Source organism: Curtobacterium sp. ISL-83 (assembly GCF_018613895.1).
Lineage (GTDB): Bacteria > Actinomycetota > Actinomycetes > Actinomycetales > Microbacteriaceae > Curtobacterium.
This window is the reverse complement of sequence record NZ_JAGGPH010000005.1, coordinates 1-57,671: the sequence shown is the minus strand read 5'-3', so window position 1 is coordinate 57,671 and position 57,671 is coordinate 1. Positions and strand designations below refer to the sequence as shown.

Here is a 57,671-nt window from a genome sequence, read left to right as displayed (position 1 = left end):
CACCTACGACTACGTGCAGGGCCGCGACCACGCGCCCACCGGGCAGGACTGGGACGACGCCGTCGCGTACTGGGAGACGCTCGCCACCGACGACGACGCGGTCTTCGACGCCGAGGTCTTCATCGACGCCGACGACCTCGAGCCGTTCGTCACCTGGGGCACGAACCCGGGCCAGGGCGTCTCGCTGTCCGAGTCGGTCCCGTCGCCGTCGAGCTACAGCGACCCGAACGACCAGGCCACGGCGCAGCGCGCGCTCGAGTACATGGACCTCGTCCCGGGCACCCCGATGAAGGACATCGCCGTCGACGCGGTCTTCATGGGGTCGTGCACGAACTCGCGCATCGAGGACCTGCGGGCCTTCGCCTCGGTCATCCAGGGCCGCACCAAGGCCCCGGGCGTGCGCGTCATGGTCGTGCCGGGGTCGGCACGGGTGCGCCTCGAGGCCGAGGCCGAGGGGCTCGACAAGATCATCACGGACTTCGGTGCCGAGTGGCGCTTCGCCGGGTGCTCGATGTGCCTCGGCATGAACCCCGACCAGCTCGCACCGGGGGAGCGCTGCGCCTCCACCTCGAACCGAAACTTCGAGGGCCGCCAGGGCAAGGGCGGCCGGACGCACCTCGTGTCGCCGCTCGTCGCCGCCGCGACCGCGATCCGCGGGACGCTGTCCAGCCCGTGGGACCTGGCGACCGACGACGCGATCGCGTCCGTGACGGACGACGAGAAGACCGCGACCACCTCGACCGCCGAAGGGGCGAACTGATGGACAAGATCACCACCGTCACCGGGATCGCGGCACCGCTCAAGCGATCCAACGTCGACACCGACCAGATCATCCCCGCCGTCTACCTCAAGCGCGTGACGAAGACCGGCTTCGAGGACGCCCTGTTCTCCGGCTGGCGCCAGGACCCCGACTTCGTGTTGAACCAGCCCGCCTACCAGGGCGCTGCGGTCCTGGTGGCCGGCCCCGACTTCGGCACGGGGTCGAGCCGTGAGCACGCCGTCTGGGCCCTCCGGGACTTCGGGTTCCGTGTCGTCGTCTCCTCCCGGTTCGCCGACATCTTCAAGGGCAACGCGGGCAAGCAGGGCCTCGTCACGGCGATCGTCACGGAGCCGGACGTCGAACGTCTGTGGGCCGCGATCGAGGCGACCCCGGGGATCGAAGCGACCGTGGACCTCGAGACGCAGCGCGTGTCGATCGGGGATGTGGACGTCCCCTTCGAGATCGACGCTTACACTCGTTGGCGGTTGATGGAAGGGCTCGATGACATCGGGCTCACCCTCCGTGACGAGACCTCGATCACGGAGTTCGAATCCCGCCGCTCCCGTTGGCGGCCGAAGACATTGCCGGTGAAGTAGTGAACTCTCTCGTACAGGACGCAGCAGCCGCAGGGGCGCGCGTGGGCCTCAAGTCGGACGAGATCGTCATCCGCGGGGGCAAGCCGCTCGTGGGGCGCATCGAGGTCCGCGGGGCGAAGAACCTCGCGACGAAGGCCATGGTGGCGTCGCTGCTGGGGGACACCCCGTCGATCCTCAAGGACGTCCCGGACATCTCCGACGTCAAGGTCGTCCGCGGCCTGCTCGAGGTGCACGGCGTGCGCATCACCGATCCTGCACGAGGCGAACTCATCCTCGACCCGTCCCGCGTGGAGTCGGCGCACTTCGCCGAGATCGACGCGCACGCCGGGTCGAGCCGCATCCCGATCCTGTTCTGCGGCCCGTTGCTGCACAAGCTCGGCGAGGCGTTCATCCCCGACCTGGGTGGCTGCCGCATCGGTGACCGGCCGATCGACTTCCACCTCGACGCCCTCCGGGCCATGGGCGCCGTCGTCGACAAGCAGCTCAGCGGCATCCACCTGACGGCGCCGAACGGCCTGAAGGGCGCGGAGATCGAACTCCCGTACCCGAGCGTCGGCGCGACCGAGCAGGTCCTGCTGTCGGCGACCCTGGCCGAGGGCGTCACCGAGCTCCGGAACGCGGCGATCGAGCCCGAGATCATGGACCTCATCGCGATCCTGCAGAAGATGGGCGCGATCGTCACGGTCGAGCCGAACCGCACGATCTTCATCGAGGGCGTCGAGTCCCTGCGCGGCTACACCCACCGTGCGATCAACGACCGTAACGAGGCCGCCAGCTGGGCCTCGGCGGCGCTCGCGACCAACGGCGACATCTTCGTCGAGGGCGCGAAGCAGCAGGAACTCATGACGTTCCTCAACGTCTTCCGGAAGGTCGGCGGCGGCTTCGACATCCAGGAGGACGGCATCCGGTTCTACCGGGAGCGCGAGGTCCTGCGGCCCGTCGTCATCGAGACCGACGTCCACCCGGGGTTCATGACGGACTGGCAGCAGCCGCTCGTCGTGGCGCTGACCCAGGCCGAGGGCCGCAGCGTCGTCCACGAGACCGTGTACGAGAACCGCTTCGGCTTCACGGACGCCCTCAACGAGATGGGTGCCGACATCGTCGTGCACAAGGAGGGACTGCCCGGTCACGACCGGCGTGTCGCCCGCCGCCCGTTCGAGCAGGCCGCGGTCATCACCGGCCCGACGAAGCTGCACGGTGCGAACGTCCGCGTGCCGGACCTCCGCGGCGGCTTCAGCCACCTCATCGCGGCGCTGACCGCCGAGGGCGAGTCCCGGATCACCAACGTCGGCATCATCAGCCGGGGCTACGAGCACTTCATCCCGAAGCTGCGGAAGCTCGGCGCCGACTTCGACTTCGCAGGGTAGTCGCGGTGTCGTCTTCGCAGTCGGGCGACGGCCTGGAGGCGCGGCGCGGCTCCGACCTGCAGGTCACCACCGGTACGCCGGTGCCGGGACGGCGCTGGAAGCGCGGTGAGCTGAACGTCGCGTTCCGCATCGTCGCGTCGATCGTGATCCCGACCTTCCGGTTCTCCGCGCGCTACCACTGGCACGGCCCGAACCGGATCCCGGCCGAGGGCGCGTTCGTGCTCGCGCCGAACCACTTCACGAACATCGACCCGCTCGTCGTCGGCACCGCGGTGTGGATCAGCAAGCGGTCGCCGCGGTTCCTGGCGAAGGCCTCGCTGTTCCGGGTGCCCGTCGTCGGCAAGCTCATGTCGGGCATGGGGCAGATCCCCGTCGAGCGCTCCGGCCGGACACGGCTGAACGACCCGCTCTCCGGCGGGAAGTCGCTGGTCGACGGCGGCGGCGCCGTGATCGTCTACCCCGAGGGCACGCTCACCCGCGACCCCGACCTCTGGCCGATGCGTGGCAAGACCGGCGCGGTGCGGATCGCGCTCGAGAACGACGTGCCGATCATCCCGATGGCCCACTGGGGCACGCAGAAGATCATGGCGCGGTACTCGAACAAGCTGCGGCTGTTCCCGCCGTCGCGCGTCGACGTGATCGTCGGCGACCCCGTCGACCTGTCGGCGTACCGCGGTCGACCGATCGACCAGGCGATGCTCGTCGAGGCGACGGCGCTCGTGATGGACCGCATCACCGCACTGCTCGAGGAGCTCCGCGGCGAGAAGGCACCCGAGACCCGCTGGGACCCGGCGGCGAACAACCAGAAGGAGACCGGCCGGTTTGAGTGACCTCCGACCCCGCGACGACCGACCAGACCCCGTGAGCGCCGCCTCCGGAGCCTTCGACACCGCCGCGATCCGCGTGGTGATGCAGACGACCGACAAGCCCCGGGTGGCGGTGATCGGTGCCGGGAGTTGGGGCACCACCTTCGCCAAGGTCCTCGCCGAGGGCGGGGCCACCACCGTCCTCTGGGCCCGACGTCCCGAAGTCGCGCGGGAGATCACCGAGACGAAGCGCAACTCGGACTACCTGCCCGGCATCAACCTGCCGCGGACGATGACGGCGTCCACCTCCCTGGCCGCCGTGCTCGACGGCGCGTCGCAGGTGTACGTCTCCGTACCGTCCCAGACGCTCCGGTCGAACCTCGCCGCGATCCGCGCCCTGCTCGGGCCGGACGTCCCCGTCGTCAGCCTGATGAAGGGCGTCGAGAAGTCGACCGGCCTGCGGATGAGCGAGGTCCTGCACGAGGGGCTCGGTATCGACCGGGACCGGATCGCCGTCGCGAGCGGGCCGAACCTGGCGCTCGAGATCGCCCGGCGTCAGCCGACGGCCGCGGTGGTGTCGTCGAGTTCGCTCGAGACGGCCACGGCGGTGGCAGCCGTGGCGACGAACCCCTACTTCCGCTCGTTCATCAACACCGACGTCATCGGCACGGAGTTCGGCGGGGTGTTGAAGAACCTCATCGCGGTCGCCATCGGCATCGTCGACGGCGTCGGGTACGGCGAGAACACGAAGGCGTCGATCATCACCCGCGGGCTCGCGGAAATGACGGAGTTCGCGGTGTCGCTCGGTGCGCAGCCGTCGACACTGTCCGGGCTGGCCGGGCTCGGGGACCTCATCGCGACCTGCCAGTCGCCGCTGTCCCGCAACAACACCGCGGGTCGGCTGCTCGGGCAGGGCTACCGCTTCGACGAGGTCGTCCGCCAGATGAACCAGACCGCGGAGGGCCTGGCGTCGGTCGGTCCGATCCTCGAGCTGGCCGCGGCGAACGGCGTCGACATGCCCATCGTCAGCCAGGTCGGGGAAGTCCTCGCCGGTAGGCTCGATCCGCGCAACATCGCGCCGCACCTCACCGAGACCGACGAGCCCCAGGGCGAGTGACCGGTCCGGGCACGACGAACCAGGGGAAGCCCATGCCCACGACGCCCACGCCCAGCACCACCACCGTCGCCGTGCTGTTCGGCGGGCGCTCCAGTGAGCACGAGATCAGCTGCGTGACCGCCGGCGGGATCATGAACGTCATCGACCGGACCGAGTACGAGATCGTGCCGATCGGCATCACCCGGGACGGCTCGTTCACGCTGCAGCAGGACGACCCCGAGCAGTGGACGCTGCGCGACGGGGCCCTGCCCACCGTCCCGGACAACGGCACCCGGGTCGCCTTCCCGACCTCCCCGGCGTCGAACGCCCTGGTGGTCTCGCACCCCGACGGCACGACCTCCAGCATCGCGATCGACGTCGTGTTCCCGATCCTGCACGGCCCGTTCGGCGAGGACGGCACGATCCAGGGCCTGCTCGAGATCGCGGGCCTGCCGTACGTCGGCGACGGTGTGCTCGCCAGCGCCCTGGCGATGGACAAGCACGTCGCAAAGGCCGTCCTCGAGCACGCCGGGCTGCGGGTCGCGCCGTGGACGACGGTGCTCCGCCGCGAGTGGGCGGCCGACCCGGTGGACGTCGCCGAGACGATCGCGGCCCACGGGTGGCCCCTGTTCGTGAAGCCCGCCCGCGCCGGTTCGAGCATGGGGGTGTCCCGGGTCGACGACCCGTCGCAGCTGGGTGCCGCCATGGACCTCGCGTTCGAGCACGACTCGAAGGTCATCGTCGAGCCGCGGGTGATCGGCCGCGAGATCGAGGTCGCCGTGCTCGAGGGCCGCGACGGTGTCCCGCGCACGAGCCTGCCCGGCGAGATCGTGGTGGCCGAGGACGGCTTCTACGACTTCGCGTCGAAGTACCTCGGCGGCGACGAGTCGCTGCGGTGCCCGGCACCCCTGACCGAGGCCGAGACCGACGAGATCCGGTCGATCGGTGCCCGCGCGTTCGAGGCGATCGGCGGCGCGGGTCTGGCGCGCGTCGACTGCTTCCTGACCGACGACGGGTTCGTGGTGAACGAGGTCAACACCATGCCGGGGTTCACGCCGCTGTCGATGTACCCGCGCTGCTGGGCGGCCTCCGGTGTCTCCTACCCGGAGCTCGTGACCGAGCTCATCGAGCTGGGGCGCACGGCCGTCCGCTGACCGCTGCGGCCGCGCGCGAGCCCGCCTGCGCTGCCCGGTGGGGGCTCAGCCCTGCACGTCGGACGGGTCGAGGCACTTGTGGCCGTCCTTCGGCAGGGTCGACACCGCGTCCCCGACGTCCTGCAGGACCTGGCTCGTGGTCTTCGTGGCGTCGATGACGACCTGCACCGCCGGCGTGCGTCCGAACGTCGTGTAGACGATCCGGTCGCCACGAGGGTCGCGGATCCAGTCGACCGAGCCCTGCGTAAAGCACGGCAGGTCCGAGACCGTGGGGACGGCGACACCGCAGTGGTACAGCGCGACCGCGGGATCGCCCCATGCCGCGGTGGACTGCGCGTTCGTGTTCCGGAGCGCGAAGGTCGACCCGACGACGGACGGCAGGCGCACCTGCGCGGCGGCGCAGGCGGCGGCGTTCGCGGACGGGGCCGGGCTCATCGCGACGGCGTTCGTGCAGCCCGTCAGCCCGGCGGCGAGGGCGATCACGACCCCCACGATCGCGAGGCGGCGGGCGGGGCGGCGAACGGTGTCCATCGACGTCCAGGCTACCGTTCTCGTGTGGACGCGACGCACGACGACGCTTGGGCCGGACCGACCGTGGGGGAGCTCGGCGAACTCGCCGTCCTCGACCGCATCACCCGCAGGCTCCCGACCGGCAGTCCCATCGTCGGGCCGGGCGACGACTGCGCCGTCGTGGCAGCTCCCGACGCCCGGTTCGTCCTGACGACGGACATGATGGTGCACGGTCCGGACTTCCGCTGGGCCTGGTCCTCACCGACGGACGTCGGGTGGAAGGCCGCCGCGACGAACCTCTCCGACGTCGCGGCGATGGGCGCCGTGCCCACCGGGATGGTCATCGCGCTCGCCGCACCGCAGGACACCCCCGTCGCCGTGTTCGAGGCCTTCGCCGACGGCGTCCGAGCGGCGGTGGAGGCGCTCGCACCCGGATGCGGGGTCGTCGGTGGTGACCTGTCCACGTCGGCCACCTTCACGGTCGCCGTGACGGCGTTCGGCGACCTCCAGGGCCGGGCGCCGGTCCTCCGCTCCGGAGCCCGGCCCGGTGACGTGCTGGCGGTGTCGGGGGAACTCGGCCGCGCGGCACGGGGCCTCGGCCGGCTCTTCCAGCACGGCGTGGACGACGCGGGGGAGCCGTCCCGCGCGGCGACGGTCGCGAGCGGTGCGGACGTCGACCCGGACGTCCAGCGCCAGCGGCGGCCGGTCCCGCCGATCGCCGACGGCCGGCTCGCCGCGATCGCCGGCGCGACGGCGATGCTCGACCTGTCGGACGGGCTGGCCATCGACGCGGGCCGACTCGCCCGCGCCAGCGGGGTGACGCTCGACCTCGACGACCCCGACGACCTCGACGACGGGGGCGGCGCACTCGGCGACCTCGGCCCCGTCATGCTGCACGGCGGCGAGGACCACGGCCTCCTGGCGACGTTCCCGTCGGACGTGCCGCTGCCCGGTGGGTTCCGGCGGATCGGTGTCGTGCGACCCCGCGGCGGCGCCGACCTTGTGCGTGCGGACGTGCCGGTCCCGACGACGGGCTGGGACCCCTACGCCGACTGGGACGGTGCTGCGGGCTGAGCCGGACGCGCGCGCGGCGTCAGTCGGAGAGGACGGCCTCCCACGCCAGGGTGTCGCCGTAGCTGCGCTTGCTGAAGGCCTCGAGCCCCGCGGGCCACGACGGCTCCGGGGACCGCTTGCTCCGCTCGACGACGACCACGGCGTCCTGCGTCAGTCGGGGCACGAGCGCCTCGAGCACCTCGGCGATCTCGTGCTCGGTGACCTCGTACGGCGGGTCGATGAAGACCAGGTCGAAGGTCCGCACGGTGCCCCGCAGGAAGCCGAGCGCCGGCTGCGCGTGGACGTCGATCCGCACGTTCGGGACCTGCTTCTTCACGAGCCGGGCGTTCTCGCGGCAGGCCGTCGCGGCAGCCGAGGCACGGTCGACCAGGACGACCTCCACCGCACCGCGCGATGCGGCCTCGAGCCCGAGGGCGCCCGTGCCCGCGTACAGGTCCGCCACCGCGGTGTCGTCGATCAACCCGCGTGCCTCGAGCGACGAGAACAGCGCTTCGCGCACCCGGTCGCTCGTCGGGCGGGTGCCGGACTTCGGCACGCGCAGCGTCGTGGAGCCGGCGGCACCGGCGATGATGCGGGTCATGGAGCCACCGTAGCGGGCTGGGCGACGCCATCCTGGGTTCTCCACAGGCGGTCTGGAGGCACGCAGCACGTCGGTCCCGCCGGGTACCGTTGTCGCGTGGTCACCCCCGGAACCCCCGCCGCGCCGGCCGCGCCCGACCTCGGGCCCGCGCCCCTCGACGCGCGACTGGCGAACGTCCTCGGCGGGCGGACGGCGAGCGCGGTCGAGAAGGCCTTCGGGTACCGGACGGTCGGGGAGTTCCTCGAGCACGCACCCCGTCGGTACGCCGAGCGCGGGGCACTCACCGCGCTCGACTCGCTCGCGATCGGCGAATCCGTGACGATCGTGGCCGAGGTCGTCGACGTCCGCGAACGCTCGATGCGACAGCGCCGGGGCTCCATCCTCGAAGTGAAGATCGGTGACGGCAAGGGGCTGCTCACCCTGACGTTCTTCAACCAGGCGTGGCGCTCGAAGGACCTCGTCCCGGGGGCCCGCGGGGTCTTCGCCGGCAAGGTCGGCGACTACCGGGGCGCCCGGCAGCTGGCGCACCCCGACTACGAGCTGTTCGACCGTGACGACCCGCGCGCGACGGCCGACCCCGGGTCGGAAGAAGCCATCCGGTGGTCCCGCCAGCCCATCCCGATCTACCCCGCGACCTCGACGCTGTCGTCGTGGCAGATCGCGAAGTCGATCGGGATCCTGCTCGACACCCTGCCCGACGTGCCGGACCCGGTCCCGGCGGCGGACCGGACACGCCTCGACCTCGTGCCGTTCCGGCGTGCGCTCGAACTCCTGCACCGCCCCGAGAAGGTGGCGGACTTCAAGCGTGCGCAGGACGCTCTGCGCTACCGCGAGGCGTTCGTCCTCCAGACCGCGCTGGTGCAGCGTCGTCTGGCCGCGCGCGCCACCGCCTCGACGCCGCGGACCGCATCGCCCGGCGGGATCCTCGAGCGCTTCGACGCCTCGCTGCCGTTCACCCTGACCGACGACCAGCGTGCCGTCGGTGCCGAGATCGCCGACGACCTCGCCGGCAGCTGGCCGATGCACCGCCTCGTGCAGGGCGAGGTCGGTTCCGGCAAGACCCTCGTGGCGATCCGGGCGATGCTCACGGTGGCCGAGTCCGGCGGCCAGTCGGCCCTGATCGCCCCGACCGAGGTCCTCGCCGCCCAGCACCTCCGCTCGATCGTGAAGTTCCTCGGACCGGACCTGGCGGCCGAACTGCGCCCGGTGATCCTCACGGGCTCCCAGTCCACCGACGAACGTCGGCGCGCGCTGTTGGCGGCGGTGTCGGGCAGCTCCCGCCTGGTGGTCGGCACGCACGCGCTCCTGGGCGACCGGGTCGACTTCGCCGAACTCGGGCTCGTGGTCGTGGACGAACAGCACCGGTTCGGCGTCGAACAGCGTGAAGCCCTCCGGACGAAGGGCGTGACGCCCCCGCACGTGCTGGTCCTCACGGCGACGCCGATCCCGCGGACCGTCGCGATGACGGTCTTCGGCGACCTCGACGTGTCGACGATCACGGGCCTCCCGTCCGGACGCGCCGGTGTGGAGACCTTCACGGTGCCGCTCGCCGAGCACCCCGGGTGGGAGTCCCGGATCTGGAGCCGCATGGCAGAGGAACTCGCGAGCGGCCGACAGGCCTTCGTCGTCTGTCCCGCGATCGACGACGCCCACGCCGAGGACGACGGGGAGCCCGCGCCGGACGCCGAGGACGACACGCCGAAGCGGGCACCGGCGACGGTGCTCGCCACGGCCGAGCGGATGCGCGCGATGCCGGTGCTCGAGGGACGGCGGATCGAGGTCCTGCACGGGCGGATGAGCGCGGACGAGAAGGACCGCGTGATGACGTCCTTCGCCGCCGGCACCATCGACGTCCTCGTGGCCACCACGGTGATCGAGGTCGGCGTGGACGTGCCGAACGCCTCGGTGATGGCCGTGCTGGACGCCGACCGGTTCGGCGTCTCGCAGCTCCACCAGCTCCGCGGCCGGATCGGGCGCGGGCAGTGGCCCGGGGTGTGCCTCCTCGTGACCACCGCCGAGGCCGACACGACGTCCCGGGAGCGGGTCGACGCGGTGTCGGCGTCCGACGACGGGTTCGAGCTCGCGCGTGTGGACCTCGAGTTGCGGCGCGAGGGCGACGTCCTCGGCGAGCGGCAGTCCGGCGGTCGGTCCTCGCTCAACCTGCTGCGCGTCGTCCGCGACGCAGAGGTGATCATCGACGCCCGGGGCGCTGCCGAGCGGGTGCTCGGCCCCGACCCGCACCTCGAAGGCCACCCGGCGCTGCGCGAGGCCCTCGCGCGCCGCCTCGACGAGTCCGACGCGGCGTTCCTCGGCAAGAACTGACCCGGCGGCCGGACCGCGCTCGCACCCTGACCACCGTCGCGCTGCTGCACCGGCGCTCACGGTATCGTCGCGGCATGGCGCAGATCGCGGTGGTCCCCGGTTCGTTCGATCCCGTGACCCTCGGGCACCTCGACGTCATCGGTCGAGCGGCCGGCCTGTTCGACGAGGTCCACGTGCTCGTCGTGCACAACCCGGACAAGCGCCCGGCCATGTTCGACGCGGTGGACCGGGTCCGGCTCATCCAGGAGTCGCTCGTCGAGACCGGCGTGTCCGACAACGTCCGCGTCGGGGAGTGGACCCAGGGCCTCCTGGTCGACTACTGCCGGCAGGTCGGCGCGACGGTGCTGGTGAAGGGCGTGCGCTCCGGCGAGGACGTCGCGTACGAGACCCCGATGGCGATCATGAACCGGCACCTCGCCGACGTCGAGACGGTGTTCCTGCTGCCGGAGGCGTCGCGTGCGCACGTGTCCAGTTCCCTGATCCGGCAGGTCGCGTCCCTCGGCGGCGACGTCAGCCCGTACGTGCCCGCGGTCGTCGCCCGGGCCCTGCACGAGCACACCGGTCGCTGACCGACGCCGGACACACCCTGCTGCCGCCTCGACTCCGCGGCCGGTTCGCGCTAGGCTTGTCGATCGTGTCTTCCCCCGTGATCAGCCCCTACGCCCTGCGCGTGCGTGACCTCGCACACCGCCCGGGCGAGATGCGCGAGCACTCGCTCGACATCCAGGTGCCGGACGCCATGGGAGCGGGCCTCATCGCCGTGCGCGAAGGGGCCACGATGCAGCTCGACGTGCGGCTCGAGGGCCTGCACGAGGGCGTCCTCGTCTCCGGGCACGCTTCGGCCGAGGCGACGGGCGAGTGCTCCCGCTGCCTCATCGAGATCAGCGAGCCCGTCGAAGTCGATTTCGCCGAGCTGTTCGCGTATGATGCCTCGGAGGAATTCGACTTCTTCGTCCACGACGACCTCGTGGACACGGAGCAGGTCGTTCGAGACGCGGTGGTGCTGTCGCTGCCGTTCCAGCCGGTCTGCCGACCGGACTGCCCAGGCCTCGACCCGGTGACGGGTGAGCGTCTGGCCGACATCGGTGAGCGTCGTGCTTCCGAGATCGTGGACCCGAGATGGGCTGCGCTGGGCGGGTTCACCGCCGGCGGACCCGACGACAGCGAAGAAACCGCCTCCCAGACCACCGAGGGTCAGGAGCGGTCCGAAGCCGACCAGGCCGAGTGACCGCCGCCCCTCGACACTGAACCACCGACCAACCGAAAGAGAACCACCATGGCCGTTCCCAAGCGCAAGCAGTCCCGTGCCAACACGCACGCCCGTCGTTCGCAGTGGAAGGCCGCGCCGGTCCAGCTCGTGAAGACGATCGAGAACGGCCAGGTCACCTACAGCCTCCCGCACCGCGCGAAGGTCGTCGAGGACTCCGCCGGCACGCCCCTGTACATGGAGTACAAGGGCCGCAAGGTCGCCGACGTCTGATCGGACCCGACGCATGACAGCAACGTCCGGCACCACGGGGTCCCGCCCCGTGGGGCCGGACGTCGTTCGTCTGCAGCGGATGCTCGACGTCGACATCGACCTCGAGCTCCTCGAACTCGCCCTGACCCACCGCTCGTACGCGTACGAGCACGGCGGCATCCGGCACAACGAGCGCCTCGAGTTCCTCGGCGACTCCATCCTCGGCCAGGCCGTGACCGTGAAGCTCTTCCGGTCGTTCCCCGACCTCGACGAAGGCGAGCTCGCCAAGCGGCGCGCCAGCCTCGTCTCGACGGTCGCGCTCGCCGAGATCGCCCGGATGATCGGGCTCGGCTCCTACGTGCGGCTCGGCAAGGGCGAAGAGCAGACCGGCGGCCGTGACAAGTCGTCGATCCTCGCGGACACGGTCGAGGCCGTCATCGGTGCCGCATACCTGTCGGCAGGGCCCGACCCGGCGACGGAGCTCGTGCTGCGCCTCGTCGACCCCCTGCTGGTCGACCCCGACCGGTTCGGTGCGGCGATGGACCCGAAGACGAGCCTGCAGGAGCTCGCGTCGGCCAAGGCCCTCGGCAACCCCTCCTACCGGGTCACCGAAGAAGGCCCCGACCACGACAAGACGTTCCACGCCACCGTGGTGCTGCAGGGCGAGGACATCGCCACCGGCAGCGGGTCGAGCAAGAAGACCGCCGAGATGGCCGCGGCGCTCGACGCGTGGACCCGGCTGTCCGGCCGGGCGGCCTGACCAGGTGCCCGAACTCCCCGAGGTCGAGGTCGTCCGCGCCGGCCTCGAACCCGCCGTCAGTGGTGCGCGCGTGCTCGCCGTGCACGTCGACGACGACCGGGCACTGACCCGGCACGACGGCCCGGCCGAGGACTTCGTGGAGCGCCTCACCGGTCGGACCATCGCGGCAGCGGTGCGCCGGGGCAAGTTCCTCTGGTTCCCCCTCACCGACCCCGACGGTGCGTCGCCGAACGGCGCCGCGCACCCGGACCACCCCGACACCGCCGACCCGCAGCGGCCCGAGGCCCTCGTCGCCCACCTCGGCATGTCCGGTCAGATCCTCCTCGGTCGTGACCGCCCCGCGGCCCGCCACCGCCGGATCGTGCTCGAGGTCCAGCCGACCGGAACGGACCGCGACGGCCGACCCGAGCCTCCCGTCCAGCTGGAGTTCGTCGACCAGCGGACCTTCGGCTCGATGGCCATCGACCCGATGGTGCCCACCGTCGACGCTGCCCCCGCGGGGTTCGCCGGTCACGTCGACGAGACCGCGCCCGACGCACGGTGGCGTCGGAGCATCCCGAAGCAGGTCTCGCACATCGCCCGCGACCCGCTCGACCCCGCCTTCGACGACGCCCGCTTCATCGCGATGGCCCGGAAGCGCTCCAGCGGCATCAAGCGCGTCCTGCTCGACCAGGGCGTCGTCAGCGGCATCGGCAACATCTACGCCGACGAGTCCCTGTGGGCCGCGCGGCTGCACTTCGACCGACCCGCGGACCGGCTGCCGCGCGCTGCCCTGACGACGCTGCTCGACGAGGTCCGGGCGGTGCTCCGCCGTGCGCTCGAGGACGGCGGGACGAGCTTCGACGCCCAGTACGTCAACGTCAACGGGCAGTCCGGGTACTTCTCGCAGCGCCTCGCGGTGTACGGGCAGCAGGGGAAGCCGTGCCCGCGGTGCGGGACCGCGATCGTCCGGGAGGCCTTCATGAACCGGTCCAGCCACCGTTGCCCGGTGTGCCAACCGGCCCCGCGCCTGCGCACGCGCTAGCCTGACGCGCAACCACAGCCTCCGGAGACCGCATGTACTTGAAGAGCCTGACCATCAAGGGGTTCAAGTCCTTCGCGCAGCCGACGACCTTCGCGTTCGAACCGGGCGTGACGTGCATCGTCGGGCCGAACGGCTCCGGCAAGTCGAACGTGGTCGACGCCCTCGCCTGGGTGATGGGGGAACAGGGGGCGAAGACGCTCCGTGGCGGCAAGATGGAGGACGTCATCTTCGCCGGCACGTCGACGCGCGGGCCGCTCGGTCGCGCACAGGTGCTCCTGACGATCGACAACTCCGACGGTCTGCTGCCGATCGAGTACTCCGAGGTCACGATCGCGCGGACGCTGTTCCGGAACGGCGGCAGCGAGTACGCGATCAACGGTGAGAACTGCCGACTCCTCGACGTCCAGGAGCTCCTGAGCGACACCGGTCTCGGGCGCGAGATGCACGTCATCGTCGGGCAGGGTCAGCTCGACAAGGTCCTGCACGCCACCCCGGAGGACCGCCGCGGCTTCATCGAGGAAGCCGCCGGCATCCTGAAGCACCGTCGCCGCAAGGAGAAGACCCTCCGGAAGCTCGACGCGATGCAGACCAACCTCACCCGACTCTCCGACCTCGCGGGCGAGATCCGGCGGCAGCTGAAGCCCCTCGGGCGCCAGGCGGAGGTGGCCCGCAAGGCCCAGTCGGTCGCGGCGGTGTTCCGCGATGCCAAGGCCCGGATCCTCGCGGACGACGTGGTCCGACTGCGCCGCGAGCTGCACGAGCACCTCGAGGTGGAGGCCGGCCGGAAGTCGGAGCGGATCGTGCTGCAGGAGCGGCTCGAGCAGACGCGCGTGCGACAGCAGCAGGTCGAGCAGAGCATGGTCGGTGACGACGTGGACCGCGCCCGGACCGTCGTGCACCGGTTGGAGAGCGTGCAGGAGCGGCTCCGCGGGCTGTCGAGCCTGGCGAACCAACGCCTGATGTTCCTCGCCCAGCAGGCCGATGCGCCGCAGCAGGGCCCCACGATCACCCCGGAGCGGGTGCAGGGCGTCCGCGACGAAGCCGACCGGCTCGAGGCCCGCGCGACCGCGATGACCGCCGGCATGGCCGCGACCGCACAGCGCGTGCAGGAGGCCCGGGCCACGCTCGACGCCCTCGACGAGCGCATCGCCGCCCAGGCCGCCCTCGTGTCGCAGCACGACCTGGAGTCCCAGCGCCTGGCGAACGCCGTCGAGGTGGCGCGCGCGAAGCGGACCTCCGTCGCGGCCGACCGCGAGCGCCGCGCCCGGTCCCTGGCAGAGGCCGTCGAGCGCGCCGAACGCGCCGCCGCCGCGCTCGCCGAGCTCGGCGCCGACCCGTCCGACGGGGTCGACGAACCGGCCCTCACCACGGCGCTCGTGTCCGCGCGGGAGACGCTCGAACGAGCGCAGGCCGAGCGTGACGAGCACCGCGACCGGCTCCACGAGCTCGAGCGGGAGCGCGACGCCCTGGACGCCCGGGTGTCGGCCCTCGCCATGTCGATCGACGTCCGCGACGGCTCGCAGGCACTGATCGACGCCGGTCGCGCGGGCATCGTGGGGCGCCTCGCGGACTCCCTCGCCGTGGCTCCCGGCTACGAGGCTGCCGTCGCCGCAGCGCTCGACGGACTCGCCGATGCCGTACTCGCGGCGGACCGCGGTGCAGCACTGGCCGCCGTCGAGCACGCCCGTGCCGAGGACCTCGGCCGCATCGACGTCGTCGTCGCCGACGCGGCGCGTACCGACGACGCGGATCCCGCCGCCGACCCGACCGCCCCGGGTGCCGACCCGTCATGGTCCGGACGGCTGCCCGCCGGCGTCCGCCGCGCCCTCGACCTGGTCCAGGGGCCACCGGCGCTCGCGGCGATCCTGCGGGACACGCTGGTCGTCGACCCCGACGCCGACGCCGACCCCGACCTGGAGGCGGTGCTCGCCTCCGCCCCGCACGCGACGGTCGTGACGCGCTCCGGGGACCTCGTCCGCGCCGTGCGGGTGACGGGCGGCGGCGCCCGCGTCACCTCCCGCATCGAGCTCGTCGCGGAGCGCGATGCCGCAGCAGCGCGCCGTGCAGCGGTGGCGACCGACGCCGAGGACCGGGCCACGCGCCTCCAGGCTGCCCGCCAGGCCGTCGAGGACGCACGTCGCGCGGTCGACGACGCGGACCGTGCATCCCGCGCCCACGCCTCGGCGGTCGCCGAGTACGACCGGACCAGCGCGTCGACGCGCGCGAAGGCCGAGAACGCCGTGGCGGAGGTGGACCGGCTCCGTGCCGCGCTCGCCGAGACCGACGGTGCCGTCGAGAGCGCCGAGGCCAGCGTCGTCGAGGCCGAGCGGGAGCACCAGGCCTTCACCGAGCGACCGCGACCGGTGGTCGACGCGTCCGGACGCCCGGGGCTGCAGGACGCGCTCGAGGCGGCACGGGCGGCCGAGATCGAGCAGCGCATCCAGGTCGAGACCGTCCGCGAACGCGTGCGATCGGAGCGGCACCGCGCCCACCAGCTGGAGCGGCAGCTCGAAGCCGAACGGGCTGCGGCGGAGGAAGCGGCTCGTCGCGCGGTGGTCCGCCGGAGCCAGATCGACGTCGCGGAGCGGGTGCTCGCGGATCTGCCGGGACTCCTCAGCGCCGTGGACCGGTCGCTCGCCGAAGCGCGGGTCGGGCTCGCGACCGAGGAGTCCGAGCGCGCCGAGCGCAACACCGAGCTGCAGACGATCCGGAACGAGGAGCACGAGCTCCGCGACCGGTTGCAGCGACTCACCGATGGCGTGCACTCACTCGAGATGGAGATCTACGAGAAGAAGTTGCACGTGTCCGGGGTGCTGGACCGGGCGCAGAGCGAACTCGGGCTCGGCGAGGCCGTCTTGGTCGCGGAGTACGGGCCGCACGTCCCGGTGCCCGTCGACGTGCTCGTCGACCCGAGGGTGCTCGCGCGGAGGCACCGCGAGGCGGCCCGGGCGGCGGCGTCCGACCAGGGGGACGAGGTCTTCGACCGCGAAGCGGTCGACGGGGACGACGCCTCCGACGACCTCGACGTCACCCCGATCCTCGACGCGGAGTCCACGCTGCCCGGGGGACCGGCGCTGCCCGAGTTCGACACCTCCGACGAGATCGACCCCGCCGACGTCGAGACGGTGCCGTACGTCCGCGAGGAGCAGGAGCGCCGACTCAAGGCCGCCGAGCGGGACCTCGGTCAGCTCGGCAAGGTGAACCCGCTCGCGCTCGAGGAGTTCCAGGCGCTGGAGCAGCGGCACGCGTTCCTGGCCGAGCAGCTCGAGGACCTGCAGAAGACGCGGACCGACCTCATGACGATCATCGACGAGCTCGACCAGAAGATGCAGACGATCTTCGAGTCCGCGTTCGAGGACACCCGCGAGGCCTTCGACGTCATCTTCCCGATCCTGTTCCCGGGCGGCTCCGGGTCGATCGCGTTGACGAACCCGGACGACCTGCTCGGCACCGGGATCGAGGTGCAGGTGCGCCCGGCCGGCAAGAAGATCGACCGCCTGACGTTGCTCTCGGGCGGCGAGCGGTCCCTGGCGGCGGTGGCGCTCCTGGTGGCGATCTTCACGGCGCGGCCCTCGCCGTTCTACATCATGGACGAGGTCGAGGCGGCGCTCGACGACGCCAACCTCGGCCGCCTGCTGACCGTGTTCGAGCGGCTCCGGGCGTCGTCGCAGCTCATCGTGATCACGCACCAGAAGCGCACGATGGAGATCGCCGACGCCCTGTACGGGGTGTCGATGCGCCAGGACGGCGTGTCGGCGGTGGTCGGGCAGCGCGTGCAGCGGCGCGAGCCCGCCGACGCGGTCGCGTAGCGCGCGCGCCCGCAGCGTCGGCTGGTGCTGCGAGGACTACTCCGCGTCGGCGGCGACCGGCCGCTGCGCCCCAGATGGCGTGAGGCCCCGCCGCACACGGCGGCCGGACACCACGAGCGACGCGACCGTGGCGACCGCGATCGTCAGCATGATGAACCCGAGGGAGAACCAGATCGGGATCTCCGGCGCCCACTCGATGTGCTCGCCGCCGTTGATGAACGGCAATTCGTTGACGTGCATGGCGTGGAAGACGAGCTTCACCCCGATGAACCCGAGGATCACGGCGAGCCCCTGGCCGAGGTAGATGAGCTTCTCGAGGAGCCCCGCGATCAGGAAGTACAGCTGCCGGAGCCCGAGCAACGAGAACGCGTTCGCGGTGAAGACGATGAAGGCGTCCTGCGTCAGGCCGAAGATCGCGGGGATGGAGTCGAGCGCGAACAGCACGTCGGTCAGGCCGATGGCGACCATGACGAGGAACAGCGGGGTGAAGAGCCGCTTGCCGTCGATCTTCGTGGTGATCCGGTCGCCGTCGTAGTCGGGCGACGTCGGGATGACCCGGCGCAGCACCCGGATGAGGCGCGAGTCACCCTCGGACGACTCGTGGCTACTGCCCTTCGCCTGCGACCACGCGAGCCAGAACAGGAGCGCGCCGAACAGGTAGAACACCCACGAGAAGTTGTCGATGATCGTCACGCCGAGGGAGATGAACACGCCGCGGGCGACGAGTGCGATCGCGACCCCGACGAGCAGGACCTTCTGCTGGAACTCCTTCGGCACCGCGAAGGTCGTCATGATGATCAGGAAGACGAACAGGTTGTCGACCGACAACGCCTTCTCGGTGAGCCAGCCGGCGAAGTACTCGCCACCGGCCTGACCACCCCCGAACACCCAGACCCCGATGCCGAACACGACGGCGAGGGCGATGTACACGACGGACCAGAACGCGGATTCGCGGATGTGCGGCACGTGCGGCGTCCGGACGTGCGAGTAGAAGTCGAACACCAGCAGCGCGAGGATGCCTGCGATGGTGATGAGCCAGACGGAGAGGTGGACGTCCAACGGGTTCCTCCAGGAACGGGGCGCATCCGTGTGCTGGCGACGTGGAACGTCGACCAGGACGGCGGGTACGCCGAGGCCTGAAGGTCTCTTCCGTCGAACGGTCCGTGCTGCTGGACTGCCGACCGGCGCCCCGGGACCGGATCGTTCCGGCCCGTACTGACGGGGACACCGAGGAGGAATACTCCCCTTCGTGTCCACCAGCCTACCGGGGAGGGGGAGCAGGCGGCGCGCCCTAAGCTGGGAACATGGCGAGTTCCTGGTCACTGTCCTCCCGGCTGCGCGGGCTGTTCCAGCGCAAGACGATCGACGAGACCACGTGGGACGACCTCGAGACCGCGCTGATCGGTGCGGACTTCGGGCCCGACGTGTCCGAGGAGATCATCGAGGACCTGCACGCCCGCGTCGACCGCTACGGCACGACCGACCCCGCCGACCTGCAGCGCATGCTCCGCGAGGTGCTCGAGGAACGGCTGTCGAAGCTCGACACGACCCTCAAGCTCAGCGCCCGACCCGCGGTCGTGCTGGTGGTGGGCGTGAACGGCGTCGGGAAGACGACGACGATCGGCAAGTTCGCCAAGTTCCTGAAGACGTACGACCGCACGGTCCTGGTCGGCGCGGCGGACACGTTCCGTGCGGCTGCGGTCGAGCAGGTCGCGACCTGGGCCCAGCGCGCCGGCGTCGACGTCGTGCGGCCGTCGCAGCCCGGGCAGGACCCGGCATCGGTCGCCTACCAGACGGTCGAGAAGGCCATCCGCGACGGGATCGAGATCGTCGTCATCGACACCGCCGGTCGGCTGCACACGAAGGCCGGCCTGATGGACGAGCTGACGAAGATCAAGCGCGTGGTGGAGAAGCAGGCCGAGATCTCCGAGGTCCTGCTCGTGCTCGACGCCACGACCGGGCAGAACGGTCTCGCCCAGGCGCAGGCCTTCATCGAGGGCGCGGGCGTCACGGGTCTCGTGATCACGAAGCTCGACGGGTCGGCCAAGGCCGGGTTCGTGCTCAGCGTGCAGGAGAAGACCGGGATCCCGATCAAGCTCATCGGACAGGGTGAGGGCATCAACGACCTCACCGGGTTCACGCCGCACGTCTTCGTGCAGAACCTCGTCGGCTAGCGCCGCCGTGTCCGAACGGGAGGCCCGTCACCAGCTGGTGACGGGCCTCCCGTCCGTCTGCGGCCGGGTCCCGACGCCCGGCCGCACCGCTCAGACGGCCTGACGGCCGACCGGGGCGTCCACGAGGTGTGCGAGGTGCGAGGGGACGGTGCCGCCACGGGCGACCGTCGCCCGTGCCCAGAGCCGTCCGGCGCGGTACGAGGACCGGACGAGGGGACCGGCCAGGACACCGGCGAAGCCCATCCGTTCCGCCGTCTCGCGGAGCGCCACGAACTCCTCCGGTCGCACCCAGCGCGCGACCGGCAGGTGCCGGGGTGACGGGCGGAGGTACTGCGTGAGGGTGATGATGTCGGTCCCGGCGTCGCGCAGCTGCTGCAGGGCGTCCTCGATCTCGGCGATCTCCTCGCCCATGCCGAGGATCAGGTTGGACTTCGTCACGAGGCCCGCGTCCCGGCCCTGGCTGATGACGTCGAGCGACCGCGCGAACGTGAAGGCGGGGCGGATCCGCTTGAAGATGCGCGGGACGGTCTCGACGTTGTGCGCGAAGACCTCCGGGCGGGCGTCGAACACCTGCCCGAGCTGGTCCGGGCGGCCGTTGAAGTCCGGCACCAGGATCTCCACGCCGGTGCCGGGGGAGTGCTCGTGGATCTGCCGGATGGTCTCGGCGTAGAGCCACGCGCCACCGTCGGGCAGGTCGTCCCGAGCGACGCCGGTGACGGTCGCGTACTTGAGCCCCATCGACGCGACGGAGTCGGCGACACGCCTGGGTTCGTCGCGGTCGAGCGGCTCCGGCTTGCCGGTGTCGATCTGGCAGAAGTCGCACCGTCGGGTGCACTGCGAGCCGCCGATCAGGAAGGTGGCCTCGCGGTCCTCCCAGCACTCGAAGATGTTCGGGCACCCGGCCTCCTGGCACACGGTGTGCAGCTGCTGGTCGCGGACGAGACCGGACAGCTCGCGGAACGCGGGTCCCTGGGTCGCGCGGGTCTTGATCCACGCGGGCTTGGTCTCGATCGGGGTCTCGGCGTTCCGGGCCTCGACGCGGAGCATCCGTCGGCCTTCGGGAGCGAGCGTCATGCGGTGATCTCCTGTCGGGAGGCGATGCGGCTGCCGGAGTGCATGCCGTCGACGGCCTGCTGGACCCGGTCGGCCACGATCGGCGCGATCTCGGCGGTGGTGACGGGTCGACCGGCGGCCCGTGTCAGGGTCGTCACGCCGGCGTCCGCGATGCCACAGGGCACGATGGCGCCGTACGCGTCGAGGTCGTTCGTGCAGTTGATCGCGATGCCGTGGCTCGTGACGCCCTCGGCGACGTGCAGCCCGATCGCCCCGACCTTGGCTGCGGCGCCACCGGTCGTGACCCACGCGCCGCTCCGCCCGTCGACGCGCTCGGCCGTCACGCCGACGGCGCGTGCGACGTCGATGATCACCTGCTCGAGGTCCCGGACCCACGCCACCACGTCGAGCGGTGCGGGGAGCCGGACGATCGGGTAGGCGACGAGTTGCCCCGGTCCGTGCCAGGTGATGCGCCCGCCGCGGTTGACCTCGACGACGGGGGCACCGTTCGTCGGCAGGTCGGACGGCTCGGTGCGGCGCCCGGCGGTGTAGACACCAGGGTGCTCGCAGAGGACGAGGACGCCGGGGGAGCGCCCCGCGACGACGTCGGCGTGCCGTTCCCGCTGCAGCGCGAGGCCGTCCGCGTAGTCGAGCGGTCCCGCGGGTCGCACGATCTCGAGCTGGGGCATGCGCGCCAGGCTACGGCCTTTTCTGGACTGCGTCCAACAACAGGTGGTCCGGGCAACGCCCGCGCTCCAGGACCTCGAGGTGGCGCGCGAAACGCCGGGCGGGCACACCGCGAACGCCCTCGCCGGCTGCTCCGACCGGAGCGGTCACCATGGGGCTTGTAGAATCGACGGATCATGGCGCAATTCGGTTCACTCTCCGATCGGCTGACCGAGACCTTCCGCAATCTGCGGAGCAAGGGTCGGCTGACTCCGTCCGACGTCGACGGCACCGTCCGCGAGATCCGGCGGGCGCTCCTCGACGCCGACGTCGCGCTCGAGGTCGTCAAGGCGTTCACCGCGGCCGTGCGCGAGCGCGCACTCTCCGACGAGGTGAACAAGGCGCTCAACCCGGCCCAGCAGGTCGTGCAGATCGTCAACGAGGAACTCGTGGGCATCCTCGGCGGCCAGCAGCGACGCCTGGAGTTCGCGAAGAAGCCGCCGACGGTCATCATGCTCGCGGGTCTGCAGGGTGCCGGCAAGACGACCCTCGCGGGCAAGCTCGGCAAGTGGCTCAAGAAGGACGGCCACACGCCGATGCTCGTCGCGGCGGACCTCCAGCGTCCGAACGCCGTGCAGCAGCTGCAGATCGTCGGCGAGCAGGCCGGCGTGCACGTGTTCGCCCCGGAGCCCGGCAACGGCGTCGGTGACCCGGTCAAGGTCGCGAAGAACGCCATCAAGGCCGCGATCGACCAGCAGTACGACACCGTCATCGTGGACACCGCCGGCCGACTCGGTGTCGACGCCGAGCTCATGAAGCAGGCGGCGAACATCCGGAAGGCCGTCGACCCCGACGAGGTCCTGTTCGTCATCGACGCGATGATCGGTCAGGACGCCGTCACCACAGCGCGTGCCTTCCAGGAGGGCGTCGACTTCACCGGTGTCGTCCTGTCGAAGCTCGACGGCGACGCCCGCGGTGGTGCGGCGCTCTCGGTCGCGAGCGTCACCGGTCGTCCGATCATGTTCGCCTCCACGGGTGAGGGCCTCGACGACTTCGAGCCCTTCCACCCGGACCGCATGGCGAGCCGCATCCTCGACCTCGGCGACATCCTGTCGCTCATCGAGCAGGCGCAGTCCGCGTTCGACGAGGACGAAGCCCGCGCGGTCGCCGAGAAGATCGCGACCGACAACTTCACCCTGAACGACTTCCTGCAGCAGATGCAGCAGCTCAGGAAGGCCGGCTCGATCAAGGGCATGCTCGGCATGCTGCCCGGCGCGAAGGGCATGCGCGAGGCCCTCGACAACTTCGACGAGGGCGAGATCGTCCGGACCGAGGCGATCATCCAGTCGATGACGAAGCAGGAGCGCGAGCTGCCGAAGCTCCTGAACGGGTCGCGCCGTCTCCGCATCGCGAATGGTTCCGGCACGACCGTGACCGAGGTCAACGCCCTCGTGAACCGGTTCGAGCAGGCCGCGAAGATGATGAAGACCGTCGCCCGCGGCGGCGTGCCGCAGATGCCGGGCATGGGGCCGATCCCGGGGATGCACGGTGGCAAGAAGCAGCCGCAGGCCAAGAAGAAGTCGAAGGTCGGGAACCCCGCGAAGCGTGCCGCGCTCGCCGCGGGCGAGGCCGCTGCTCCGCAGCAGGCGCCGGCCGGGTCGGGTTTCGGCTTCGGCGGGTCCAAGAACCCGAAGGCGCCCACCGAGGAAGAGATGCAGTCGCTGTCGAAGTTCCTGGGGCGCTGACGTCGGACGGACGCTGACGTCACAGGGGCGCTGCGGCGACCCACCACCAGACGGGAGGCCCGTGGCGGATCCGCCACGGGCCTCCCGTCTGTCCTCAGAGCGACTCGCGGAACTCCCGCACCAGGTGCCGGACGACGGCACGGAGGTCGCCGCCGTTCTCGGCGGCGACCGCCAGCTGGCGCTGGTAGGACGCGCCGTCCGCGATCATCGTGTCGAGGTGGTGCAGCTCCTGTTGGCAGCCGAGCCGATCGGCGACGGGGTCGAGGGCAGCGACCAGGTCGTGCACCTCGTCGGTCACGAGCCGCTCGTCCCCGGCCGCGTTCGTGATGATCTCGGCGTCCATGCCGTACCGGGCGGCGCGCCACTTGTTCTCCCGCACGAACCAGGGCTGCATCGTCGGCAGCGTCTCGCCGGCGTCCAGGCGGTCGGACATCGACGTCACCAGGCACTGGACCAACGCGGTGACCGCGCCGACCTCCTGCAGGGTCGAGATGCCGTCGGACACCCGGTTCTCCAGCGTGCCCCACGCCGGCGACGGCCGGATGTCCCAGCGGAGGTCCTTGAAACCCTCGATCACGCCGGTGTGGGTGAGGTCGCCCACGATCCCCTCGAAGTCCGACCACGCGCCGAGCTGCGGCGGCAGGCCACCGGTGGGCAGTTGCTGGAACATCAGGGCGCGGTTCGAGGCGTACCCGGTGTCGGTGCCGGCCCAGAACGGACTCGACGCGGTGAACGCCTGCACGTGCGGCACGTACGCGAGCATCGCACCGAGGATCGGCAGGGCCTTCTCGCGGTCGTCGATGCCGACGTGGACGTGCACGCCCCAGATGAGCATCTGCCGCCCCCACCAGCGCGTCCGGTCGATGAGGGTCGTGTAGTGCTCGCTGTCGGGTGTGATCTCCTGCTGGTCCCACACCGCGAAGGGGTGGGTCCCGGCGCACATGACCTCGGCGTCGAGCGGGTCAGCGGCCTCGATGACCGCGCCCACGATCCCGGCGAGTTCCGCGGTGGCGTCCCGCACCCGGGTGTGGACGCCCGTCACGACCTCGACGGTGTTCGTCAGGAGCTCCTCCGTCACCCGGTCGCGGTCGCCGAGCCGCTCCTGCACGGCGGCGATCACGGCGGGGGCCCGCGGCGCGAGGTCACCGGTCTCGCGGTCGACCAGCGGGAGTTCCCACTCGACACCGATGGTCGACGGGTGGGACGCTGTGAAACGGATGTCCATGGCGCCATCCTGCCTGGTCGGTTGTCGGAAGTGCACAACGAACTCCCGCGCCGGTCGTACAGGGTGCGCCATGAGATGTACCGCTTCGGTACTACCGTGGAACCGCTCACAGGGAAGAGGTTCGCATGCAGTTGGTCGTGCGCGGGACGTCCGCCCCGCTCGTCGGGGAGCTCGACGTCCCCGTCTCCAAGTACCACGCACACCGGGCACTCGTGCTCGCATCGCTCGCGCAGGGAACGAGCGTCATCTCCGGGATCAGCTCCACCCGACAGGTGGAGTGGACGGTGGGGACGCTCCGGGCCCTCGGCGTCGACATCCGGCGCCGCGGGAACGCGTACCACGTGACCGGCCTCGGCGGCCGTTACCAGGCCGCCGACGTCGTCGACCACGGGTCCCGTGGTGCCGACGGCATCCTCAACATGGGGTCGTCCGGCACGACGCTCTACTTCATGACCGGCCTGGCATCACTCGCCGACAAGCCGATGACGCTGTCCGGGATGAAGTACTTCCAGCGTCGGCCGATCAAGGCGCTCCTCACCTCACTGACGCAGATGGGCGTCGAGCTCGAGGCGACGAACGACTGCCCGCCCGTCACGGTCCAGCCGAAGCGACCGCGTGGCGGTGACGTCTCGATCGCCGGGACGCTCTCGCAGTGGGTCTCCGGCCTGCTGCTGCTCGCGCCCTTCGCCGACCAGGAGACCCGCATCCACATCACGGGCGGTCGACTCAACGAGCAGCCGTACGTCGAGCTCACCGTGCGCATGATGCGGCAGTTCGGACTCCGGGTCGAGGTGTCCGACGACTGGCTCGAGTACCGGGTGCCGGCGCACCAGCAGGCCACACCGCACGACTACGTGATCCCGCCGGACATCGGGTCGGCGGCCTTCGGCATCGCGGCCGCCGCGATCCGCGAGTCCGACGTGCTCCTCCGCGGTATGACCGCGTTCACCACCGCCGAGACGGACCACCCGGAGAGCGAGTTCCTCGACCTCGCGACCGCGATGGGCGTCCCGATGCACATCGACGAGGCGACCGGGTTCGTCCGGGTCCAGCACGACGGGTCGCCGCTCCGCCCGCTCGACATCGACTGCCAGCCGATCCCGGACCTGTTGCCCGTGCTGTCCACGATGGCGACCTTCGCCGAGGGCACGACCCGGCTCTGGAACGTCGCGCACATCCGGCTGAAGGAGTCCGACCGCGTCGCGGCGATGCTCCAGCTCAACCGGATGGGCGGACGGGCCGAACAGGGTGCCGACGAGCTGCGGGTCACCGGCGTCGGCCGCGGGACGCTGCACGGCTCACCGATGTCCTCGTTCAACGACCACCGGGTGCTCATGTCGCTCGCCGTCGCCGCCTCCCGGGCCGACGGGGCGTCGTCGCTGACGTACCCGCGGGCGTACCGCATCTCGTACCCGACCTTCCTGGAGGCGATGAACTCCGTGGGCCTCGACCTGTCGATCGGTGACGGACTCCCCGCCGAGACCCGCCGTGACGAGCGTGCCGACCAGGCCGAGCGACCCCCGGAGCGCACCGACCTCGGCGAGACCGGGGCCACCGGGACCGCCGCCGTCGACACACGGGACACCGTGACCACGACGGCGACGGGCGTTCCGGCGACCCGCTCCGACGACGACGCCGTCTCTCCGGCGGCCACGACCGCAGGCGCATCGGTGGGCTCGGGACCCGGACTGCCGGCGCTCGCCGGGGTCGACGCCGACCCGCTCGTGCTGAGCGAGAAGGTGCGGGCGCTCTCCGAGTCCGACCCAGAGGGCCTCGCCGTCATCGAGATCGGTGGCACCACGCCCGTCGAGACGACGTGGAGGCAGCTGCAGGACGAAGCCGACCGGGTGTCCGCGCTCCTCCTCGAGCTCGGGGTCCGCCGGGGCGAGTCCGTGGCGATGCAGCTGCCGAACTGGCGGGAGTTCGTCTCGATCAGCCTCGGCGCGATCCAGATCGGTGCGGTCGCGACGCCGATCATGCCGGTGTTCGGCCCCCGTGAGACCACGATGACGCTCGCACGGTCCCGCGCCCGGGTCGTGTTCCTGCCGAACGTGTTCCGGAAGCGCCGGCCCGCCCTCGAACTGCTCGACGTCGTGGACGAGGCGGCGGCTCAGGGGCGGCGGCTCTCCCTCGAGCACGTCGTCGTGCTCCGCGCCGAGGCGCGTGGGGTCCCCGACACCCCGACGAACCAGCCGCCGCTGCCCGCGGACGCGGCCGACCGCGTGCGTGCCAGCGAGTGGCAGTGGCGGTACTTCGACGCGGCGCTCGACGCCGTGCAGGTCGACGTCGACGAGATCCGCTCGCACGCACCGGGAGCGGACGACATCTGCCAGCTCCTGTTCACGTCGGGCACCACCGGCGAACCGAAGGGCGTGCAGCACCCGCACCGCACCCTCGGGCTCGCGACCGCCATGCACGTCGCCCAGTCCGGCCTGACCCGCGACGACCGCATCTACATCCCGTCGCCGCTCGCCCACCAGACCGGGTTCCTGTACGGCATGCTCCTGGCGTTCCGGCTCGGTGCGCCCCAGGTCCTGCAGCCGGTGTGGGACGGCACGGTCGCGCTCGAGCAGGCGTTCGGCGCGGCCGGGGCGACCTTCGTGCAGTGCGCGACGCCGTTCCTGACGGACCTCGTCGACCTGGTCGAGGCAGGTGCCCCGGCCCCCGCGAGCCTGCGGATCTTCGTGCCGACCGGTGCCGCGGTACCGCGAGCGCTCGCCCAGCGCGCCAGCACGGTGCTCGGCAGCGCGATCCTCGGCGCGTTCGGGACGAGCGAGACCTGTCTCGGTGCACTGTCCGGCCCGGGCGACGACCCGGCCGACGCGTACGGGCACGACGGGCGGGCACTGCCCGGCGTCGCGATCCGCATCGTGGACGACGAGGGCCACGAGCTCCCCGCCGACACCGAAGGGAACTTCGAGCTGTTCTCGCCCACGATGTTCACCGGCTACCTGGACCGTCCCGACCTGACCGACGACGTGTTCACCGAGGACGGCTGGTACCGGACCGGGGACCTGGCGAAGATCTCGGACCAGGGATTCTTGTCGATCACCGGCCGGATCAAGGACGTGATCAACCGCGGTGGTGAGAAGATCCCCGTGGTGGAGATCGAGAACCTGCTGTACCAGCACCCGCTCGTGACGGACGTCGCGATCGTGGCGATGCCCGACGAACGACTCGGGGAGCGCGCCTGCGCGTTCGTCGTGTCCGCGCGGCCGGACGAGCCGCTCGACTTCGCGGCGATGCAGCAGCACCTCGACCGTGCCGGGGTCAGCAAGTACTACTGGCCGGAACGGCTCGAGTACCTCGACGAACTGCCGCGGAACGCCGTGGGCAAGGTCCAGAAGAACGTCCTGCGGGAGCAGGCAGCGGCACTGGCCGCGACGAAGGAGCGATGACCGGATGACGACGTACGACGACACGGCCTTCCAGCAGCTGAAGGCCGAGGTCACCGAGTGGGTCCGCGGCCCCGGTGAAGCGTGGGCCGAGGAGATCGAGCGCACGGGTCAGGTCGCCCCCGCACTGTTCCAGGAACTCAAGGACAAGGGCTGGCTGAGCCTCGCGGCACCACCGGAGCTCGGCGGGCGGGGCATCCCGTTCTCCCGCTACCTCGAGATCATGGAGATCGTCTCCCGCTCGCACGCCTCCATCCGGATGCTCGTGCACGTCATCAACGGCACGTGGCGGGCCATGGAGCCGTACGCGACGGCGGAGCAGCTCGAGCAGGTCGTCAAGCCGAGCGTCGCCGGGGACAAGCTCGTCGCGTTCACCCTCACCGAGGCGACGGCGGGTACCGGGGCGGACATCCGCACCACGGTGCGCCGCGAGGGCGACACGTACGTGATGAACGGCGAGAAGCACCTCATCACGTTCGGGGTCAAGGCCGACTACTGGCTGATCGCCGCGCGCCTCGAGGGCACCACCGGCCAGGACGGCACCGTCGCGTTCCTGATGCCGAACAGCGGTCTGCCCGGCGCCGAGGTCATCGACGACTCCGACACCATGGGGATCCGCGGCACCGACCACGCGATCCTGCGCTTCACCGAGACGCCGATCCCCGCGAGCGCCCGCCTCGGCGACGAGGGCCAGGGCCTCGAGGTCGCACTCGGCGGGTTCCTCCTGCCGAGCCGGGTCTCGGTCGCGATGAGCGCCGTCGGGCTCGCCGAGCGCGCGAACGAGCTCGCCGTCGAGTACGCGAACCGCCGTGAGACCTTCGGCAAGCCGCTTTCGAGCCGCCAGGCCATCCAGTTCTACCTGGCGGAGAACTACGCCGACATCGCCGCGGCCCGCGCGCTCGTCCTCGAGGCCGCGCGCGCCTACGAAGAGGACCGTCCGGACGCCGGCACGCTCTCCAGCGCCTCGAAGATGGTCGCCGTCGACATGCTCGCCCGGGTGACCGACAAGGCGCTGCAGGTGCACGGCGGGCAGGGCTACTGGAAGCGCAACGCCATCGAGCGTGTCTACCGCGACGCCCGCGCGCAGCGCTTCGAAGAGGGCACGAACGAGATCCAGAAGCTGGTGGTCGGCCGCGCGGTCGTCACCGGCAAGGCCGGCTTCTAGCCGCGACCACGAGACGGACTGGAGGCACGGTGCGGTCCCGCCCCGCGCCTCCCGTCCCCGACCACGCAAGGAACACATTGGCTGCAACCACCGCGCCCATCGCGCTCATCACGGGCGCATCCCGCGGCATCGGCCGCCTGCTCGCGCAGAAGCTCGGCGCGCGCGGCGTGACCGTCGTCATCAACTACAAGAAGAACGCCGACCTGGCCGAGGAATCGCTCGCCGACGTCCGCGCCGCGGGCGGGGACGGCATCACGGTCCAGGCCGACATCGAGGACCCGGCGTCCCTCGACGCGATGTTCGACCTCGTGCGCGAAACGTACGGCCGGCTCGACATGTTCGTGGCGAACGCCGCGGCCAGCGCGTTCAAGCCCGTCGCACAGCTGAAGCTGCACCACCTCGACCGCAGCTACGCCACGAACGCCCGGTCGTTCGTGCTCGGCGCGCAGCGGGCGGCCGAGCTCATGGACCGCGGCGGGCGCATCGTCGTCGTCACGTCCTACGGCTCGCTCCGGGCGTTCCCGACGTACGCGGCGCTCGGGGCCGCGAAGGCGATGACCGAGTCGTACATGCAGTACATGGCGGTCGAGTTCGGACCCCGCCAGATCACCGTCAACGCGGTCAACGGCGGCCTCATCGACACCGACTCGCTCGACTACTTCTACAACGCGGTCCCGGGCATGGCGCCGATCGACACGGTGCTCAGCAAGGTGCCGCTGCAGCGCCCGGGCACGGCCGACGACATGGCCGACGCGGTGGACTTCCTGCTCTCCGACAAGGCGTCGTACATCACGGGCCAGATCCTCTCGGTCGACGGTGGCCTCACCGTCATCGCGCCGCCGTTCTGGGCCGACACGACGGCCCCGCTCCGGGACGCGGTGCTCCCGCCGGTCGGCGCGGTGGACGTGGACGCCGCAGAATAGGCGCATGAGCAGCGTCGCTTCCCTCCCCGTCGTGCCGGAGTCGCTCCGGACCGTCGCCTCCCCGTGGACCCTCGGGCCCCTCACCCTGCCGAACCGGGTGGTGATGGGCTCGATGCACACCGGGCTCGAGGTGCACGACGACGGCGGTGCCGGGATGGCGGCGTTCTACCGGGAGCGGGCGGCCGGTGGTGCCGCGTGCATCATCACCGGTGGCATCGCGGTGAGCGACGAGGCCCGCGGCGGTCCCGACTTCGCGGTGTTCGGCGTCGGGGGAGCCGACGAGCGCTTCCGGGTGGCCGTCGACGCCGTGCACGACGAGGGCGGTACGATCCTCGCGCAGCTCTTCCACGCAGGGCGCTACGCGCTCGTCGGCGGGATGACGGACCGGCACGGCGCACCGCAGCGTGCCGTGGCTCCCTCGGCGTTGCCGTGGGCCGCAGCGCGGGGCGTCCTGCCCCAGGAGCTCACCGGTGACGAGGTACTCCGGACGGTCGAGGACTTCGCCGCCGCGGCGCGCTCGGCGCGGGACATCGGGTTCGACGGCGTCGAGATCATGGCGTCCGAGGGGTACCTCATCAACCAGTTCCAGTCGCCGTTGACGAACCTGCGGGACGACGAGTGGGGCGGCGACGCGGTCCGACGCCGACGGTTCGCGGTCGAGGTCGTCCGTGCGGTCCGGGCTGCCGTCCCCGACCTCGCGGTGACGATCCGACTGTCCGGGGCGGACCTGATGCCCGGTTCGACCACCCCCGACGAGGTCGACGCGCTGGTGCACGACCTGCTGCCGCTCGGGCTCGACGGGATCTCGGTCGGGATCGGCTGGCACGAGTCGCGGACCCCCACCGTCCAGGCCTCGGTGCCGCACGGGGCCTGGATCGCGTACGCCGAACGCATCGCGGGTGTCGTCCGCGCCTCGGCAAACCCGCACGTCCGGGTGATCGCCTCGAACCGGATGACCGACCTGCGCGACGGCGAGGCCGTGCTCACCGACGGGCGCATCGACGCCGTCGCCCTGGCCCGGCCGTTCCTGGCCGACCCCGCGATCGTCGCGCGGTCCCTCGAGGGCCGCTTCGACGTGGTCAACACCTGCATCGGCTGCAATCAGGCGTGCCTCGACCGGTCGATCGTCGGCGCGCCGGTCTCCTGCCTCGTCAACCCACGAGCCGGGCGGGAACTCGCCTTCCCCGCGCGTCCGACCGCGGCTCCGAAGCGCGTCGACGTCGTCGGCGGTGGCCCGGCCGGACTCGCCGCGGCCGTCGACGCCGCGCGCCGGGGGCACCGGGTGACGCTCTGGGAAGCCTCGGACCGGCTCGGCGGGCAGTTCGCGCTCGCCGCCCTCGTCCCGGGGAAGGAGGACTACGCCGCGACGGTGCGTGCCGCGTCCGTCGAACTGGCCGAGCGCGGGGCGACCGTGCACCTCGGCCGTGCGGCGACGGCGTCGGACCTCGTCAGCAGTGAAGCCGTGGTGCTCGCGCCCGGCGTCGTCCCGCGCGTGGTCGACCTCCCCGGCGCCGACCTGCCGCACGTGCACTCCTACGAGGACGCCCTGCGGGACGGCGTGCCCGAGGGGACCGTCGCGGTGATCGGCGGCGGCGGCATCGGCGTGGACACGGCCGCCTTCTTGACCGAGTCGCCCGACGAGGTCCGCCGCGCCGCCGAGTTCGCCGCCCGCTGGGACGTCGACGTGTCCGAGGAGATCGTCGGTGACGTGCCCCAGCGCCTGCCCGCAGCACGGCGGACCCTCCGACCCGGGCACCAGGTGACGGTGCTCCGGCGCACCGGCAAGTTCGGGCAGGGGATCGGCCTGACCTCGCGCTGGGTCGCGATCGGTCGGCTGGGGGACGCCGGCGTGCAGATGGTCGGGGGAGTGCAGGAGTACCTCCGCATCGAACCGGGCGCGCTGTGGATCCGGGACGAGGACGGCGCCGAGCGCATGATCCCCGCAGACCACGTCGTCGTGTGCGCGGGTCAGGAACGCGCCCACGGGGCGGACGGGACGTCGATCGAGGAGCTCGTCGCGCGCCTCCAGGCCGACGGTGTGCCGGTCGCCGTCGTCGGCGGTGCGCGCGACGCACGGAGCGTCGACGCGGTCCGCGCGACGAGCGAAGCGCTCGAAGCGGTGCGCTCGCTCGCTCCCTGACGCCCGTACCGGGCCGGCCCGGCGCGGCGTGGCTCGCATCTCGCTCCGATGTCTGCAAGAATGAACGGTCGAATCGTGGCCGCTCGACCCTCTATCCAGCGGTTCACGACTCATTCCGAGCTTTCACCGTGTGTGCCCCCACGCCCGCGGTTCCGGTTCAACCACAACATCACGCAACAGGAGTAATTGTGGCTGTCAAGATCCGTCTCAAGCGCCTCGGTAAGATCCGGGCGCCCTACTACCGCATCGTCGTCGCCGACTCGCGCACCAAGCGCGATGGTCGTGTCATCGAGGAGATCGGTCAGTACCACCCGACCGAGGAGCCCTCGGTCATCAAGGTCGAGTCCGAGCGTGCGCTCTACTGGCTCGGCGTCGGTGCGCAGCCGACCGAGCAGGTCGCGGCCCTCCTCAAGCTCACGGGCGACTGGGCCAAGTTCAAGGGCGAGAAGGACACCGAGTCCAAGGTGAAGGTCGCCGAGCCGAAGAAGCCGTTCACGGTGGACTCCTCGAAGAAGGCCGTCCTGAAGCCCAAGTCGGAGAAGAAGGCCCCGGCCGCTGCTCCGGCCGACGACGCCGCTGAGACGACCGAGGCGTAATTCCTTGCTCGAATCCGCGCTGACGCACCTCGTCAAGGGGATCGTCGATCACCCTGACGACGTGCGCGTCGCCAGCTCCACCTCCCCACGCGGCGAGGTCCTCGAGGTGCGTGTGCACCCCGAGGACCTCGGCCGCGTGATCGGACGCGCCGGGCGGACCGCCAAGGCGCTCCGCACCCTCGTCTCGGCTCTCGCCGACGGCAAGCGGGTGCGGGTCGACGTGGTCGACAGCGATTCCTAGGGAGACGACCCAGCTCCGGGTGGGTCGCATCACCAAGGCACACGGGCTCAAGGGCGGCATCAAGCTCGAGCTCTACACCGACGACCCGGATCGTCGGTTCACACACGGAGCGGTCTTCACGCTCCAGGTCCCGGATGACTCCCCGTGGGCGGGCAAGACGATCACGATCGACGAGCTCCGCTGGTACAACGGGCACCCGGTCGCCTTCTTCGAGGGCATCGAGGACCGCACCGGCGCTGAGTCCCTCGCGCGTGCGATCCTCTGGGTCGAGCAGGACGCGGATGCCGAGACCGGCGAGGACGACGCCTGGTACGACCACCAGTTGGTCGGGCTGTCGGTCCTCCGCGACGGCGTCGAGGTCGGCACCGTCGCGCGCGTCGACCACTTCCCGGCGCAGGACCTGCTCGCCGTCGCCACACCGGACCGCGGCGAAGTGCTCGTGCCGTTCGTCTCGGCCATCGTGCCGGCGGTCGACATCGCGGCGGGCACGGTCACGGTGACGCCGCCGACCGGCCTGTTCGAGGACCCCGAGGACACGTCGCGCCCTGAGACGGTCACACCGGCGGAGACGGTCACACCGGCGGAGACGGTCACATCGGCCGAGACGGTCGCATCGGCCGAACCGGTCAGCCCGCCCGCCGCCGAGGACTGATCGTGCGCATCGACATCGTCACGATCTTCCCCGAGTTCTTCTCGGTGCTGGACGTCTCCCTGCTCGGTCGTGCCCGGCAGGAGAAGCTGCTCGACGTGCACGTGCACGACCTGCGCTCCTGGACGACCGACCGACACCGCACCGTCGACGACACCCCGTACGGCGGGGGTGCCGGCATGGTGATGAAGCCGGAGCCGTGGGCGCAGGCGCTCGAGTCCATCCTGCGACCGGACGGCTCGTCGACCCTCGTGGTCCCGACGCCGGCGGGCACGCCCTTCAAGCAGACCATCGCCCGGTCCCTGGCGGAGCACGAGCACCTCGTCTTCGCGTGCGGCCGGTACGAGGGCATCGACGCCCGCGTGTTCGAGTGGGCGGCAGAACGCGCGAGCGTCGTCGAGCTCTCGCTCGGGGACTACGTGCTGAACGGCGGCGAGGTCGCTGCCATGGCGGTCATCGAGGCCGTCGGACGGCTCGTCCCCGGGGTCGTCGGCAACCCGGAGTCCCTCGTCGAGGAGTCCCACGAGGACGGCCTGCTCGAGTACCCCTCGTACACGAAGCCGGCGTCCTGGCGTGACCTCGACGTGCCGGAGGTCCTGCTCAGCGGGCACCACGGCCGGGTCGCCGCCTGGCGGCACGAGCAGCAGGTGGAGCGGACGCGACGCGTCCGGCCCGACCTGCTGCCCGACGCGTAACGCCCCGCCCCAGGGTGAGAATCGGGCTGCGCGACGGTTGCTTCGCGGTCGTGCCCGAGAAGGGTCACTGGACGCGAGTCTTGGCTCCGCCGCGTCGGACGGGAGGCACGGGACGGCGCCGCACCGCGCCTCCCGTCCGACGGGTGGTGCAGCCCGTCAGGCCGCGCGCTGTGCGCGGCGGAGCGTGAGGACCTCGGGACCGTCGTCGGTCACCGCGACGGTGTGCTCGACGTGTGCCGCACGGGAGCCGTCCACGCTCTTGAGGGTCCAGCCGTCCTGGTCCTGGTAGAGCTCGTCCGTGCCCTGCATGAGCCACGGCTCGATCGCGACGACGAGGCCCGGGCGCAGCTTCAGCCCACGCCCGGGTCGTCCGTCGTTCGGCACGTGCGGGTCGCCGTGCATGGTCCGACCGACGCCGTGTCCGCCGAACTGCAGGTTCACGCCGTAGCCGGCCTCGCGCGCCACGTGTCCGATCGCGTACGACACGTCACCGAGCTTGTTGCCGGGCCGGAACTGCTCGATGCCGGCCGCGAGCGCGGACTCGACCGTGGTGATCAGCCGCTGGTCCTCGTCACGCGGGGTCCCGACCTGCACGCTGACCGCGGAGTCGGCGACCCACCCGTCGACGCTCGCGGCGAAGTCCAGGCTGACCAGGTCGCCGTCGGCCAGCACGTGGTCGAAGGGGAGGCCGTGCAGGGCGGCGTCGTTCACCGAGGTGCACAGGTTCTTGCCGAACGGCGACTGGCCGAACGACGGGTGGTAGTCGACGTAGCAGCTCACCGCGCCGCGCTCCGCGATCATCCTGGCGGCGACACGGTCGAGCTCGAGCAGATTGACGCCGACGTCGACGGTCTCGAGCAGCTCGTCCAGGACGTCGGCCACGAACCGGCCGGCGACGCGCAGGCCGTCCAGCTCGGCGGGGGTGCGGAGTTCGATCATGGCTCCATCCTGCCCGGTCGGCGGGAACGCACCCGCGCGTCCGTGGTCCACGTCGGCGGGGGAGGAGCCCTCCGTCCGCCCGGTGTGGTTGGCGGGGGAGCACCCGGTGTGGCAGTATGGACCGCTGTGCCCAGGCTGGACTCTGCCACGGGGGAGTCGCCGACACCGGGTACGCACCACATTCTTTCCAGAAATCGATCCGCGGCGACCCGTGTGCGTCCGCAGAGAGTGAACCCAACATGAGTCAGCTCCTCGACAACGTCGACGCAGCATCGCTGCGCACCGACGTCCCGGACTTCCGCGCCGGCGACACCATCAAGGTGCACGTCAACATCATCGAAGGCACGCGCTCGCGTATCCAGGTGTTCCAGGGCGTCGTCATCGGCCGTCAGGGTCACGGCATCGGCGAGACCTTCAAGGTCCGCAAGGTGAGCTTCCAGGTCGGCGTCGAGCGCTGGTTCCCGGTGCACTCGCCGATCATCGACCACATCGAGATCGTCACCCGCGGTGACGTCCGTCGCGCGAAGCTGTACTACCTGCGCGAACTGCGCGGCAAGGCAGCCCGCCGCAAGATCAAGGAGAAGCGCGACAACTGATCGCCTTCACAGTGAGCGTCCGCGTGCCGGACGGCGCTGTCGGCCCCTCGTCCATGTACGGTTGTGCATCGACGGGGGGCTTTCCCTTTGTCGCGCACCCACGCGACGGTGCACGGAACGAGAGTGGAAATGACGGACACGACGCAGGGCTCTGGGCGGCCGCCGAGGACTGAGAAGAAGCGGAACGGCGTCCTCACCTTCCTGCGGGACCTCGTCATCATCTTCATCGCGGCGCTGCTCGTCTCGTTCCTCGTCAAGACCTTCCTGATCCGCTCGTTCTACATCCCGTCGGCGTCGATGGAGAACACGCTGCAGATCAACGACCGGGTGATCGTCAACGAACTCGTGCCGAACATGGTCGCGCTGAAGCGCGGCGACGTCGTCGTGTTCAAGGACCCGGGCGGGTGGCTGGCCGGTGAGACGCTGCCGAACGTGACGCCGAAGTCCTCGGTCGGCAAGGCCGCCGACTGGCTGCTAACCCAGGTCGGACTCGGCACCGGCGACAGCGACGACCACCTGATCAAGCGCGTCATCGGGCTGCCCGGTGACAAGGTGTCCTGCTGCAACGACCTCGGGCAGATGTCCGTCAACGGCGTGCCCATCAAGGAGCCCTACCTGAAGCTGCCGGTCGGCGAGACCCGCGCCTCGGGCACCGACTTCTCGGTCACGGTGCCGAAGGGCACCATCTGGGTGATGGGCGACAACCGCTACGACTCGAAGGACTCCCGCTACAACGGGGACACCCCGTCGAAGGGCTTCGTTCCGATGTCCGACGTCACCGGGCGCGCGTTCGTGATCTCCTGGCCGACGAGTCGCTGGACGTGGCTCAACGACTACCCGGACGTCTTCGCCGGTGTGGAGGAGCGGGGCAAGTGACCCCCGTCCGCCCGTCCCTCCGCGTCGAGAAGCGCCTGCTCGGCGAGGGGCGCGTGACGGTGATCGGCATGGACGAGGTCGGCCGCGGCGCCATCGCCGGTCCGGTCGCCGTCGGGGTCGCCGCGGTCACGATCGACGTCGGACGGGTGCCGCAGGGCCTCGCGGACTCGAAGCTCCTCAGTGCTCCCCGCCGCACAGCCCTCGTCCCCGTCGTGACCCGCTGGGCGCGCACCGCGGTCGGCATGGCGCCCGCTGACGTGGTGGACCGGCAGGGCATCGTGCCGGCGCTCGGCCAGGCCGGGGCCGCTGCGCTCAAGGCGCTCGTCGCCGACGGCCTCTCGTTGGACGGGGCGGTCGTCGTGCTCGACGGTTCCTTCGACTGGCTCACGCGCGCCGTCCCGGGGTCCCTCTGCGGCACGGCCGGGGCGCTCGACGTCGTGGTCCGGGTGAAGGCGGACCGGGACTGCGCCTCGGTCGCGGCGGCGTCCGTGGTCGCGAAGGTCGAGCGGGACGCGCTGATGACCGCGGCGCACCAGGATGCCCCGCACTACGCGTGGGCGTCGAACAAGGGCTACGGGTCGACCGCGCACTACGAGGCGATCCGGACGGTGGGGCCGCACGCCCTGCACCGGACGTCGTGGTTGCACCAGGCGTCGGACGTCGCACTGGCCGGGTTCGACGAGCTCGACGCCGCCGGCTGACCCGCCTCCGCCCGATCGCCCCACGCGCCGGACGCGTGACGGGGACGGCTGCGCGGGACCGTGCCCGCGGTCGCCATCGTCGCCGTAGACTGTGGGCGCGATGGATGACGACGAATTCGACGACTACGACCGCGAGGTCGAACTTGCCCTGTACCGCGAGTACCGCGACGTCGTGTCGCAGTTCCGCTACGTGGTCGAGACCGAGCGACGTTTCTACCTGGCGAACGAGGTCGAACTCGCGCGCCGGGACACCGAGCACGATTTCTACTTCGAATTGACGATGAACGACGTGTGGGTCTGGGACGTGTACCGCTCCGACCGTTTCGTGAAATCCGTCCGCGTCCTGACGTTCAAGGACGTGAACGTCGAGGAACTCACGACCCGCGAACTCGAACTCCCGAAAGAACTCGCACTCGACGAGTGATCGTCAGTTCCTTGGGAATGGGTGGCATACGCACCGCATTCCGGCGGAATGGCATTCGTTGCGCTATCGTGGTGGGGATTTCTTTTCCCCACTGAGGAGCACGCAATGGCACAGAAGGTCACCGTCCAGCTCGTCGACGATCTCGACGACTCGCCGATCACCCCGGGTGAAGGGCGCACGCTCGAATTCGGCTTCGATGGTTCGTCGTACGAGATCGACCTGACGAACGACAACGTCGACAAGTTCCGCGAGGCTATCTCCGACTACGTCGCGGCGGCCCGCAAGGTCTCCGGTCGACGGACCAGCGGCGCGACCGGTGCCCCGAAGGCGGCTCCGAAGCGCGGCAACTCCGAGGAACTCGCGAAGATCCGCGAATGGGCCAAGGAGAACGGGTACGAGGTCTCCACCCGTGGCCGCATCTCGACCCAGGTGCAAGAGGCGTACGCCGCCGCGCACTGAGCTGTTCCCCGCGAAACCCGGACGACGTCGGTCGTCCGGGTTTCGTCGTTCCCGGGCTGCGTGACACGCCCTCGCTCATTCCTCCACACCGGCCTCCGTTTCGTTGTTCGTCCACAGCTTCCGCAGAGCGGCTCTGCCGGATGCGGTGCGCGCACGAGGGTTGGGGCGGAGGCAACAGATGGAACAGACAGCACATGATCGGCCCGGGGACTCGCTGCGCAACAGGTCGCTCGGCAGGTACGGCGAAGAGCACGCCGCGGAATGGCTCCGCGAACACGGATTCCGGGTGGTGGAACGCAACTGGCGCTGCGCCCGGGGTGAGATCGACATCATCGCGTGGGATTCCTGCACACTCGTCTTCGTCGAGGTGAAGACCCGGTCCGGCCTCCGGACCGGGCACCCCTTCGAAGCGATCACCGCGTCCAAGGTGCTGCGGCTCCGACGGTTGGTCCCGGCGTGGTTCGACGACCACCCCGAGGTGTCCGCGCGGGCGATCCGGATCGACGCGCTCGCCGTCCACGTCGACGGACCCCTGGTCGTGGTCGAGCACGTGGCAGGCGTGCTGTGACCGAGATCGGTCGCGCTGCTGCGGTGGCACTCGTCGGCGTGACGGGGCGACGGATCGAGGTTGAAGCCCACCTGACGAGCCAACTCCCGGCGTTCACGATCATCGGGCTGCCGGACACGTCCCTGGGTGAAGCGCGCGAGCGGGTGCGCTCGGCGGCGGTCAACGCCGGGTGCCCGCTGCCGAGCCGACGGATCACGGTGAACCTCACCCCGGCGGCGATCCCGAAGCGTGGGTCGGGCTTCGACCTGGCGATCGCGATGGCGGTCCTCGCCGGTGCCGGGCTCGCACCGGCCGCGTCGGAGCAGGTCGTCTACATCGGGGAACTCGGGCTCGACGGGCGGGTGCGGCCCGTCCCCGGCGTGATCCCGATGGTGTTGGCCGCGCGTGACGCCGGAGCCGCACGGGTGGTCCTGCCCGTCGGCAACCTCGACGAGGCCCGCGTGGTGTCCGGGATCCCGTTGCTCGGCGTCGACTCGTTGCGTGCTGCCGCCATCGACGCGGGAGCGCTGCTGCCCCCGGTCGAGGTCGAGGCGGTCGCGGCCAACACGGTCGCGCCCGAACGTCAGCCCGTCGCGGAACTGGCCGACGTGGTCGGGAACGAGATCGGCGTCCGCGCGGTGGTCGCAGCGGCTGCCGGTGGACACCACGTGTTGCTCCTCGGGCCGCCGGGTGCGGGGAAGACCATGCTGGCGGAGCGACTGCCGGGGATCCTCCCGGACCTGGACGACGCCGCCGCACTCGAGGTCGCAGCGGTCCGCTCGGTCGCCGGTCACGGGTCGGCCTCGTGGACCAGACGGCCGCCGTGGGAAGCACCGCACCACTCGGCGTCCGCGGTCGCGCTGATCGGCGGTGGGTCCGGCGTGATCCGCCCCGGGGCGGTGTCGCGTGCGACAAGAGGTGTGCTGTTCCTCGACGAGGCGCCGGAGTTCCCGCGCGCCGTGCTCGACGCGCTCCGCCAGCCGCTCGAGTCCGGCCGCATCACCGTCCACCGAGCGGCGGGCGCTGCGGAGTTCCCGGCCCGGTGCCAGGTGGTGCTCGCCGCGAACCCGTGCCCGTGCGGGAACGCCGGGGGAGCGCACGGGCAGCCGTGTGAGTGCCCACCCGGTGCGGTTCGTCGGTACCTCGGGCGGATGTCCGGCCCGCTGCTCGACCGGATGGACATCCGTGTGCTCGTGCCCCGCGTCACGACGGCGGTCGTCCGCCGGTCCGCCGGGGCGACGATGTCCAGCGCTCGCGCGCGGGAAGTCGTGGCCGGGGCACGCGATCGCATGGCCCACCGCCTGCGTGGGACCGGCTGGACCCGGAACGCCGAAGCGGCCGGTGCCTGGCTCCGGTCCGACGGTCGGTCGGCACCCGGGGCGACGACCGACCTCGACCGGGCGCTCGACCTCGGCACGCTGACGATGCGCGGATGGGACCGGGTGATGCGGCTGGCCTGGACGCTCACGGACCTCGCCGAGGCACCACGACCGACCCGGGACCAGGTCCGCGACGCCCTGGCGCTCCGGAGCGCACTGTGAGCGGCTCGGATCTCCTCGGGAGGGTGCGCCGAGCGCTCGGCCCGGCGGCGGACGACGTGGACCCGGTGGAGGCTGCGGCAAGGATCGCGTGGTCGGCCGTCGTGGAGCCCGGGGACGCGGTCGCGGGGGAACTCATCGCCTCCCTCGGGCCCGAGCGAGCGCTCGGCGCGGTCCTCCTCGCGGTCGATGACGGGATCGACGGCCTCGTCGCACGCTGCGCGGAGGCCGGGACAGCCGGCGCCGAGATTCCCGACGCGTGGGCGGCGGTGCTCGAGGCCGCCCTCGACCGGTGGCGTCCTCGTCTCGGCACGGTCGACGTCGCCGACGTACTCGCCGCAGCCTCGGTCGTGGGATCGTCACTGCTCGTGCCAGGTGCCCCGGGGTGGCCACTCGGGCTCGACGACCTCGGGCCGCACGCCCCGATCGTGCTGTGGACCCGTCACCGCCCGGCGGACGAGGGGCCCACGACGCCAGATCGGCCACCGGCACTCGGGGTCGTGGGATCACGGGCGAACACCGTGGCGGGCGCGGAGGCGGCCGCGGAGGTCGCGTCAGCCGCTGCCGACGCCGGGTGTGTCGTGGTGAGCGGGGGCGCGTACGGCATCGACGCCGTCGCGCACCGGGTCGCGATCGCGGCCGGCACGCCGACCGTGGCGGTGCTCGCGGGCGGCATCGACCAGCTCTACCCGGCGGGCAACGTCGACCTGCTGCGGAACGTCGCGCGACAGGGGATGCTCGCGGCGGAGTCGCCGCCCGGTACACGCCCCACACGCTGGCGGTTCCTCGCACGGAACCGGCTCATCGCGGCGCTGTCCGATGCCGTGGTGGTGGTCGAGGCCGGAGCGCGCTCCGGCGCACTGAACACCGCCCACCACGCCGGACAACTCGGTCGCCCGGTGTTCGCCGTGCCCGGCGCGTTCTCGTCCGCGGCCTCGGTGGGATGCCACCGTCTGGTGGCGCAGGGACGAGCGCAGCTCGCGGTGCATCCTCGGGACCCCGCCCTCGCCGCCGTCGAAGCCGCGGGACCGGTGCCGATGGAGGTCCCGGACGAGGTGCTGGTCGGCGCCCGCGAGGACCCTGCCGTCGTCCGCGTGGTGGACGCGCTCGGACGGCGTGCGCTCCCGACCGAGGAGCTCGCGCGGCGGTCGGGGCTCTCCATCGGGGACGCCTCGGACGCGTTGGCCCTCGCGCAGCTCCAGGGGCTGGTGACGCACACGCCCGGCGGATGGGCACGGTCCTGACGGCGGCCGGTCGTACGCTGGGGCCGTGGACGACACGACCGAGGGGCTCGCCGAGGGGCACTCGGTGCATGGGGCCCGGGACGCCGCCGTCGCCGGGGCCGGGGCCGGGCTTCCGCACACCCCGTCGCCGGTCCCGTCGCTCGATGCCTCGGTCCACGCCTTCCTCGAGCACGCGCGGCATGCGCGGGGACTCAGCGAACAGACCGTCCGCGCCTACGCGAACGACCTGGAACAACTCGTGACCTTCGCGCGGGCCAGGGGAGCGGGGCACGCCGCCGATCTGGGGATCGAGCTCCTCCGTGACTGGCTCTGGGAGGCGGACCAACGGGGCCTGGCCCGCTCGACCATCGCGCGCCGGTCGTCATCGGCGCGGGCGTTCACCCGGTGGGCGAGCGAGTCCGGCGTCGTCTCGACCGACCCCGGGGCGCGGCTGCGGGCGCCGAAGGGCGGGAGCCACCTGCCCCGCGTCGTCACCGCCGACCAGGTCCGCGTGCTGCTCGACGGCCTCGCAGCGCGTGCGGCCACCGACGATCCCGTCGCCCTCCGTGACCTGGCGGTGGTCGAACTGCTCTACGCAGCCGCCATCCGCGTGAGCGAGCTGGTCGGCATCGACGTCGCCGACGTCGATCGTGCTCGGCTGACGGTGCGGGTGCTCGGCAAGGGCGGCAAGGAGCGCGTCGTGCCCTTCGGCGTGCCGGCTCGCGACGCGGTGGAACGATGGCTCGCGCAGGGGCGCCCCGTCCTCGTCGAGCGCGGTACCGGGCCCGACGACGGCGCCCTGTTCCTCGCAGACCGCGGGGGACGCCTGGGTGTCCGCGGCGCGTACCGGATCGTCGCTCGGCTCCTGCAGGACCTGCCCGGTGACGGCCCGAGCGGCCCGCACACCTTCCGGCACACGGCGGCGACGCACCTGCTCGACGGGGGAGCGGACCTGCGGGCGGTGCAGGAACTCCTGGGGCACGCGAGTCTCGGGACGACGCAGATCTACACGCACGTGTCGTCGGCGCGGTTGCGGGAGGTCTACCGCACCGCGCACCCGCGCGCCTGACCCGCCATCCCGGGCGTCACGGACGGCAGCTCCGGTCATCCGTCAGCCCGGCCAGGCATCGTCCGGCAGCAGCACCGGCCACGCCGCCGGCGGCAGGAACGCCGTCGGGTCCACGTACCGGCCGTCCACGCGTGCCCCGAGGTGCAGACAGGGCGCGGACGCCGGGCAGTGGCCCACCGCGACCCTCCCGACCACGTCGCCCTGCTCGACGATGTCGCCCGTCGCGACCAGGGGATCGACCGAGTCGAGCGTGCTGAGCAGGCCACCGCCGTGGTCGATGGTCACGACGGTCCGACCGCCGACCGGACCGGCGAAGGTGATCGTGCCGGCGCCGACCGCCACAGCCGTGGTCCCGAGCCCGGCTGGGACGTCCACGCCGCGGTGCCCGGGGCCGTAGTCGCTCGACGGGGCTTCCCACGGCCGGGCCACCACCCGGCTGCCGGTCGGCCACACCCACGGCGCGTCGGTCTCGGAAGGACGCGCGCCCGCCGACCCGAAATCGGCCGCATCGTCTCCGGTCCCGGTGGACTGGCCAGCATGGGACCGGGCTGCACCAGACCCGACTGCACCAGACCCGCCTGCACCGGACCCGCCAGCACCGAACAGGACTGGACTGGGTTCCACCGCCACGGTGCCATGCGCCGCCGGGGGCTCGGCAGCACCGCCGAACCCGAACCCGAACCCGAAGCCGGTCACGGCCGCTGCCGCGAGCCCGAGACCCGCGGCCGTCGCCACCCACACCCTGAACGCCAGCGGGACCACCCGCGCACCGATCGCTGCCATGCCAGTCAACATGCCGGTCGACGGCCGGACCCACGGCCGACGCACCTCGACCTGTGGACAGCGAGCCGGGCCTCCAGGCCTGTGGGCGACCGACCGGGACCTGAGCACGACCGACCGTGAGCTGCGCACGACCGACCGGGACCTGCGTACGACCGGCGCCGCCGGAACCAACCCGCCCACCGGGATCTCTGCGGCAGAACCCGACCCGATGTGACCACCGCCCGCCCGAGGAGTATGGTCGGGGCCGCTCCGGAACACGCAACGCCGCTCGGACGGCGAACCAGCCGACCGCCGGGGCACCGTGCTGTCACCCGCACGGCGGCGGGAGAGCTGGAGCATCGTGTCGACGTCCACCCAGCACGGCGAGGACCGTGCGTTCAAGGGGAAGGTCACCGCGTTCGCGATCGCAGCAGCGGTCGGCGGTTTCCTCTTCGGTTTCGATTCCTCGGTCATCAACGGCGCCGTGGACGCGATCAAGAACCAGTTCCACCTGTCCGACGCCGGCAGCGGGTTCGCGGTCGCCTCGGCACTGATCGGCTGCGCCTTCGGTGCGTACTTCGCGGGCCGCCTCGCCGACCGCTGGGGCCGCACGCGCGTGATGTTCTGGGCCGCGGTCCTGTTCCTCGCGAGCTCGATCGGGAGCGCCTTCGCGTTCGCCACGTGGGACTTCGTCATCTGGCGCCTCGTCGGTGGCCTCGGCATCGGGACCGCGTCGGTCATCGCACCGGCGTACATCTCCGAGGTGTCGCCGAAGCAGATCCGCGGGCGTCTGGCGTCGTTCCAGCAGCTGGCGATCACCGTCGGTATCTTCGCGGCCCTGCTGTCGGACCAGTTCTTCGCGGTGACCGGTGGCAGCGCGTCCGCCGACGTCTTCGGGCTGCCGGCCTGGCGCTGGATGTTCCTCGTCGGCGTGATCCCGTCGGTGGTCTACGGCATCCTCGCCATCACGCTGCCGGAGTCGCCCCGCTTCCTGCTCGCCAAGGGGCGGAAGGACGACGCCCGTGACGTCATGACGAAGATCGTCCCGCCGGACACGGTGAACACGAGCATCGACGAGATCCAGGACGGCCTCGACCGTGAGGCCACCGAGGCCAAGGGCACGGTCCGCGGCGACCGGTTCGGGCTGAAGCCCATCGTCTGGGTCGGCATCATCCTCGCCGTGCTGCAGCAGTTCGTCGGCATCAACGTGATCTTCTACTACTCGACGACGCTCTGGCAGGCGGTCGGCTTCAAGGAGACCGACTCGTTCCTCATCTCGACCATCACGTCGGTGGTGAACGTCGCGGTGACGTTCATCGCGATCTTCCTGGTGGACAAGGTCGGCCGGAAGCCGCTCCTGTTGGTCGGGTCCGGCGGCATGTTCGTCTCGCTCACCATGGTGGCGATCGCGTTCTCGCAGGCCACGGTCGTGCACGGCAGCCCGAGCCTCCCCGGCTCGTGGGGCGTCGTGGCGCTCGTCTTCGCGAACCTGTTCGTCGTCTCGTTCGGTGCCACCTGGGGACCGCTCATGTGGGTGCTGCTCGGTGAGATGTTCCCGAACCGGATCCGTGCCACCGCGCTCGGCATCGGTTCCTCGGCGAACTGGATCGCGAACTTCGTGGTCACCATCTCGTTCCCGGTCCTGTCCGGCTTCAACCTGACCGTGACGTACGGGATCTACGCCCTGTTCGCGCTGCTGTCGCTGTTCTTCGTCCTCGCGAAGATCCCGGAGACGAAGGGCCGCTCGCTCGAGGAGATGGGCATCTCCGCCGAGGCCGGGACGGTCGGCGCGAAGTCCTGACGCGTCCTGGGGCGACCCGGACGGGAGGCGCGGTGTGGGTCCGACCCACACCGCGCCTCCCGTCTCTCCCGACCTGCTAGAGTTGCGGCAGCAGCGCGCTGAGCGCGCTGACTTCGCGTGTCCACAGTGCCGGCAACGGCACGTCCCGCGACCACCGGTCCCGCTCTCGCGAGCGGGCGGTCGTGCGGACAGGGCACCAGGGATCCCGGCCACCGGTCGTGATCGACACAACCGCAACCGTGCGCACGCTCGTTCCGTGCGCCGAGAAGAAGGAGGACGGCATGGCCGTCGTCACCATCCGCCAGCTGCTCGACAGCGGCGTCCACTTCGGACACCAGACCCGTCGGTGGAACCCGAAGGTGAAGCGATTCATCCTCGCCGAGCGCTCCGGCATCCACATCATCGACCTGCAGCAGTCGCTGGGCTACATCGACAGCGCGTACGACTTCGTCAAGGAGACCGTCGCGCACGGTGGCACGATCCTCTTCGTGGGCACCAAGAAGCAGGCCCAGGGCTCCATCGCCGAGCAGGCGACCCGCGTCGGCCAGCCGTACGTCAACCAGCGGTGGCTCGGCGGTCTGCTCACGAACTTCCAGACGGTCTCCAAGCGCCTCGCGCGCATGAAGGAGCTCGAGGAGATCGACTTCGACGACACGACGAAGGGCTTCACCAAGAAGGAGCTCCTCATCAAGAAGCGCGAGCTGGACAAGCTCCACAAGACCCTCGGTGGTATCCGCAACCTCACGCGGACCCCGAGCGCGCTCTGGATCGTCGACACGAAGAAGGAGCACCTCGCCGTCGACGAGGCGCAGAAGCTCGGGATCCCGATCATCGGCATCCTCGACACCAACTGCGACCCCGACGAGATCACGTACCCGATCCCGGGCAACGACGACGCGATCCGCTCCGTCGGTCTGCTGACGCGCATCGTCGCCGACGCCGCGGCCGAGGGCCTGAAGACCCGCCACCAGGGTGGATCCGAGGAAGCGGCCGAGCCGCTCGCCGAGTGGGAGCAGGAGCTCCTCTCCGGTGACACCGCGGCCCCCGCCGCCGGTCAGACCGAGGGCGAGGGCGCCACGGTCGAGGAGAACGACGCCGACGCGCAGGTCGCCGCGAAGGAGATCGGCGAGCCGATCGCCGACGCCGACAAGAACGCCGAGCCGACGGCCGAGGCCGCCGCTGCCGCGGAGACCACCCCCGCCGAGTGAGCACCAGGGGCGCCGGACCGATCCCGGTCCGGCGCCCCTGCCTCGCTCTCCTCGTTCCACAAACGCAAAGTCCAGAAAGGACGCCAGTCGATGGCAAACTTCAGCGCAGCTGACGTGAAGAAGCTCCGTGAGCAGCTCGGGGCCGGCATGATGGACGCGAAGAACGCGCTCGTCGAGGCCGACGGCGACTACGAGAAGGCCGTCGAGCTCCTCCGCATCAAGGGTGCGAAGAGCGTTGCCAAGCGCGAGGACCGTTCCACGTCCGAGGGTGTCGTCGTCGCCAGCGCCGAGAACGGCGCCGCAACGGTCGTCGAGCTCGCGAGCGAGACCGACTTCGTCGCGAAGAACGAGCGCTTCACCGCGCTCGCCGACAAGGTCCTCGGTGGCGTCGCCGCCGCGGGTGCCGCTGACGTCGAGGCCGGCAAGGCCGCGACCGTCGACGGTCAGACCGTCGGGGACATCATCAACGAGGCTGCCGCGCAGCTCGGTGAGAAGCTCGAGCTCCGCACGGTCCGCCGTGTCGAGGGCACCAACTTCGAGATCTACCTGCACAAGACGAGCCAAGACCTGCCGCCGCAGATCGCCGTCGTCGTCGCCTACGAGGGTGACGACGCCGCCGAGGCCCGTTCCATCGCGCAGCACATCGCCTTCGCCGCGCCGTCGTACCTGACGCGCGACGAGGTCCCCACCGAGGCCATCGAGAAGGAGCGTGCGACCGTCGAGGCGATCACGCGCGAAGAGGGCAAGCCCGAGGCTGCACTCCCGAAGATCGTCGAGGGCCGCCTGAACTCCTTCATCAAGGGCATCGCGCTCCTCGAGCAGGACTACGCGAAGGACAACAAGATCTCCGTCGCGAAGGCGGCGGCGAACGCCGGCATCACCATCCAGGGTTTCACCCGCGTCAAGGTCGGCGCGTAACGAACCCGTGACGGGGTCAGGAACCACATCGGTTCCTGACCCCGTTTTCGCGCGCTCGCGCGCGGACGACCGGCCTGGAGGCACGACCCGCCTCCGCCGGACCGGCTCCGGCCGGGTAGATTCCCACGAGACTCCGACGAAGGGTGCGACCACATGACCGACGAGAAGACCGGACGACGCCGAGTCCTGCTGAAGCTGTCGGGGGAGGCGTTCGGAGCCGGGAGCCTCGGCGTGAACCCCGACGTGATCGGTGCCATCGCACGGGAGATCGCCACGGCGTCGCGCGAGGTCGAGATCGCGATCGTCGTCGGCGGAGGGAACTTCTTCCGCGGCGCCGAGCTCTCGCAGCGCGGCATGGACCGTGGCCGGGCCGACTACATGGGCATGCTCGGGACCGTGATGAACGCGCTCGCGCTGCAGGACTTCCTGGAGCAGGCCGGTGCCGCCACGCGCGTGCAGTCCGCCATCGCGATGACCCAGGTCGCCGAGCCGTACATCCCGCGACGCGCCGAACGGCACCTCGAGAAGGGCCGGGTCGTGATCTTCGGCGCGGGTGCGGGTCTGCCCTACTTCTCGACGGACACCGTGGCCGCGCAGCGCGCCCTCGAGATCAAGGCGGACGAGGTGCTCGTCGCCAAGAACGGCGTCGACGGCGTCTACACGGCGGACCCGAAGAAGGACGCGTCGGCCGAGAAGCTGCACCACGTGACCTACCAGGACGCCCTGCTGAAGGGGCTCAAGGTCGTCGACGCCACCGCGTTCTCGCTCTGCATGGACAACGGGATGCCGATGCACGTCTTCGGGATGGAGGGTGAGGGCAACGTCCGCGCCGCCATCCGCGGGGAGCGCATCGGCACGGTGGTCAGCAACTGACCCGTACGGCTGACTAGACTCGACGCCAGTACCGAAGGAGAACCACCGTGATCAGTGATGTCCTCACCGAAGCCACCGAGAAGATGGCGAAGGCCGTCGACGTCGCCAAGGACGACTTCTCGACCGTCCGCACCGGGCGCATCAACGCCGCGCTCTTCCAGAAGATCCCGGTCGAGTACTACGGCACGCCGACTCCGCTCGCGCAGCTCGCGTCCCTCCAGACGCCCGAAGCGCGGACGCTCATCGTGACGCCGTACGACAAGACCGCGCTGAAGGAGATCGAGCGCTCCATCGCGACGTTCCCGAACCTCGGTGCCAGCCCGACGAACGACGGCGAGATCGTGCGCGTCACGATCCCGGAGCTCACGAAGGACCGCCGCAAGGAGTTCGTCAAGCTCGTCCGCAGCAAGGGCGAGGACCACAAGGTCGTCGTCCGGAACATCCGCCGCAAGGCGAAGGACGACCTCGACGCGCTGAAGGGTGAGATCTCGGACGACGAGATCTCCCGTGCGGACAAGGACCTCGAGACGCTCACGAAGAAGCACGTCGACCAGATCGACGACGCGCTGAAGAAGAAGGAAGCCGAACTCCTCGAGGTCTGATGCCCCGTCCGGACCAGGGCGATGAGCGCCCCACACCAGCACCAGCCTCCACGAAGAAGGGGCTGCGCCAGGACTTCGACGCCCGCGCACGAGCGGCGCGCAACGACTTCGAGGCGCAGCTCCGGCAACGTCGGGCCGACTTCGGCGCGCGCAACGAGGCACTGACCGCTCGGACCGGCCGCAACCTGCCGGCAGCGATCGCCATCGCCCTCGCGTTCGCGGTCGTCGTGATCAGCTCGCTGGTGCTGTGGAAGCCGTCGTTCATGCTGGTCGCGGCGTTCCTGCTCGGCGTCGGCGTGTACGAGCTCGCCAGCGCCATGCGGTTCGCCGGTCGGGACGTCCCGCGGGTGCCGACCGTGGTCGTCAGCGTCGCCGTGGTCGTGGCCGCGTACCTCGGCGGCCAGGTCGGCGCGCTCCTGACGCTCCTCGGCGGGATCGTGTTCATCTCCCTGTGGCGCCTGGTCGAGGTCGCGTTCGCTCGCACGAAGCCACCCGCGGTCAGCGTCGTCCGGGACCTCACGAACGGGCTGTTCGTCCAGGCGTACGTCACCCTGCTCGGCGTCTGCGTCGTGCTGCTCACCGCGCAGGACCGCGGCCAGCTGTGGGTGATCGCGTTCCTGTTCGTCGTGGTGGCGGTCGACACCGGTGCCTACGCGACCGGGCTCAACTTCGGCAAGCACCCGATGGCCCCGCGGATCAGCCCGAAGAAGACCTGGGAGGGCTTCGTCGGGTCGGTCGGCGCGAGCATCGTCGTCGGCATCGTGGTGTGCATGCTCCTGCTCGGCCTGCCCTGGTGGTCGGGGGTGGTGCTCGGAGTCCTCATCTCGGGATCCGCCACGCTCGGCGACCTGACCGAGTCGATGATCAAGCGCGACCTGGGCATCAAGGACATCTCGTCGTTCCTGCCCGGACACGGCGGCATGCTCGACCGGATCGACAGCGTCCTGCCGTCCGCCGCCGTCGCGTACGTGATGTACCTCGTCGTCAACCACTGAGTCGCCCAAGCCTCGCCCCGAGTCCTCGCTGGCGCTCCCGGTACACCCAGGTGTCGTCGGACACCCAAGTGTCGTCGGACACCCAGGTGTCGTGAGGGCGCGCACCTGGCAGAATGTCGCCGTGGCCACCACCTTCCCGAACGCAGACCGCTCCGCCCTCGGCTACGACGTCGACGAGGTCGAGCGTTTCCTCGAGGACGCCCGTCGGGCGTACACCGCAAACGACAGCGCCCCCGGCATCGAGGCCGCGAAGATCCGCGCGACCGCGTTCTCGATGCGCAAGGGCGGGTACTCGACCGCGCACGTCGACGCCGCGCTCGAGCGGCTCGAGGACGCCTTCGCCGCGCGGGAGCGCGAGCGTGAGATCGCCGACATGGGGCAGAAGGCCTGGTACGACGAGGCGCGCTCGAAGGCCTCGGACGTCGTCGCCCGGCTCGAGCGCCCGGACGGCCAGCGCTTCCAGCGTGTGAACGTCCTCGCGACCGGCTACCACCCGAAGGACGTCGACGCGTTCGCCGCCCGGCTCGGGGGCTACTTCCGCGACGGCAAGCCGCTCAGCCTGACCGAAGTGCGCTCCGCGGTGTTCCGTCCCAAGCACGGCGGGTACCGCGAAGCACAGGTCGACGCCCTCCTCGACGCCGTCGTCGAGGTCATGCTCGCTGTCCGCTGACGACGCGCCTGGGGTCGGTGCTTCGCTTTCCGTGATCGTTCCGTTATGCTGGACGAACTCATGGGCAGGCACACGGCAGACAACGGCTCCGACCGCGATACCCGCGAGCACCTCGACCACTCGGTCGCCGGTGAGCGCCGCGCGGCACTCAAGCGAACCCGAACGACGGCTCCGGCCCTCGCGGTGACGGACCGGGGCAGTGCGGCGACGTCGCCGACCGCCCCGGTCATCGCCCCGAAGTCGGTCGCGGCGAACCGCGTCTCCGACGCACGGGTCGTCCACGCCGCGGCGGCGCACCCCGCTCCCTCGGCTCGCGTCGACCCGCGGGCGGTCAAGCAGCAGCGGGCCCGCGCGGTCGCCGCGCCGACGAAGCCGATGCGCGGTGTGAACTCGTTCATGCGCAAGCGCGCGACGATCCCCGCGCTGTCGTTCTTCGCGGTGTTCGGGTTCGTGGGCGGCTCGCTCTTCAACCCGATGCAGGCCGACGTCGCGCAGGCCGCGGTCATCGCCCCGGTCCTCGCGAAGGCGCCCCCCGTCGCGCCGCAGCAGTTCTCCGCACACGGCACCTACGCCGGGTTCGACACCTCGCGTGACGGCTACGGCGTCACCCTGCCGAAGCCGAAGGTCGTCGTCGCGCCGAAGGTCGTGCCCGCGGCCACGCCGACCACCCCGACGTCCGCAGCGACGCCGGCCGTCACGCCGAGCAACACGCTCGCCGCGACCGCCGCTGCGCCGGACCCGGGCAGCGCCCAGGCAATCGCCCAGCAGCTCGTCGCCGCGCGCGGGTGGGGGACCGACCAGTACAACTGCCTGGTCTCGCTCTGGAACAAGGAATCCGGGTGGCGCGTCAACGCCTACAACCCGAGCGGCGCGTACGGCATCCCGCAGGCACTGCCCGGCAGCAAGATGGCCTCGGCTGGTGCCGACTGGCAGACGAACCCCGCGACGCAGATCACCTGGGGTCTGAACTACATCACCGGCGTCTACGGCACGCCGTGCGGTGCCTGGGGTCACAGCCAGTCGTTCAACTGGTACTGATCGGTACCCGGGGGTGCCGCGCAGCAACCGGCCTCGGCGTCCTCGCGGAGCCGGGTTCGGGATCGACCACGGCGAGGAGTCACCGGGCCTCGAGCGCCTGATGACCTCGTGGCGGCACACGGAGTTCCGGCGTGGCCACGAGTACACCGTCCAGCCGATCTCCGCTGCCTCGGCGCAGAAGGAGTACGTCTGCCCCGGCTGTGGCGGCACCGTCCTCCCCGGGGTCGCACACGTCGTCGTGTGGCGTGCGGACGGGGTGCTCGGTGACGACGCTGACCTGGCGTCCCGGCGGCACTGGCACAACCACTGCTGGAGCATCGCGTGACCGCTGCAGCCCACGGCGGGCCCGTCGCCGACGACGGCTCGTCGGGCGAGATCCGCTCCGGGACCGAGCTCCCTGCGCGGCGCACGGACATCGAGCTCGTCACCGACGACCACCTGACCCTGGTCGGCGAACTCGCCGAGCCCCTGGACCGGCCGACGCGCGGCACGATCGTCACACTGCACCCGCTGCCGACCGCGCACGGCTTCATGGACTCGCACGTCCTGAAGAAGGCAGCCGCACGCCTCCCGGCACTCGCGGACATCGCGGTGCTCCGGTTCAACTTCCGCTCCGTGACCTCACCGCGCGGCACGTCCGAGGGCGTGTTCGGTGACGGGGTCTCCGAGGGCTTCGACCTCCGTGCTGCCGTGCAGGAGACCCACGACCGCGGTCTGCCGGCGCCGTGGCTCGTCGGGTGGTCCTTCGGGACCGAGGTGATCCTCAAGCACGCGCTCGAGCACGTGGCAGCCGGGCGGGTCGCGGGCGTCGTGCTGCTCTCGCCGCCGCTGCACCGGACGAGCGACGCCGAGCTGGCACGGTGGGCGGGCGTCGGGGTCCCGGTGGTCGCGCTCGTCCCCGAGCACGACGACTTCCTGCAGCCTGCCGAGGCGGCCCGTCGTTTCGCGCTCGCGCCGGAGGTGCGCGTCGTCCCGGTCGCGGGTGCGAAGCACCTATGGGTGGGAGAGCGGTACGTCCGCATCGTGCTGGACGCGATCGCGGACCTCGTGGTCCCGGGCAGTGCACCGCTGCCGACGCACTGGCCGGTCTGAGCACCACTGGAGCCGGCCTGGAGGCGCTGGTCGCGCCTCCAGGCCGGCTCACCGCTCAGCGGTCGCTGGCGTTGGTTCCTCGCGTCGCGCCGTCGTCGACGATCACTCCGGCGGCGTGCGAGAGCACGCCACGCAGGTTCTCGAGGTACCCGGCGACGGCGTCGCGCTCGGTGCGGATCGCCGATAGCCGGTCCTCTGCCTCGGCGATCTGCCCCGCGGTCCGTTCCTCGGCGTCCGCGATCATGCGGTGCACGCGCTCCTGGGCCTCGGCGATGATTGTCCGAGCGTGTTCCTGCGCTTCGGCCGTGCTGCTCCGCTCGAGGTCGTCGGCCTCCTGCTGCAGGCGCTCGGCGCGTTCGCGTGCCTCGGCCGCCCGGCGGGTGGCCTCCGCGAGCTGCAGGTTCGCCTCGTCCAGGTACTTCTGCGTCTCGGTGACCGTCTCGTGGTGCTTCTGCAGGTAGTCCTGCTCGGCGTCGTCGCGGCGGGCGGCGAGCTCCGACTCGAGGGTCGTCCGGGCTTCGTCGCGCTCGCGGGCGATCTCGGCGCGGACCTCGTCACGTTCCTTCGCGAACCCGGCGCGGGCGGTGTCGATCTCCTGGCGGAGGGCGGCGCGTTCGGCTTCGAGCGCGTCGAGTTCCGTGGTGCGACGGTCGGCGATTTCGGTGTCGACCTCGGCGTGCTCGCGCTCGCGGCGGGCGGCGATCTCGTTCTCCAGCTCGCGAGTGAGGCGTTCCGCAGCGGCGTCGGCCTCCGCGCGCTCGCGCTCGATCCGGGCCTGGTGCTGCTCGAGTTCCCGTGCGATCCGATCGGCGGTCTCCTGCACGAGCCGGGCGTTCTCGGCGAGCGTCTGCTCCTCGTCGACGCGGAGGAGCGCCTGTGCGGCGGCGATCTCCTGGTCGAGGGCGGCGCGTGCGGAGGCGAGTTCGCGAGCCCACTCGCTGCGTGCCGCGGCGAGTTCCTCGTCCACCACACGACGCTGCTCGGCCAGTTCCGTCGTGAGCCCGGCGCGGCGGTCAGTGACCTCGGCGTCGAGGTCGGCTCGGCCCGTTTCCAGCGCCAGGGCGTGTGCCTGCTGCTGGTCGTCGCGCTCGCGCACCCAGGCCGCCCGGCCTTCGGCGATCTCGCGGTCGAGCGCCGCCCGACGGGTCGTCTCGGCACGGTCGAGGTCCTCGAGCCGGCGCGTGTGCTCGGCGTCGAACACGCTCCGGCGGTGTGCGGTCTCCCGGTCGAGGTCCGCTGCGGCCTGACGAGCGTCGGCCGATTCGCGCTGCGCGATCTCCCGCAGCTCGGCGACCTCGTGCTCGACCTGCGCCCGGAGCGCGTTCGTCTCGCGGATCGCCACCGACCGGACCTCGGCGGCTTCGGTGAGCGCGGCTCCGCGGATCGTGGCGGCCTCGTTCTGGGCGTCCTGGACGAGCAGGCCGGACTCGGCACGGGCGCGCTCGACGGTGTCCGCCGACTCGGCTCGGGCGCGTGCCAGCTCGTTGGTGGCTCGGGTTCGAGCGTCCTCGAGGGTGTCGCGGGATTCTTCCTGCGCTTCACGGACCAGGCGGTCGGCTTCGGCGCGGCTGGAGGCACGGAGGCGCTGGGCGTCGATGTCCGCCTGCGCGATGAGCCGGGTCGACTGCTCCTCGGCGACGCGCAGGGTGGACTCGAGTCGCGTGCCGAGCCCGCTGTACGTCGGGGTGCCGGCCTCGTCGAGCTCGCCCTGGAGTTCCGAGACGCGGGTCTGCAGGAGCCGGATCTCCTTCGCGGCCTCGGCGCGGTCGTTGTTCGACTTGATGAGCTCGCGGCGCAGGTCGTTCAGCGCGCGGTCCACGTCGTCACGGCGGTACCCGCGCAGCTCGGAACCGAACTCTGCCTCGTCGTTGGCCACGTTGTCGCTCCCCGGGGGTCGTACGGCGGACCCCAGCGGCCCGCGCACCGATTGTAGTGGTGCCCGATCCGTGCTTCCGAGGGGCTGTCGATCGGTGCTCCGTGGGCCCGGACGGACGACGGGATGTCCGCAACGGCACGCGGAGATGCAGTGTTCAGGGTTGCTCGCTATCGTTGAGCGCTGATTCGCGCGCCGATCCCCCACCCCGGCGCGGTAGGGAGAAGATCCGTGCGATTCGTCCTGGCGATCGTCAGTTTCGTCATCGGTCTGTTGCTCGTCGCCTTGGCGGTCGGGCAGCGCACCGTCTTCGCCCCTCCGTCGTCCCTCGTCGCCGAGTCGTCCACGAAGACCTCTGCTCCGGTCACGGTGATCCCGGGCTCGACGCTCAACGCGAACCCCGGCTACCAGCGCGTCAACGTGACCGGATCCGGCACGGTGTTCGCCGCGTACGGCAAGACCACCGACGTCAACGCCTGGATCGGTGACGCGAAGCACACCACCCTGCGCTTCGACGCTGCAGCGGGCCGCCTGGTCGGCAAGACGACCGGCTCCGAGAGCACCGTGCCGTCGCCGAAGGGCAGTGACCTCTGGTACCAGGAGTACGACGGGCCCGGACAGTTCACCGTCCGGCTGCCCGCCGACGTCTCCGTGATCGTCGTCGGCGACGGCAAGGGTGCCGCACCGACCGACGTCTCGGTCACGTGGCCCCGCGACACGTCGACCCCGGCAGTCGGTCCGCTCCTCGTCGCGGGGGGCGTCTTCGTGCTGGGTGGGCTCGTGCTGCTCGTCTGGGCCTTCGTCCACCAGCGTCGCGGACGTGGTCCGCGCCGACGGAGCGGCGGAACGCGGCCGCCGCGCGTCCGCGCATCGCGCCGCGCTGCCGCTGCAGGCGCGCAGGTGCCGGCCCGGGGCCGTCGTGGGCGCCGGGCGTTCGTCGCCGTGCCGCTGGTGCTGGTCGGTGCCCTGATGCTGGCGGGGTGCTCCTCGGAGTACTGGCCGCACGGCGGGGGTCAGGCGACCCCGACGCCGACCATGGCCGCGACGGCGGCGGCCGCCCCGTCGGAGCCGACCGCCGCCTCCAAGCAGCAGATCATGCGCATCGTCCAGCGCGTCGCCGTGGTCGCGAAGCAGTCCGACGGCGCTCGCGACGCCCGGCTCGCGGCGACCCGCTTCACCGGTTCCGCGCTCCAGCTGCGCGAGGCGAACTACACGATCCGCGGCAAGGACTCCGGGGTCAGCGCCCCGCCGGTCATCTCGGCCGGGCAGGTCTGCGTGGCGCTGCCGCAGCAGACCGACAGCTGGCCGCGGACGGTCTTCGCGGTCGTTGCTGACGACTGCACCGCCAAGACGGCGCCGCAGGCGCTCACGCTCGTGCAGGACTCCGCTCGTGACGACTACAAGGTCGCGTACGACGTGTCGCTCGAGGCGGACGCCAAGCTGCCGACCCTCGCACCGACGTCGATCGGGGCCGCGCTGCTCGCGTCGAACTCGAAGCTGCTCGCGATCGCACCGGGTGGGGTCGCGACGGCGTACAGCGACATCCTCGCGAAGGACGCCGCCAGCCGGTACGCGAACCTGTTCCAGAGCGAGGGGGACGGTCTCCGTTCGACCATCGGGAAGGCGTACAAGGACAAGAAGTCCGCGGCGCTGCCCGACACCGCCAAGATCGAGTACTCCTCTGAGGTCCCCTCGGACAGTGCCGTGGCCATCGCCACCGACAAGGCCGGAGCGCTCGTGTCGGCCGACCTCAACGAGATCGAGAAGGTCACGCCGACCGCCGCCGGTGCCGAGGTCAACACCGAGGGTGCGGTGAAGGCGCTGTCCGGCGTCGACTCCAGCAAGAAGGGCATCACCGCCACGTACGGCGTGCAGCTGCTCTTCTACGTGCCGCCGGTCGGCACGGATGGCAAAGTGGTCCTGCTCGGCTTCACGCAGGGCCTGACAGCAGCGAGTGAGGTGCAATGACGAACATCCCCCCGACACCGGCCGGACTCCGCGGAGCCGTCGACCTGTCGTCCCTCGTCGACCGCGCGCAGCGGCCGCCCCAGCCGCCGACCGCCGCCGGTGCGCCCGGCGGCGTCGGCGCTGCGACGCCGCCGACCGGCGCGGACGTGACCGTCCCGTCGCTGGTCATGGACGTGACCGACCAGACGTTCCAGGACATCCTCGAGCTCTCGTCCGTGGTGCCCGTGATCGTCGACATCTGGGCGGAGTGGTGCGGTCCGTGCAAGCAGCTGTCGCCGATCCTCGAGCAGCTCACGGCGGAGTACGACGGACGGGTCGTGCTCGCCAAGGTGGACGCCGACACGAACCCGCAGCTCGTGCAGGCGTTCCAGGCGCAGTCGATCCCGACCGTGGCGGCCGTCATCGCCGGTCGCCCCCTGGGGCTCTTCGTCGGTGCGCTGCCCGAAGCGCAGGTCCGCGACGTCTTCGAGCAGGTCGTCGCCGCTGCTGAGCAGAACGGCGTCGCCGGACGGGTCGCCGTCGACGGCGCCGTGAGCGAGGCCGCCGAGCAGGGTGAACCCGAGCCCGAACCGCTCCCGCCGCACCACCAGGCCGCGTACGACGCGATCGAACAGGGCGACTACACCACGGCGATCGCGGAGTACAAGACCGCGATCCTGCAGGACCCGCACGACCAGATGGCCGTGGCGGGCCTTGCGCAGGTGTCGCTCCTGGCACGTCTCGACGGGCGGACCGCCGACGAGATCCGTTCCGCCGCCGCCGCCGCTGGGCCCCGAGATGTCGAGGCGCAGCTGGCCGTGGCCGACCTGGACATCTCCGGGGGCCACGTGGAGGACGCGTTCGTCCGGCTGCTGGACCTCGTCCCGACGGTGTTCGGCGAGGAGCGCGAGGCACTCCGTGTCCGGCTGGTCGAGTACTTCGAGTTGATCGGTGCCAAGGACCCGCGGGTCGTCGCGGCGCGACGTCGGCTGGCGAGCGCGCTCTACTGAGGCCGCCGCGGCCGTCCGCGTGTGACGCCGCTCGATCCTTCACGCACCGCCGAGAGCACGAGGCGCCGCCGTTTCCGGCGGCGCCTCGTGCGTTGCGGGGTGCTTCGTCGGGACGACGGCGTCTCGGGCGGATGCCTCCGCGTCCGCGGGACGCCCCCGTCTGCGTGAGACGCCCCCGTCTTCGTGTGACGCCGGGCGCGCTGCGAGACGGTGCGGCTTCTGGCGGCGTCTCGGGGCTTCGGCGGCGTCTCGGGAGGTCGGCGGCGTGGTGGGGGGACGCCGCCGTCTGCGTGAGACGCCCCCGTCTTCGTGAGACGCCGGGCGCGCTGCGAGACGGTGCCAGTTCCGGCGGCGTCTCGGGGCTTCGTCGGCGTCGCGGGGAGGTCGGCGGCGTGGCGGGGGGACGCCGCCGTCTGCGTGAGACGCCCCCGTCTTCGTGAGACGCCGGGCGCGCTGAGAGACGGTGCCAGTTCCGGCGGCATCTCGGGGCTTCGTCGGCGTCGCGGGAGGTCGGCGGCGTGGCGGG

54 protein-coding genes (1 of these 54 running past the window's edge) are annotated in these 57,671 nt (G+C 71.3%); 45 read left to right on the top strand and 9 right to left on the bottom strand.

Annotated features, from left to right (window positions below):
* The 6 genes from leuC to J7E22_RS03640 all read left to right on the top strand — a co-directional run.
* Positions 1-760, top strand: the 3' portion of a protein-coding gene (gene leuC / locus J7E22_RS03665) for a 3-isopropylmalate dehydratase large subunit (RefSeq protein ID WP_214979031.1). The gene continues 716 nt to the left of window position 1, outside the view; the window shows 760 of its 1,476 coding nt (coding positions 717-1,476); its start codon lies off the left edge, out of view; it ends in the stop codon at positions 758-760.
* The gene (leuD, locus tag J7E22_RS03660; protein ID WP_214979028.1) at positions 760-1,356 is read left to right on the top strand and encodes a 3-isopropylmalate dehydratase small subunit; all 597 of its coding nucleotides are present in this window, start codon (positions 760-762) and stop codon (positions 1,354-1,356) included. The genes leuC and leuD overlap by 1 nt, the downstream gene beginning before the upstream one ends.
* Positions 1,356-2,723, top strand: a complete 1,368-nt coding sequence (gene murA, locus J7E22_RS03655; RefSeq protein WP_214979025.1) for a UDP-N-acetylglucosamine 1-carboxyvinyltransferase — start codon at positions 1,356-1,358, stop codon at positions 2,721-2,723. Before leuD ends, murA begins: the two co-directional genes overlap by 1 nt.
* Before the next feature lie 5 nt (positions 2,724-2,728).
* Entirely contained in the window at positions 2,729-3,553 is an 825-nt protein-coding gene (locus J7E22_RS03650; RefSeq protein WP_308159139.1) for a lysophospholipid acyltransferase family protein, read from the top strand.
* Positions 3,554-3,632: 79 nt separating this feature from the next.
* Positions 3,633-4,646, top strand: coding sequence for an NAD(P)H-dependent glycerol-3-phosphate dehydrogenase (locus J7E22_RS03645; RefSeq protein WP_214979092.1), 1,014 nt, complete (start codon positions 3,633-3,635; stop codon positions 4,644-4,646).
* Positions 4,647-4,678: 32 nt separating this feature from the next.
* Positions 4,679-5,779 carry a D-alanine--D-alanine ligase family protein gene (locus J7E22_RS03640; protein WP_214979022.1) on the top strand — a complete coding sequence of 367 codons (1,101 nt, stop codon included), beginning with the start codon at positions 4,679-4,681 and terminating at the stop codon, positions 5,777-5,779.
* Positions 5,780-5,824: 45 nt separating this feature from the next.
* On the opposite strand, the gene J7E22_RS03635 is transcribed toward J7E22_RS03640, so the two are convergent.
* Positions 5,825-6,310, bottom strand: coding sequence for a DUF3515 family protein (locus J7E22_RS03635; RefSeq protein WP_214979019.1), 486 nt, complete (start codon positions 6,308-6,310; stop codon positions 5,825-5,827).
* Between the two features lie 24 nt (positions 6,311-6,334).
* On the opposite strand from J7E22_RS03635, the gene thiL reads away from it, so the two are divergent.
* Positions 6,335-7,363 (top strand): thiamine-phosphate kinase, encoded by a 1,029-nt coding sequence (gene thiL / locus J7E22_RS03630; RefSeq protein WP_214979016.1) that lies wholly within the window; start codon positions 6,335-6,337, stop codon positions 7,361-7,363.
* A gap of 19 nt (positions 7,364-7,382) precedes the next feature.
* On the opposite strand, the gene rsmD is transcribed toward thiL, so the two are convergent.
* Complete coding sequence (gene rsmD, locus J7E22_RS03625; protein ID WP_214979013.1) at positions 7,383-7,943, bottom strand: 16S rRNA (guanine(966)-N(2))-methyltransferase RsmD; 561 nt, start codon at positions 7,941-7,943, stop codon at positions 7,383-7,385.
* Positions 7,944-8,039: 96 nt separating this feature from the next.
* Between rsmD and J7E22_RS03620 the strand changes: the two genes are divergently transcribed.
* From J7E22_RS03620 to J7E22_RS03590, 7 genes are all read left to right on the top strand, one after another.
* Positions 8,040-10,265 (top strand): ATP-dependent DNA helicase RecG, encoded by a 2,226-nt coding sequence (locus J7E22_RS03620; protein WP_214979010.1) that lies wholly within the window; start codon positions 8,040-8,042, stop codon positions 10,263-10,265.
* Between the two features lie 74 nt (positions 10,266-10,339).
* Positions 10,340-10,834: a pantetheine-phosphate adenylyltransferase gene (coaD, locus tag J7E22_RS03615; protein WP_214979007.1), complete on the top strand. Its 495-nt coding sequence runs from the start codon at positions 10,340-10,342 to the stop codon at positions 10,832-10,834.
* A 65-nt stretch (positions 10,835-10,899) separates the two neighbouring features.
* Positions 10,900-11,493 (top strand): DUF177 domain-containing protein, encoded by a 594-nt coding sequence (locus J7E22_RS03610; RefSeq protein WP_308159138.1) that lies wholly within the window; start codon positions 10,900-10,902, stop codon positions 11,491-11,493.
* A gap of 48 nt (positions 11,494-11,541) precedes the next feature.
* Positions 11,542-11,745: a 50S ribosomal protein L32 gene (rpmF, locus tag J7E22_RS03605; RefSeq protein ID WP_056126067.1), complete on the top strand. Its 204-nt coding sequence runs from the start codon at positions 11,542-11,544 to the stop codon at positions 11,743-11,745.
* 13 nt (positions 11,746-11,758) lie between these two features.
* Entirely contained in the window at positions 11,759-12,484 is a 726-nt protein-coding gene (rnc, locus tag J7E22_RS03600) for a ribonuclease III (RefSeq protein ID WP_214979005.1), read from the top strand.
* 4 nt (positions 12,485-12,488) lie between these two features.
* A complete protein-coding gene (gene mutM, locus J7E22_RS03595; protein WP_214979002.1) occupies positions 12,489-13,508 on the top strand; it encodes a bifunctional DNA-formamidopyrimidine glycosylase/DNA-(apurinic or apyrimidinic site) lyase in 1,020 nt (339 codons plus the stop codon).
* Positions 13,509-13,540: 32 nt separating this feature from the next.
* Positions 13,541-17,317 carry a chromosome segregation SMC family protein gene (locus tag J7E22_RS03590; protein WP_214978999.1) on the top strand — a complete coding sequence of 1,259 codons (3,777 nt, stop codon included), beginning with the start codon at positions 13,541-13,543 and terminating at the stop codon, positions 17,315-17,317.
* Positions 17,318-17,353: 36 nt separating this feature from the next.
* Here the strand turns inward: J7E22_RS03590 and J7E22_RS03585 are convergent, their stop codons facing one another.
* Entirely contained in the window at positions 17,354-18,376 is a 1,023-nt protein-coding gene (locus J7E22_RS03585; RefSeq protein ID WP_214978996.1) for a TerC family protein, read from the bottom strand.
* A gap of 245 nt (positions 18,377-18,621) precedes the next feature.
* Here J7E22_RS03585 and ftsY point away from each other — a divergent pair, with 245 nt between their 5' ends.
* Positions 18,622-19,491 (top strand): signal recognition particle-docking protein FtsY, encoded by an 870-nt coding sequence (gene ftsY, locus J7E22_RS03580; protein ID WP_214978993.1) that lies wholly within the window; start codon positions 18,622-18,624, stop codon positions 19,489-19,491.
* 90 nt (positions 19,492-19,581) lie between these two features.
* On the opposite strand, the gene lipA is transcribed toward ftsY, so the two are convergent.
* Positions 19,582-20,565, bottom strand: coding sequence for a lipoyl synthase (gene lipA, locus J7E22_RS03575; RefSeq protein ID WP_214978990.1), 984 nt, complete (start codon positions 20,563-20,565; stop codon positions 19,582-19,584).
* Positions 20,562-21,233 carry a lipoyl(octanoyl) transferase LipB gene (gene lipB / locus J7E22_RS03570; RefSeq protein ID WP_214978987.1) on the bottom strand — a complete coding sequence of 224 codons (672 nt, stop codon included), beginning with the start codon at positions 21,231-21,233 and terminating at the stop codon, positions 20,562-20,564. The genes lipA and lipB overlap by 4 nt, the downstream gene beginning before the upstream one ends.
* 174 nt (positions 21,234-21,407) lie before the next feature.
* Between lipB and ffh the strand changes: the two genes are divergently transcribed.
* Entirely contained in the window at positions 21,408-22,955 is a 1,548-nt protein-coding gene (gene ffh / locus J7E22_RS03565) for a signal recognition particle protein (RefSeq protein ID WP_214978984.1), read from the top strand.
* A 94-nt stretch (positions 22,956-23,049) separates the two neighbouring features.
* Here the strand turns inward: ffh and J7E22_RS03560 are convergent, their stop codons facing one another.
* Complete coding sequence (locus tag J7E22_RS03560; protein ID WP_214978981.1) at positions 23,050-24,180, bottom strand: glutamate--cysteine ligase; 1,131 nt, start codon at positions 24,178-24,180, stop codon at positions 23,050-23,052.
* 125 nt (positions 24,181-24,305) lie between these two features.
* Here J7E22_RS03560 and aroA point away from each other — a divergent pair, with 125 nt between their 5' ends.
* The 8 genes from aroA (at position 24,306) to trmD (ending at position 33,984) form a co-directional block, all read left to right on the top strand.
* Positions 24,306-27,578, top strand: a complete 3,273-nt coding sequence (gene aroA / locus J7E22_RS03555) for a 3-phosphoshikimate 1-carboxyvinyltransferase (RefSeq protein WP_214978978.1) — start codon at positions 24,306-24,308, stop codon at positions 27,576-27,578.
* 4 nt (positions 27,579-27,582) lie between these two features.
* Positions 27,583-28,740, top strand: coding sequence for an acyl-CoA dehydrogenase family protein (locus tag J7E22_RS03550; RefSeq protein ID WP_214978975.1), 1,158 nt, complete (start codon positions 27,583-27,585; stop codon positions 28,738-28,740).
* A 77-nt stretch (positions 28,741-28,817) separates the two neighbouring features.
* The gene (locus J7E22_RS03545) at positions 28,818-29,663 is read left to right on the top strand and encodes an SDR family oxidoreductase (protein WP_214978973.1); all 846 of its coding nucleotides are present in this window, start codon (positions 28,818-28,820) and stop codon (positions 29,661-29,663) included.
* 4 nt (positions 29,664-29,667) lie between these two features.
* Positions 29,668-31,803, top strand: a complete 2,136-nt coding sequence (locus J7E22_RS03540; protein WP_214978970.1) for an FAD-dependent oxidoreductase — start codon at positions 29,668-29,670, stop codon at positions 31,801-31,803.
* A gap of 188 nt (positions 31,804-31,991) precedes the next feature.
* Positions 31,992-32,399, top strand: a complete 408-nt coding sequence (rpsP, locus tag J7E22_RS03535) for a 30S ribosomal protein S16 (protein ID WP_214978967.1) — start codon at positions 31,992-31,994, stop codon at positions 32,397-32,399.
* 4 nt (positions 32,400-32,403) lie between these two features.
* Positions 32,404-32,640 carry an RNA-binding protein gene (locus J7E22_RS03530; protein ID WP_214978965.1) on the top strand — a complete coding sequence of 79 codons (237 nt, stop codon included), beginning with the start codon at positions 32,404-32,406 and terminating at the stop codon, positions 32,638-32,640.
* Between the two features lie 19 nt (positions 32,641-32,659).
* Positions 32,660-33,292, top strand: coding sequence for a ribosome maturation factor RimM (rimM, locus tag J7E22_RS03525; protein ID WP_214978962.1), 633 nt, complete (start codon positions 32,660-32,662; stop codon positions 33,290-33,292).
* Between the two features lie 2 nt (positions 33,293-33,294).
* Positions 33,295-33,984, top strand: coding sequence for a tRNA (guanosine(37)-N1)-methyltransferase TrmD (gene trmD / locus J7E22_RS03520; RefSeq protein WP_214978960.1), 690 nt, complete (start codon positions 33,295-33,297; stop codon positions 33,982-33,984).
* Between the two features lie 156 nt (positions 33,985-34,140).
* Here the strand turns inward: trmD and map are convergent, their stop codons facing one another.
* Positions 34,141-34,923 carry a type I methionyl aminopeptidase gene (gene map / locus J7E22_RS03515; RefSeq protein WP_214978957.1) on the bottom strand — a complete coding sequence of 261 codons (783 nt, stop codon included), beginning with the start codon at positions 34,921-34,923 and terminating at the stop codon, positions 34,141-34,143.
* A 239-nt stretch (positions 34,924-35,162) separates the two neighbouring features.
* Between map and rplS the strand changes: the two genes are divergently transcribed.
* The 9 genes from rplS (at position 35,163) to J7E22_RS03470 (ending at position 42,356) form a co-directional block, all read left to right on the top strand.
* Positions 35,163-35,519 (top strand): 50S ribosomal protein L19, encoded by a 357-nt coding sequence (gene rplS, locus J7E22_RS03510; RefSeq protein ID WP_214978955.1) that lies wholly within the window; start codon positions 35,163-35,165, stop codon positions 35,517-35,519.
* Positions 35,520-35,648: 129 nt separating this feature from the next.
* On the top strand, positions 35,649-36,395 hold the full coding sequence (gene lepB, locus J7E22_RS03505) for a signal peptidase I (protein ID WP_214978953.1): 747 nt from the start codon (positions 35,649-35,651) through the stop codon (positions 36,393-36,395).
* Positions 36,392-37,096, top strand: a complete 705-nt coding sequence (locus J7E22_RS03500; RefSeq protein ID WP_214978950.1) for a ribonuclease HII — start codon at positions 36,392-36,394, stop codon at positions 37,094-37,096. Before lepB ends, J7E22_RS03500 begins: the two co-directional genes overlap by 4 nt.
* Before the next feature lie 100 nt (positions 37,097-37,196).
* A complete protein-coding gene (locus J7E22_RS03495) occupies positions 37,197-37,520 on the top strand; it encodes a DUF2469 family protein (RefSeq protein ID WP_214978948.1) in 324 nt (107 codons plus the stop codon).
* Positions 37,521-37,625: 105 nt separating this feature from the next.
* Entirely contained in the window at positions 37,626-37,979 is a 354-nt protein-coding gene (locus J7E22_RS03490) for an Lsr2 family protein (protein WP_214978945.1), read from the top strand.
* 178 nt (positions 37,980-38,157) lie between these two features.
* A complete protein-coding gene (locus J7E22_RS03485; protein ID WP_214978943.1) occupies positions 38,158-38,547 on the top strand; it encodes a YraN family protein in 390 nt (129 codons plus the stop codon).
* Positions 38,544-40,067, top strand: a complete 1,524-nt coding sequence (locus J7E22_RS03480) for a YifB family Mg chelatase-like AAA ATPase (RefSeq protein WP_214978941.1) — start codon at positions 38,544-38,546, stop codon at positions 40,065-40,067. Before J7E22_RS03485 ends, J7E22_RS03480 begins: the two co-directional genes overlap by 4 nt.
* Positions 40,064-41,308, top strand: coding sequence for a DNA-processing protein DprA (gene dprA / locus J7E22_RS03475; protein ID WP_308159137.1), 1,245 nt, complete (start codon positions 40,064-40,066; stop codon positions 41,306-41,308). The genes J7E22_RS03480 and dprA overlap by 4 nt, the downstream gene beginning before the upstream one ends.
* Before the next feature lie 25 nt (positions 41,309-41,333).
* Positions 41,334-42,356, top strand: a complete 1,023-nt coding sequence (locus J7E22_RS03470) for a tyrosine recombinase XerC (protein ID WP_308159136.1) — start codon at positions 41,334-41,336, stop codon at positions 42,354-42,356.
* A 42-nt stretch (positions 42,357-42,398) separates the two neighbouring features.
* Here the strand turns inward: J7E22_RS03470 and J7E22_RS03465 are convergent, their stop codons facing one another.
* Positions 42,399-43,139: a murein hydrolase activator EnvC gene (locus tag J7E22_RS03465; protein ID WP_214978936.1), complete on the bottom strand. Its 741-nt coding sequence runs from the start codon at positions 43,137-43,139 to the stop codon at positions 42,399-42,401.
* Between the two features lie 340 nt (positions 43,140-43,479).
* Here J7E22_RS03465 and J7E22_RS03460 point away from each other — a divergent pair, with 340 nt between their 5' ends.
* The 10 genes from J7E22_RS03460 to J7E22_RS03415 all read left to right on the top strand — a co-directional run bounded on the left by J7E22_RS03460 (position 43,480) and on the right by J7E22_RS03415 (position 52,315).
* The gene (locus J7E22_RS03460) at positions 43,480-44,919 is read left to right on the top strand and encodes a sugar porter family MFS transporter (protein WP_308159135.1); all 1,440 of its coding nucleotides are present in this window, start codon (positions 43,480-43,482) and stop codon (positions 44,917-44,919) included.
* A 281-nt stretch (positions 44,920-45,200) separates the two neighbouring features.
* Positions 45,201-46,127, top strand: a complete 927-nt coding sequence (rpsB, locus tag J7E22_RS03455) for a 30S ribosomal protein S2 (RefSeq protein ID WP_214978934.1) — start codon at positions 45,201-45,203, stop codon at positions 46,125-46,127.
* 90 nt (positions 46,128-46,217) lie between these two features.
* A complete protein-coding gene (tsf, locus tag J7E22_RS03450; RefSeq protein WP_214978932.1) occupies positions 46,218-47,045 on the top strand; it encodes a translation elongation factor Ts in 828 nt (275 codons plus the stop codon).
* 153 nt (positions 47,046-47,198) lie between these two features.
* Complete coding sequence (pyrH, locus tag J7E22_RS03445) at positions 47,199-47,918, top strand: UMP kinase (RefSeq protein WP_214978930.1); 720 nt, start codon at positions 47,199-47,201, stop codon at positions 47,916-47,918.
* Between the two features lie 47 nt (positions 47,919-47,965).
* A complete protein-coding gene (gene frr, locus J7E22_RS03440) occupies positions 47,966-48,520 on the top strand; it encodes a ribosome recycling factor (RefSeq protein WP_214978928.1) in 555 nt (184 codons plus the stop codon).
* Positions 48,520-49,515, top strand: a complete 996-nt coding sequence (locus tag J7E22_RS03435; RefSeq protein WP_214978925.1) for a phosphatidate cytidylyltransferase — start codon at positions 48,520-48,522, stop codon at positions 49,513-49,515. The genes frr and J7E22_RS03435 overlap by 1 nt, the downstream gene beginning before the upstream one ends.
* A gap of 121 nt (positions 49,516-49,636) precedes the next feature.
* Entirely contained in the window at positions 49,637-50,185 is a 549-nt protein-coding gene (locus tag J7E22_RS03430) for a DivIVA domain-containing protein (RefSeq protein WP_214978924.1), read from the top strand.
* A gap of 45 nt (positions 50,186-50,230) precedes the next feature.
* Entirely contained in the window at positions 50,231-51,223 is a 993-nt protein-coding gene (locus J7E22_RS17425; protein WP_251008692.1) for a hypothetical protein, read from the top strand.
* Between the two features lie 13 nt (positions 51,224-51,236).
* Positions 51,237-51,548, top strand: a complete 312-nt coding sequence (locus tag J7E22_RS03420; protein ID WP_214978922.1) for a hypothetical protein — start codon at positions 51,237-51,239, stop codon at positions 51,546-51,548.
* Positions 51,545-52,315: an alpha/beta hydrolase gene (locus J7E22_RS03415; protein ID WP_214978920.1), complete on the top strand. Its 771-nt coding sequence runs from the start codon at positions 51,545-51,547 to the stop codon at positions 52,313-52,315. Before J7E22_RS03420 ends, J7E22_RS03415 begins: the two co-directional genes overlap by 4 nt.
* Before the next feature lie 55 nt (positions 52,316-52,370).
* On the opposite strand, the gene J7E22_RS03410 is transcribed toward J7E22_RS03415, so the two are convergent.
* A complete protein-coding gene (locus J7E22_RS03410; RefSeq protein WP_214978918.1) occupies positions 52,371-54,191 on the bottom strand; it encodes a hypothetical protein in 1,821 nt (606 codons plus the stop codon).
* A gap of 228 nt (positions 54,192-54,419) precedes the next feature.
* On the opposite strand from J7E22_RS03410, the gene J7E22_RS03405 reads away from it, so the two are divergent.
* Entirely contained in the window at positions 54,420-56,156 is a 1,737-nt protein-coding gene (locus J7E22_RS03405; RefSeq protein ID WP_214978916.1) for a hypothetical protein, read from the top strand.
* The gene (locus J7E22_RS03400) at positions 56,153-57,145 is read left to right on the top strand and encodes a tetratricopeptide repeat protein (protein ID WP_214978913.1); all 993 of its coding nucleotides are present in this window, start codon (positions 56,153-56,155) and stop codon (positions 57,143-57,145) included. The genes J7E22_RS03405 and J7E22_RS03400 overlap by 4 nt, the downstream gene beginning before the upstream one ends.
* Positions 57,146-57,671: the final 526 nt, after the last annotated feature.

Bases quoted from the DNA above. Each gene is read 5' to 3' on its own strand.
- leuD (WP_214979028.1), top strand. From the start codon at position 760: ATGGACAAGATCACCACCGTCACCGGGATCGCGGCACCGCTCAAGCGA.
- J7E22_RS03645 (WP_214979092.1), top strand. From the start codon at position 3,633: ATGCAGACGACCGACAAGCCCCGGGTGGCGGTGATCGGTGCCGGGAGT.
- J7E22_RS03640 (WP_214979022.1), top strand. From the start codon at position 4,679: ATGCCCACGACGCCCACGCCCAGCACCACCACCGTCGCCGTGCTGTTC.
- J7E22_RS03635 (WP_214979019.1), bottom strand. From the start codon at position 6,310: ATGGACACCGTTCGCCGCCCCGCCCGCCGCCTCGCGATCGTGGGGGTC.
- rsmD (WP_214979013.1), bottom strand. From the start codon at position 7,943: ATGACCCGCATCATCGCCGGTGCCGCCGGCTCCACGACGCTGCGCGTG.
- coaD (WP_214979007.1), top strand. From the start codon at position 10,340: ATGGCGCAGATCGCGGTGGTCCCCGGTTCGTTCGATCCCGTGACCCTC.
- rpmF (WP_056126067.1), top strand. From the start codon at position 11,542: ATGGCCGTTCCCAAGCGCAAGCAGTCCCGTGCCAACACGCACGCCCGT.
- rnc (WP_214979005.1), top strand. From the start codon at position 11,759: ATGACAGCAACGTCCGGCACCACGGGGTCCCGCCCCGTGGGGCCGGAC.
- J7E22_RS03590 (WP_214978999.1), top strand. From the start codon at position 13,541: ATGTACTTGAAGAGCCTGACCATCAAGGGGTTCAAGTCCTTCGCGCAG.
- ftsY (WP_214978993.1), top strand. From the start codon at position 18,622: ATGGCGAGTTCCTGGTCACTGTCCTCCCGGCTGCGCGGGCTGTTCCAG.
- lipA (WP_214978990.1), bottom strand. From the start codon at position 20,565: ATGACGCTCGCTCCCGAAGGCCGACGGATGCTCCGCGTCGAGGCCCGG.
- lipB (WP_214978987.1), bottom strand. From the start codon at position 21,233: ATGCCCCAGCTCGAGATCGTGCGACCCGCGGGACCGCTCGACTACGCG.
- ffh (WP_214978984.1), top strand. From the start codon at position 21,408: ATGGCGCAATTCGGTTCACTCTCCGATCGGCTGACCGAGACCTTCCGC.
- J7E22_RS03560 (WP_214978981.1), bottom strand. From the start codon at position 24,180: ATGGACATCCGTTTCACAGCGTCCCACCCGTCGACCATCGGTGTCGAG.
- aroA (WP_214978978.1), top strand. From the start codon at position 24,306: ATGCAGTTGGTCGTGCGCGGGACGTCCGCCCCGCTCGTCGGGGAGCTC.
- J7E22_RS03550 (WP_214978975.1), top strand. From the start codon at position 27,583: ATGACGACGTACGACGACACGGCCTTCCAGCAGCTGAAGGCCGAGGTC.
- J7E22_RS03540 (WP_214978970.1), top strand. From the start codon at position 29,668: ATGAGCAGCGTCGCTTCCCTCCCCGTCGTGCCGGAGTCGCTCCGGACC.
- map (WP_214978957.1), bottom strand. From the start codon at position 34,923: ATGATCGAACTCCGCACCCCCGCCGAGCTGGACGGCCTGCGCGTCGCC.
- rplS (WP_214978955.1), top strand. From the start codon at position 35,163: ATGAGTCAGCTCCTCGACAACGTCGACGCAGCATCGCTGCGCACCGAC.
- lepB (WP_214978953.1), top strand. From the start codon at position 35,649: ATGACGGACACGACGCAGGGCTCTGGGCGGCCGCCGAGGACTGAGAAG.
- J7E22_RS03495 (WP_214978948.1), top strand. From the start codon at position 37,197: ATGGATGACGACGAATTCGACGACTACGACCGCGAGGTCGAACTTGCC.
- J7E22_RS03490 (WP_214978945.1), top strand. From the start codon at position 37,626: ATGGCACAGAAGGTCACCGTCCAGCTCGTCGACGATCTCGACGACTCG.
- J7E22_RS03485 (WP_214978943.1), top strand. From the start codon at position 38,158: ATGGAACAGACAGCACATGATCGGCCCGGGGACTCGCTGCGCAACAGG.
- J7E22_RS03465 (WP_214978936.1), bottom strand. From the start codon at position 43,139: ATGGCAGCGATCGGTGCGCGGGTGGTCCCGCTGGCGTTCAGGGTGTGG.
- rpsB (WP_214978934.1), top strand. From the start codon at position 45,201: ATGGCCGTCGTCACCATCCGCCAGCTGCTCGACAGCGGCGTCCACTTC.
- tsf (WP_214978932.1), top strand. From the start codon at position 46,218: ATGGCAAACTTCAGCGCAGCTGACGTGAAGAAGCTCCGTGAGCAGCTC.
- pyrH (WP_214978930.1), top strand. From the start codon at position 47,199: ATGACCGACGAGAAGACCGGACGACGCCGAGTCCTGCTGAAGCTGTCG.
- J7E22_RS03435 (WP_214978925.1), top strand. From the start codon at position 48,520: ATGCCCCGTCCGGACCAGGGCGATGAGCGCCCCACACCAGCACCAGCC.
- J7E22_RS17425 (WP_251008692.1), top strand. From the start codon at position 50,231: ATGCTGGACGAACTCATGGGCAGGCACACGGCAGACAACGGCTCCGAC.
- J7E22_RS03400 (WP_214978913.1), top strand. From the start codon at position 56,153: ATGACGAACATCCCCCCGACACCGGCCGGACTCCGCGGAGCCGTCGAC.